The sequence below is a fragment of the Enterobacter sp. EGD-HP1 genome, from assembly GCF_000733275.2.
GTDB lineage: Bacteria > Pseudomonadota > Gammaproteobacteria > Enterobacterales > Enterobacteriaceae > Enterobacter.
Window position 1 is genome coordinate 1 of record NZ_AVOP01000001.1, and the last position, 57,671, is coordinate 57,671.

The 57,671-nt window shown below is 54.7% G+C and carries 52 protein-coding genes (1 of these 52 running past the window's edge); 32 read left to right on the plus strand and 20 right to left on the minus strand.

The features are described from left to right. Positions 1-3,892: autotransporter outer membrane beta-barrel domain-containing protein (locus N037_RS23245; protein WP_072163833.1), on the plus strand; the 3,892-nt coding region annotated here is incomplete at its 5' end. 649 nt (positions 3,893-4,541) lie between these two features. Here N037_RS23245 and dcp read toward each other — a convergent pair. Then, positions 4,542-6,575, minus strand: a complete 2,034-nt coding sequence (gene dcp, locus N037_RS00015; RefSeq protein ID WP_032638177.1) for a peptidyl-dipeptidase Dcp — start codon at positions 6,573-6,575, stop codon at positions 4,542-4,544. A gap of 142 nt (positions 6,576-6,717) precedes the next feature. On the opposite strand from dcp, the gene ydfG reads away from it, so the two are divergent. Together ydfG and N037_RS00025 are read left to right on the plus strand one after the other, a co-directional pair. After that, entirely contained in the window at positions 6,718-7,464 is a 747-nt protein-coding gene (gene ydfG / locus N037_RS00020) for a bifunctional NADP-dependent 3-hydroxy acid dehydrogenase/3-hydroxypropionate dehydrogenase YdfG (RefSeq protein ID WP_023311558.1), read from the plus strand. A 91-nt stretch (positions 7,465-7,555) separates the two neighbouring features. Next, positions 7,556-8,242, plus strand: a complete 687-nt coding sequence (locus N037_RS00025) for a GntR family transcriptional regulator (RefSeq protein WP_032638178.1) — start codon at positions 7,556-7,558, stop codon at positions 8,240-8,242. 34 nt (positions 8,243-8,276) lie between these two features. Here the strand turns inward: N037_RS00025 and N037_RS00030 are convergent, their stop codons facing one another. Continuing rightward, positions 8,277-8,708, minus strand: a complete 432-nt coding sequence (locus tag N037_RS00030; protein WP_023335546.1) for a universal stress protein — start codon at positions 8,706-8,708, stop codon at positions 8,277-8,279. Positions 8,709-8,994: 286 nt separating this feature from the next. Here N037_RS00030 and ydfZ point away from each other — a divergent pair, with 286 nt between their 5' ends. Next, positions 8,995-9,198 (plus strand): putative selenium delivery protein YdfZ, encoded by a 204-nt coding sequence (ydfZ, locus tag N037_RS00035; RefSeq protein WP_032638179.1) that lies wholly within the window; start codon positions 8,995-8,997, stop codon positions 9,196-9,198. 43 nt (positions 9,199-9,241) lie between these two features. Here ydfZ and N037_RS00040 read toward each other — a convergent pair whose 3' ends face one another. The 5 genes from N037_RS00040 to N037_RS00060 form a co-directional block, all read right to left on the minus strand. After that, the gene (locus N037_RS00040) at positions 9,242-10,705 is read right to left on the minus strand and encodes a mannitol dehydrogenase family protein (RefSeq protein ID WP_032638180.1); all 1,464 of its coding nucleotides are present in this window, start codon (positions 10,703-10,705) and stop codon (positions 9,242-9,244) included. A gap of 220 nt (positions 10,706-10,925) precedes the next feature. Further along, entirely contained in the window at positions 10,926-12,293 is a 1,368-nt protein-coding gene (locus tag N037_RS00045; RefSeq protein ID WP_032638181.1) for an MFS transporter, read from the minus strand. A 72-nt stretch (positions 12,294-12,365) separates the two neighbouring features. Next, positions 12,366-13,385: a Zn-dependent oxidoreductase gene (locus N037_RS00050; RefSeq protein WP_032638182.1), complete on the minus strand. Its 1,020-nt coding sequence runs from the start codon at positions 13,383-13,385 to the stop codon at positions 12,366-12,368. A 14-nt stretch (positions 13,386-13,399) separates the two neighbouring features. Continuing rightward, positions 13,400-14,614 carry a D-mannonate dehydratase ManD gene (gene manD / locus N037_RS00055; protein WP_032638183.1) on the minus strand — a complete coding sequence of 405 codons (1,215 nt, stop codon included), beginning with the start codon at positions 14,612-14,614 and terminating at the stop codon, positions 13,400-13,402. A 111-nt stretch (positions 14,615-14,725) separates the two neighbouring features. Next, positions 14,726-15,052, minus strand: a complete 327-nt coding sequence (locus tag N037_RS00060) for a YnfA family protein (protein ID WP_021241222.1) — start codon at positions 15,050-15,052, stop codon at positions 14,726-14,728. Positions 15,053-15,204: 152 nt separating this feature from the next. On the opposite strand from N037_RS00060, the gene N037_RS00065 reads away from it, so the two are divergent. Beyond that, on the plus strand, positions 15,205-15,543 hold the full coding sequence (locus tag N037_RS00065; RefSeq protein WP_023335541.1) for a DUF1283 family protein: 339 nt from the start codon (positions 15,205-15,207) through the stop codon (positions 15,541-15,543). Further along, positions 15,543-16,103 (plus strand): spermidine N1-acetyltransferase, encoded by a 561-nt coding sequence (gene speG / locus N037_RS00070; RefSeq protein WP_023335540.1) that lies wholly within the window; start codon positions 15,543-15,545, stop codon positions 16,101-16,103. Before N037_RS00065 ends, speG begins: the two co-directional genes overlap by 1 nt. Before the next feature lie 151 nt (positions 16,104-16,254). Here the strand turns inward: speG and N037_RS00075 are convergent, their stop codons facing one another. Beyond that, the gene (locus tag N037_RS00075; RefSeq protein WP_032638185.1) at positions 16,255-16,965 is read right to left on the minus strand and encodes a YnfC family lipoprotein; all 711 of its coding nucleotides are present in this window, start codon (positions 16,963-16,965) and stop codon (positions 16,255-16,257) included. 104 nt (positions 16,966-17,069) lie between these two features. Between N037_RS00075 and N037_RS00080 the strand changes: the two genes are divergently transcribed. The 3 genes from N037_RS00080 (at position 17,070) to dmsD (ending at position 20,614) form a co-directional block, all read left to right on the plus strand. Then, positions 17,070-17,336, plus strand: coding sequence for a DUF1161 domain-containing protein (locus N037_RS00080; protein ID WP_023335538.1), 267 nt, complete (start codon positions 17,070-17,072; stop codon positions 17,334-17,336). A 132-nt stretch (positions 17,337-17,468) separates the two neighbouring features. Further along, on the plus strand, positions 17,469-19,907 hold the full coding sequence (gene ynfE, locus N037_RS00085; protein ID WP_032638186.1) for a selenate/tellurate reductase subunit YnfE: 2,439 nt from the start codon (positions 17,469-17,471) through the stop codon (positions 19,905-19,907). A gap of 92 nt (positions 19,908-19,999) precedes the next feature. After that, entirely contained in the window at positions 20,000-20,614 is a 615-nt protein-coding gene (gene dmsD, locus N037_RS00090) for a Tat proofreading chaperone DmsD (protein ID WP_032638187.1), read from the plus strand. 40 nt (positions 20,615-20,654) lie between these two features. On the opposite strand, the gene N037_RS00095 is transcribed toward dmsD, so the two are convergent. Then, on the minus strand, positions 20,655-22,370 hold the full coding sequence (locus tag N037_RS00095) for a SulP family inorganic anion transporter (protein ID WP_032638188.1): 1,716 nt from the start codon (positions 22,368-22,370) through the stop codon (positions 20,655-20,657). Positions 22,371-22,540: 170 nt separating this feature from the next. Then, the gene (locus N037_RS23250) at positions 22,541-22,966 is read right to left on the minus strand and encodes a VOC family protein (protein ID WP_023335534.1); all 426 of its coding nucleotides are present in this window, start codon (positions 22,964-22,966) and stop codon (positions 22,541-22,543) included. Between the two features lie 181 nt (positions 22,967-23,147). On the opposite strand from N037_RS23250, the gene N037_RS23255 reads away from it, so the two are divergent. Beyond that, complete coding sequence (locus N037_RS23255) at positions 23,148-23,696, plus strand: hypothetical protein (protein ID WP_231686659.1); 549 nt, start codon at positions 23,148-23,150, stop codon at positions 23,694-23,696. Positions 23,697-23,947: 251 nt separating this feature from the next. After that, the gene (locus N037_RS00105; RefSeq protein ID WP_023335532.1) at positions 23,948-24,427 is read left to right on the plus strand and encodes an RrF2 family transcriptional regulator; all 480 of its coding nucleotides are present in this window, start codon (positions 23,948-23,950) and stop codon (positions 24,425-24,427) included. Positions 24,428-24,492: 65 nt separating this feature from the next. Here N037_RS00105 and oqxB read toward each other — a convergent pair whose 3' ends face one another. Together oqxB and N037_RS00115 are read right to left on the minus strand one after the other, a co-directional pair. Beyond that, on the minus strand, positions 24,493-27,648 hold the full coding sequence (gene oqxB / locus N037_RS00110) for a multidrug efflux RND transporter permease subunit OqxB (protein WP_032638190.1): 3,156 nt from the start codon (positions 27,646-27,648) through the stop codon (positions 24,493-24,495). A 24-nt stretch (positions 27,649-27,672) separates the two neighbouring features. Beyond that, positions 27,673-28,848 carry an efflux RND transporter periplasmic adaptor subunit gene (locus N037_RS00115; RefSeq protein WP_023335530.1) on the minus strand — a complete coding sequence of 392 codons (1,176 nt, stop codon included), beginning with the start codon at positions 28,846-28,848 and terminating at the stop codon, positions 27,673-27,675. Between the two features lie 336 nt (positions 28,849-29,184). Between N037_RS00115 and N037_RS00120 the strand changes: the two genes are divergently transcribed. After that, positions 29,185-29,535 carry a helix-turn-helix domain-containing protein gene (locus N037_RS00120; protein WP_032638191.1) on the plus strand — a complete coding sequence of 117 codons (351 nt, stop codon included), beginning with the start codon at positions 29,185-29,187 and terminating at the stop codon, positions 29,533-29,535. On the opposite strand, the gene N037_RS00125 is transcribed toward N037_RS00120, so the two are convergent. Next, a complete protein-coding gene (locus N037_RS00125; RefSeq protein ID WP_197278564.1) occupies positions 29,459-30,373 on the minus strand; it encodes a LysR family transcriptional regulator in 915 nt (304 codons plus the stop codon). The two genes, N037_RS00120 and N037_RS00125, sit on opposite strands and share 77 nt — an antisense overlap. Positions 30,374-30,473: 100 nt before the next feature. Between N037_RS00125 and N037_RS00130 the strand changes: the two genes are divergently transcribed. From N037_RS00130 to N037_RS00140, 3 genes are all read left to right on the plus strand, one after another. Further along, a complete protein-coding gene (locus N037_RS00130) occupies positions 30,474-31,454 on the plus strand; it encodes a nitrilase family protein (protein ID WP_032638193.1) in 981 nt (326 codons plus the stop codon). Between the two features lie 76 nt (positions 31,455-31,530). Further along, entirely contained in the window at positions 31,531-31,848 is a 318-nt protein-coding gene (locus N037_RS00135) for a YebG family protein (protein ID WP_023311527.1), read from the plus strand. Positions 31,849-31,940: 92 nt separating this feature from the next. Then, positions 31,941-32,156, plus strand: coding sequence for a DUF6500 family protein (locus N037_RS00140; RefSeq protein WP_032638194.1), 216 nt, complete (start codon positions 31,941-31,943; stop codon positions 32,154-32,156). A gap of 72 nt (positions 32,157-32,228) precedes the next feature. Here the strand turns inward: N037_RS00140 and N037_RS00145 are convergent, their stop codons facing one another. Together N037_RS00145 and N037_RS00150 are read right to left on the minus strand one after the other, a co-directional pair. Continuing rightward, positions 32,229-33,416, minus strand: coding sequence for an OmpP1/FadL family transporter (locus N037_RS00145; RefSeq protein WP_032638195.1), 1,188 nt, complete (start codon positions 33,414-33,416; stop codon positions 32,229-32,231). A 30-nt stretch (positions 33,417-33,446) separates the two neighbouring features. Beyond that, positions 33,447-35,060, minus strand: coding sequence for a mechanosensitive ion channel family protein (locus N037_RS00150; RefSeq protein ID WP_032639098.1), 1,614 nt, complete (start codon positions 35,058-35,060; stop codon positions 33,447-33,449). Positions 35,061-35,368: 308 nt separating this feature from the next. On the opposite strand from N037_RS00150, the gene N037_RS00155 reads away from it, so the two are divergent. The 3 genes from N037_RS00155 to N037_RS00165 all read left to right on the plus strand — a co-directional run bounded on the left by N037_RS00155 (position 35,369) and on the right by N037_RS00165 (position 38,869). Further along, the gene (locus N037_RS00155; protein WP_032638196.1) at positions 35,369-36,847 is read left to right on the plus strand and encodes a DUF1254 domain-containing protein; all 1,479 of its coding nucleotides are present in this window, start codon (positions 35,369-35,371) and stop codon (positions 36,845-36,847) included. A gap of 12 nt (positions 36,848-36,859) precedes the next feature. Next, positions 36,860-38,323, plus strand: a complete 1,464-nt coding sequence (locus N037_RS00160) for a DUF1254 domain-containing protein (RefSeq protein ID WP_032638197.1) — start codon at positions 36,860-36,862, stop codon at positions 38,321-38,323. A 144-nt stretch (positions 38,324-38,467) separates the two neighbouring features. Continuing rightward, positions 38,468-38,869, plus strand: a complete 402-nt coding sequence (locus N037_RS00165; RefSeq protein WP_032638198.1) for a YybH family protein — start codon at positions 38,468-38,470, stop codon at positions 38,867-38,869. Positions 38,870-38,922: 53 nt separating this feature from the next. Here N037_RS00165 and N037_RS00170 read toward each other — a convergent pair whose 3' ends face one another. Both N037_RS00170 and N037_RS00175 read right to left on the minus strand, forming a co-directional pair. Then, positions 38,923-39,378 carry a hypothetical protein gene (locus N037_RS00170; RefSeq protein WP_032638199.1) on the minus strand — a complete coding sequence of 152 codons (456 nt, stop codon included), beginning with the start codon at positions 39,376-39,378 and terminating at the stop codon, positions 38,923-38,925. Positions 39,379-39,710: 332 nt separating this feature from the next. After that, positions 39,711-40,595: a LysR family transcriptional regulator gene (locus tag N037_RS00175; protein WP_032638201.1), complete on the minus strand. Its 885-nt coding sequence runs from the start codon at positions 40,593-40,595 to the stop codon at positions 39,711-39,713. Between the two features lie 113 nt (positions 40,596-40,708). On the opposite strand from N037_RS00175, the gene N037_RS00180 reads away from it, so the two are divergent. The 13 genes from N037_RS00180 (at position 40,709) to clcB (ending at position 53,737) form a co-directional block, all read left to right on the plus strand. Next, positions 40,709-41,836: an alpha/beta hydrolase gene (locus tag N037_RS00180; RefSeq protein WP_032638202.1), complete on the plus strand. Its 1,128-nt coding sequence runs from the start codon at positions 40,709-40,711 to the stop codon at positions 41,834-41,836. Between the two features lie 48 nt (positions 41,837-41,884). Continuing rightward, a complete protein-coding gene (locus tag N037_RS00185) occupies positions 41,885-43,066 on the plus strand; it encodes an MFS transporter (RefSeq protein ID WP_032638203.1) in 1,182 nt (393 codons plus the stop codon). 325 nt (positions 43,067-43,391) lie between these two features. Beyond that, complete coding sequence (locus tag N037_RS24720; RefSeq protein WP_155858047.1) at positions 43,392-43,706, plus strand: hypothetical protein; 315 nt, start codon at positions 43,392-43,394, stop codon at positions 43,704-43,706. 45 nt (positions 43,707-43,751) lie between these two features. Further along, positions 43,752-44,129 carry a His-Xaa-Ser system protein HxsD gene (gene hxsD, locus N037_RS00190; protein ID WP_023335519.1) on the plus strand — a complete coding sequence of 126 codons (378 nt, stop codon included), beginning with the start codon at positions 43,752-43,754 and terminating at the stop codon, positions 44,127-44,129. Between the two features lie 218 nt (positions 44,130-44,347). Next, positions 44,348-45,805 (plus strand): His-Xaa-Ser system radical SAM maturase HxsB, encoded by a 1,458-nt coding sequence (gene hxsB / locus N037_RS00200; RefSeq protein WP_032638204.1) that lies wholly within the window; start codon positions 44,348-44,350, stop codon positions 45,803-45,805. Next, entirely contained in the window at positions 45,802-47,040 is a 1,239-nt protein-coding gene (gene hxsC, locus N037_RS00205) for a His-Xaa-Ser system radical SAM maturase HxsC (protein ID WP_050511204.1), read from the plus strand. Before hxsB ends, hxsC begins: the two co-directional genes overlap by 4 nt. Positions 47,041-47,099: 59 nt before the next feature. Next, complete coding sequence (locus tag N037_RS00210) at positions 47,100-47,723, plus strand: glutathione S-transferase family protein (RefSeq protein WP_023335515.1); 624 nt, start codon at positions 47,100-47,102, stop codon at positions 47,721-47,723. A gap of 155 nt (positions 47,724-47,878) precedes the next feature. After that, entirely contained in the window at positions 47,879-48,616 is a 738-nt protein-coding gene (locus N037_RS00215; RefSeq protein WP_032639100.1) for a YoaK family protein, read from the plus strand. A gap of 275 nt (positions 48,617-48,891) precedes the next feature. Then, the gene (gene osmY / locus N037_RS00220; protein WP_032638205.1) at positions 48,892-49,602 is read left to right on the plus strand and encodes an osmoprotectant ABC transporter permease OsmY; all 711 of its coding nucleotides are present in this window, start codon (positions 48,892-48,894) and stop codon (positions 49,600-49,602) included. An 18-nt stretch (positions 49,603-49,620) separates the two neighbouring features. After that, positions 49,621-50,520 carry an osmoprotectant ABC transporter substrate-binding protein OsmX gene (gene osmX / locus N037_RS00225; RefSeq protein WP_032638206.1) on the plus strand — a complete coding sequence of 300 codons (900 nt, stop codon included), beginning with the start codon at positions 49,621-49,623 and terminating at the stop codon, positions 50,518-50,520. 8 nt (positions 50,521-50,528) lie between these two features. Then, positions 50,529-51,176, plus strand: a complete 648-nt coding sequence (osmW, locus tag N037_RS00230; protein WP_023311514.1) for an osmoprotectant ABC transporter permease OsmW — start codon at positions 50,529-50,531, stop codon at positions 51,174-51,176. Next, positions 51,176-52,324 carry an osmoprotectant ABC transporter ATP-binding protein OsmV gene (gene osmV, locus N037_RS00235; RefSeq protein WP_032638207.1) on the plus strand — a complete coding sequence of 383 codons (1,149 nt, stop codon included), beginning with the start codon at positions 51,176-51,178 and terminating at the stop codon, positions 52,322-52,324. Before osmW ends, osmV begins: the two co-directional genes overlap by 1 nt. A gap of 102 nt (positions 52,325-52,426) precedes the next feature. Continuing rightward, entirely contained in the window at positions 52,427-53,737 is a 1,311-nt protein-coding gene (gene clcB / locus N037_RS00240) for a voltage-gated ClC-type chloride channel ClcB (protein ID WP_032638208.1), read from the plus strand. On the opposite strand, the gene bioD is transcribed toward clcB, so the two are convergent. The 3 genes from bioD to N037_RS00255 form a co-directional block, all read right to left on the minus strand. After that, on the minus strand, positions 53,672-54,367 hold the full coding sequence (bioD, locus tag N037_RS00245; RefSeq protein ID WP_023335509.1) for a dethiobiotin synthase: 696 nt from the start codon (positions 54,365-54,367) through the stop codon (positions 53,672-53,674). The two genes, clcB and bioD, sit on opposite strands and share 66 nt — an antisense overlap. A 130-nt stretch (positions 54,368-54,497) precedes the next feature. Further along, entirely contained in the window at positions 54,498-55,718 is a 1,221-nt protein-coding gene (mlc, locus tag N037_RS00250; RefSeq protein WP_023335508.1) for a sugar metabolism global transcriptional regulator Mlc, read from the minus strand. 121 nt (positions 55,719-55,839) lie between these two features. Beyond that, complete coding sequence (locus N037_RS00255; RefSeq protein WP_032638209.1) at positions 55,840-56,745, minus strand: LysR family transcriptional regulator; 906 nt, start codon at positions 56,743-56,745, stop codon at positions 55,840-55,842. 121 nt (positions 56,746-56,866) lie between these two features. Here N037_RS00255 and N037_RS00260 point away from each other — a divergent pair, with 121 nt between their 5' ends. Continuing rightward, positions 56,867-57,671 carry the 5' portion of an MFS transporter gene (locus N037_RS00260; RefSeq protein WP_032638210.1) on the plus strand. It continues 449 nt past the right edge of the window, so only the first 805 of its 1,254 coding nucleotides appear in the window; its start codon is at positions 56,867-56,869; its stop codon lies beyond the right edge, outside the window.

Here is a 57,671-nt window from a genome sequence, read left to right on the forward strand (position 1 = left end):
CTCGGCTACTGAGACCACCATTAATGGCAATGGCAACCAGTACATATACGATGGTGGTAGTGCCAATTCTACTACCATCAACAGCGGTGGTAATCAGCACGTATCCAGTGGCGGTTCGGCTACTTCCACTACCATCAATCATGGCGGTCAGCAGGCTATATTTAATGGCGGAATGGCCATTGGCACCACAATCAGCGGTTTGGCTACAAATGTAGTATCTACCCGGCAGACTATCTACGGCGGAGGTTCTGCCATCTCAACGACCATAAACAGTGGTGGCTATCAGACCATAACGTCCGGGGGCTCAGCTACAAGTACCACCATTAACAACCATGGCAATCAACAAGTCTCCAGTGGTGGTGTGGCCACGGACACCACCATCAATAACTGGGGCTTTCAGAATATCTACGCTGGAGGTTCGGCCACATCTACAACCATCGAGGATGGGGGCATTCAATACGTCAATAGTGGCGGCACTGCCACCTCTACTACCATCAGTGGTGGAGCCCAGCACGTCGTCAGTGGCGGTTCGGCAACCTCAACTTCCATCAACAGTGGTGGATATCAGGGCATCTTCAATGGTGGTTCGGCAACCTCAACTTCCATCAAAAGTGGTGGTACTCAGCACATCTCAGGCGGCATTGCCACCTCAACGACCATCAACAGTAAGGGCCAGCAAAATGTCTCCAGTGGCGGCTCGGCTACTGGTACCACAATTAGTGGTGGTTCTCAGCTCGTCTATGATGGTGGGAAGGCCAGCTCCACGAATATCGGTGGCGCATCCACCTCCTCGACCATCTACACAGGCTATCAGAACGTCTCCAGTGGCGGTTCGGTCACTGATACCTCCATCAACGCCTGGGGTAAGCAGAATGTCTTCGCTGGCGGAAAGGCAACCTCCACTACTATCAATAGTGGGGGGTATCAGTACGTCTCCAGTGGTGGGCTGGTCACCTCTACTGACATTAATAGTGGTGGCCGGCAGCACGTCTCCAGTGGCGGTTCGGCAACGCATACCACCATCATCCGCGGAGGTTATCAGTACGTCGAGGGCGGCTCTGCTACTGGTACCATTCTCGACGGTGGTTATCAGCACGTTTCCAGTGGCGGTTCAGCCACTGACACCACTATTGATGACTGGGGCTATCAGACCGTCCTCGCTGGCGGTGAGGCTACCTCTACCACGCTCAACAGTGGTGCCCGGCAGTATGTCTCCAGTGGGGGCTCGACTACCTCAACCACGATCAACAGTGCTGGTAGGCAGGATGTCTCAAATGGCGGCAGCGCCAATTCTACTATCATCAACAGCGGTGGTGCCCAACACGTTTCCAGTGGTGGTACTGCCTCGAGCACCACTATCAGCAGTGGCGGTAAACAGCACGTCTTGAGTGGTGGCTCGGCCGCCTTAGCTATCATCAGCAGCGGCGGTAATCAATTCATATCCAGTGGCGGTACTGCTAACAGCACTACCATTTATATGTATGGAAGACAAAACATTGAGAATGGCGGTACGGCAACTAGCACCACTCTTAACAGTCTCGGCTGGCAGTACGTTTCCAGTGGCGGCTCGGCTACCTTTACCAGAATCAACAGCGGCGGTGCTCAGTACGTCTCCGCAGGCGGCATAGTCACCTCTACTACAATCAACAGTGATGGGCAACAGAAGGTCTTCGGCACGGCCACCTCGACTACCATAAGCAATGGTGGTCAACAGAACGTCGAAGGTGGTACCGCCAATCACACCACCATCGAGGGTGGTATTTTGAGGGTATACCAAGGTGGCGCGGCCACATCAACAATCATTAACAGTGGTACTCAGGATATCCACTATACCGGTTCAGCCATGTTTACGACTATCCACAATGGCGGAGAACAGAATGTCTATGGTGGTGGCACGACCACTGATACCACCATCAATGGCGGCCAGTCGTGGTTGTGGGCCGGTGCAGTAGCCGACGGCGAAACCAGAGTGAGCGCCGGTGGCGAACTGCTGATGAATGCCGGCGCCCTCGCAACGGACGTCAACATCCAGGGAGGTACCCTCTCTATTAACGACCTTTCAGATGCCACATCCGGCCCGGACACGGCTCAGGTCGGTAAGCTCATCATGGAAGGCGGCAACGTCAACTTCCTGCGCAACAGCAATGGTGAATTTGCGAAGCTAACGATTACAGAGCTGAATGGCACCGGAAACTTCCTCCTGAACACATCTCTCGCCGATCGTAAAGCCAACTTCGTCACTATCGAACAGGGCACTGGTCATTTTGGTATAGCCGTGGCTGACTCCGGTAAGGAGATATCAGATCACACTGACCTGACGGTAAACCTCATCCATGAAAAGGGTGGTGACATTAATTTTGAAATGGTCACGGCATCCGGGCGAAGCACCCGTGTCGTGGACGGCGGTACGTATATGTACACCCTATTCAACCAACAGAATAAGGACGGCCTCAACGGTGGTAACGTCTGGTACCTCGGCGCCATAGATGACGGCGGCGAGAACCCGGGTGGCGAAAACCCGGGCGGTGAGAACCCGGGCGGCGAAAACCCGGGCGGTGAGAACCCGGGTGGCGAGAACCCGGGCGGCGAGAACCCGGGCGGCGAGAACCCTGGCGGTGAGAATCCGGGCGGTGAGAACCCTGGCGGTGAGAACCCCGGTGGTGGCGAGAACCCTGGCGGTGGCGAGAACCCTGGCGGTGGTGAGAACCCTGGCGGTGGCGAGAACCCTGGCGGTGGCGAGAACCCTGGCGGCGGCGAGAACCCTGGCGGCGGCGAGAACCCTGGCGGTGGCGAGAACCCTGGCGGCGGTGAGAACCCCGGTGGTGGCGAGAACCCCGGTGGCGGCGAGAACCCTGGCGGTGGTGAGAACCCTGGCGGTGGCGAGAACCCTGGCGGTGGTGAGAACCCGGGCGGTGAGAACCCGGGCGGTGGTGACAACGGCAACGCGGGAGGCAACGGAAATGGCGGCAAGAAGCCAATGACCACGCCTGCAACCGATGCCATTCTGGCCATGTCCAATGCCGGTCTGAACGTTATCCACGGTGAGCTGGATGGCCTGCGCACGTATCGCGCGAGTCTGGATAAAACCGGACCAGTAAGCAACGTATGGGGACACTACCTCGGAAGTAAAAGCGATATTGATACAAGCAATGGCGCGGCCTATCAGCTTAGCCAGAACGGTATGGAGATCGGCGCTGACACCAGGACAGACTTTGCGGGGGGCAGCCTTGTCACCGGTGCGTTCATGTCCTTTAGCGATAACAAAGTGAAGCATGCCCGCGGCGGTACAAGCAAAATCGACAGCTACGGTCTCGGCCTGTATGCAACCTGGTACGACGCAAGTGGGTTCTACGCTGACGGTGTAGTCAAAGGTAACCGTCTCAACAACAAACTGAGAGCAGTTATGACTAACGGAGGTAGAACCGGCGGTGACTGGAAGCAGTACGCGCTCAGTACCGCCGTTGAAGGAGGATATCAGTTCGATCTCAAAAACGACGTAAGCATCACGCCTTATGCGCGCCTGGCGTTTGTTCAGATGACTAGTGAGGATGTGAAACTCAGTAACGGCATGAAAGGTAATACGGGCTCACCGCGTTCTGTCACGGGTGAAGCCGGTGCGAAGATTGCCGGTAAGTTCAACATTGGCTCAACTGAGTTCAAACCTTATCTGTCAGCTGCGGTGCTGCAGGAGTTTGCTAACTCCAATGAGGTCACGATCAATGAGCGCAATCGCTTTGACAACAACGTCAAAGGCACATCAGGCAAGTACGGTCTGGGTGCATCGGTTAACGTTAGTAAAGACGTAACCTTGTACGGTGAGGCTAATTATCGTCAGGGCAGCCAAATCGAGACACCGATTCAGGGTGTGGCAGGTATCCGTATCGGATTCTGATGTTACCAGAGGGGCCTTAGGGCCCCTTTTCACTTTGTTCTGAGATGTTCAGGTTTTTTTATGCCTCACATAATTTTGACGAAAGATGTATTTTTGAATAAAGCGCTGTCTGTCATCCTCCAGCAAGCGTCCCCCAGCAGAAAGGTTTGCATCGTAGATATTGAATCATTCAGAAGCCTCGGTGCTATTTACAACCTTCTGAAAAGGAAGAAACTGACGGAAAAACACCAGGTGATCTTCATAGGTGGCAAGGATGTCAGTTCAAGGGTCCTGGAGCCACTTGTGACGATCTACAGGAAATCGTGCTTTGTGGAGTTTAGAAAACAACTCACTTGCGGACGGATGCATTCTCCTGAGTATGCGTTGAACCACATATCGCGGTGCAGGAGTCTCAGTATGCTTTCAGCCCAGGAAAAGAAGACCCTTTTCGCCCTGCTGGATACTGACGATACTTACGCTGCCGCGAGAAAAATTTACCTGTCCCCTAAAACTATCTATACCTACACCAATAATATCGGGCACAAACTTAACCTCAATTCGATACTGCAAGTCAGGCAATTTATCCATTCTGAATTCGAATAGTCGTAGCGGGAATAATACAAAAAGAACCGGGCGCGAAGCCCGGTTCTTTTTTCTGACGAGCCTGACCTTATTCGCTCAGCCCGCGATTCTCCAGCATCGGTTCAATCTTCGGATCGTGCCCGCGCCAGTTGCGATACAGCTCAGCTAAATCCGTGCTGTTACCACGGGACAAAATCGCCTCGCGGAATGTTTGCCCGTTTTCACGGGTCAGGCCGCCCTGTTCAACAAACCACTGATAGCCATCGTCAGCAAGCATTTGCGTCCACAGGTAGGCGTAATATCCCGCCGCGTAGCCCCCGCCAAAGATATGGGCAAAATAGCTGCTACGATAGCGCGGCGGTACGGCGGGCAGATCCAGCCCCTCTTTTTTCAGCGCTGCTGCTTCAAAATCCTCCACGCTCGAAACAGCCTCACCGATGCCGTGCCAGTTCATGTCCAGCAGCGCGGCGCTCAGCAGTTCCGTCATGTCATAGCCCTTGTTGAAATGGGTCGCGTTGAGCATGCTTTCCCGCAGCGCGTCCGGCATCGGCTCACCGGTTTCGTAATGGCGGGCATAGTGGGTAAACACCTGCGGGTGGCTGGCCCAGTGCTCATTAATTTGTGACGGGAATTCAACGAAATCACGCGGCGTATTGGTGCCGGAGAGCGTGGCGAAACGCTGGCTGGCAAACAGGCCGTGCAGCGTATGGCCGAACTCGTGGAACAGGGTGATCACGTCATCCCAGGAGAGAAGCGCGACGCCGCCGTTAGCCGGTTTGGGGTAGTTACAGACGTTGTAGATCACCGGACGGGCAACAAACTCGAAGGATTGCTCGACGAAATTCCCCATCCAGGCCCCGCCCTGCTTGGAATCGCGGGCAAAGAAGTCGCCGTAGAACAGCGCCATGCCCTCACCGGTGTGGTCGAAAATTTCCCAGACTCGGACGTCCGGGTGATACACCGGGATATCGAAGCGCTCCACAAAGCGGATGCCAAACAGCTGGCTGGCTGCCCAGAAGACACCATCGTGCAATACGGTATTGAGTGCAAAATAGGGTTTGATTTGCGATTCATCGAGGGCATATTTTGCCTGACGCACGCGCTCGGCATAAAAAGCCCAGTCCCAGGCCTGCACGGTGAAACCACCCTGCTCGTCGTCGATGACTTTCTGAATATCGGCCTGCTCGCGCTCTGCACGGGCGCGGGCGGCAGGCACAATGCCGCGCATAAAGGCCAGCGCGGCGTCCGGGGTTTTCGCCATCTGGTCGGCGATGCTCCAGCTGGCGTAATCCTCAAAGCCCAGCAGGCGGGCCTGCCGCGCACGTAGCGCCGTAAGGCGGAGGATCAGCTCGCGAGTGTCGTTCTCATCCCCTTTCTGGGTGCGCGTCCAGCCTGCGTTAAACAGGTTTTCGCGGGTCTGACGATTGCGCAGCGCGGAAAGCGCGGGCTGCTGGGTCGTGTTCAGAAGCGGGATCAGCCAGCGATCGTTCAGCCCTCGCTCCGCGGCAGCCTGCGCCGCGTCGGCGATCTCGCTGGCGCTGAGCCCGTCAAGCTGGTGCGCGTAATCCACCACCAGCCCGCCCGTCTTATCGGCAGCCAGCAGACGCTGGTTGAACTGGCTGGTCAGGGTGGCCGCCTCGGTATTCAGCGCCTTCAGCTCGGCTTTTTCTGCTTCATTGAGACGCGCGCCCGCCAGAATAAACCGCTGCCAGGTCTCCTCGACCAGCCGACGGGATTCGGCGTCCAGCGCGGCACGGTCCTGCCAGACGCTCTCCACGCGGGCGAAAAGCACGTCATTCAGCCAGATATCGTTCGCCAGCGCGGCAAGCTCGGTGGAGAACTGCTCCTCAAGCTCCTGTAAATACGCATTGGTGTGCGCGGAGGTCATGGCGAAGAACACGCTGCTGACGCGCGCGAGCATGGCGCCGCTTTTCTCCAGCGCCAGCACGGTGTTGGTGAAGTCTGGCGCAGCGGTTTGAGACACAATGGCGTCAATGTCCGCCCGCTTCTGGCGAAGCGCTTCATCAAAGGCCGGGCGGTAGTGGCCGTCGTTGATTTCATCAAAACGGGGGGCCTGGTAAGGCAGCAGGCTGATGTCAAAAAAGGGATTCGTGGCCGTCATCTTTCGCTCCTGAGTACGGGTATCCTCCCAGAGTAGGCCAGGCCGCCATCCCCTGCAACGCCGTCATACAAATGTTGCCTTAACGCACCCTCTGCGGCCGTGCTATGTTAGTACAACACAAAAAGCGTTGAGGAACAGTGAGATGATTATTTTAGTTACCGGGGCAACGGCAGGTTTTGGTGAAAGCATCACGCGTCGCTTCGTCGCCAACGGGCACAAGGTTATTGCGACCGGTCGCCGCCAGGAGCGCCTGCAGGAGCTGAAGGACGAATTAGGCGACAGCATCCTGACCGCGCAGCTGGACGTGCGTAACCGCGCGGCCATTGAAGAGATGATTGCCAACCTGCCCGCCGAGTGGCGCGCCATCGACGTGCTGGTCAACAATGCCGGTCTGGCGCTGGGGATGGAGCCCGCGCACAAAGCCAGCGTTGAAGACTGGGAAAACATGATCGACACCAACAACAAAGGGCTGGTCTATATGACCCGCGCGGTGCTGCCGGGCATGGTCGAGCGCAACCGCGGCCACATTATCAATATCGGTTCCACCGCAGGAAGCTGGCCGTATGCGGGCGGCAACGTCTATGGCGCGACGAAGGCGTTTGTGCGCCAGTTCAGCCTTAACCTGCGTACCGACCTGCACGGCACCGCCATTCGCGTCACCGATATCGAGCCGGGCCTGGTGGGCGGCACCGAGTTTTCCAACGTGCGCTTCAAAGGCGATGACGCGAAAGCGGGCAAAACCTACGAAAATGCTAACGCGCTGACGCCGGAAGATGTGACCGAAACGGTCTGGTGGGTGGCGACGCTGCCAAAACACGTCAACATTAATACCGTAGAAATGATGCCAGTCAGCCAGAGTTTTGCCGGACTTAGCGTCCATCGTGGCTAAATCTGCCCTTCCCGGCCTGCGGGCCGGGTCTGTTTCGGGTTCTAAAAGAATGGTAGTATGTTCAGGCTAACTCTCTGAGAAATGACAACTCATGGCCGCTGAATCGCAACTCAATCCCACCCAGCCCGTAAACCAGCAAATCTATCGCATTTTGCGACGTGATATTGTCCATTGCCTGATCCCACCGGGAACGCCGCTTTCTGAAAAAGAGGTCTCCGTGCGTTTTGACGTTTCCCGTCAGCCGGTCCGTGAGGCGTTTATTAAGCTTGCTGAGAACGGACTGATTCAGATCCGCCCGCAGCGCGGCAGCTACGTGAACAAAATTTCACTCTCTCAGGTACGCAACGGCTGTTTCGTTCGCCAGGCCATTGAATGCGCGGTGGCGCGTCGTGCCGCAACGCTTATCAACGACAACCAGTGTTACCTGCTGGAGCAGAACCTTCACCAGCAGCGTATTGCCATTGACCGTAAGCAGCTGAATGATTTCTTCCAGCTTGATGATGAATTCCACCAGAAACTGGCGCAGATTGCGGATTGTCAGCTGGCCTGGGACACCATCGAGAACATCAAGGCCACCATTGACCGCGTGCGCTACATGAGTCTCGATCACGTCTCCCCGCCGGACATGTTGCTTCGACAGCATCATGATATTTTCAGCGCGCTTGAAAAACGCGATGCGGACGGCGTGGAAAAAGCGATGACGCTGCATCTGCAGGAGATCAGCGAATCCGTTCAGCTTATTCGTCAGGAAAATAGCGAGTGGTTTAGCGAAGAGTAATATTCGCCGCCCCCTTGCGGGTGCGGCGGCGTGATTAGCGAACGACTAACACCGGGATCGTAGCGTAGCGCAGAATAGATTCTGCGTTTGAGCCCAGCAGATGGGTGGAGATGCTCGGATTTTTCGACCCGATGACAATCGCATCATATTCCCCCTCCTTGCTCAGCTTGATAATTTCATCGCGGACGTTGCCAAAACGCACCATGCTGTGAATATTCTCCGGGGCGATATCGAACAGTCTTTTTAACTCATTCATTTTCTTCCCGGATTCCGCGGTCATATACTCTTCAAACTTTTTAATATCGGCGTTGAACCCGCGCAGCAGAGACCGGCTGCTGGCTGGCAGAATGTTGACCAGGGTAATCGACGCGCCCTCTGCCTTCGCCAGGTTTGCCGCGTGGCGAACCGCTTTGTCGCTCAAATCCATTTCAAACACGTCTACAGGCATCAAAATGCTCTTATACATAAGCCTGACTCCTTATTCCGATGAAGGGTTATTTCCTGCACCCAGAATGACATCTGGAATATAAACCAACCCTCAACGCTTCCCTGTCGAAACTATCAGTTAATGAAAATAACGGTCTGCTTTGTAAATTACTGTCCTCAACCGTCAGCGCACGACGAAATAAAGAAAAAAGTGTGAATTTGATCAAAAACAAAAACATGAGGCGCGGACAGGCGTATTTATATGCCCCGTGAACGGCAAACCTGAAATAGCGCCGTAACGAACAGGTTAGAGAGGAGAATATACCATGATGACATACGACCGTAACCGCAATGCAATCACCACCGGCAGCCGCGTCATGATTAGCGGCACGGGCAAAACCGGCCTGATTAAAGCGATCCACAGCGACGGGCTGGATGCCGCGCAGGTGCGCCGCAGCAAAACGGTTGAAGTGGAAGGATGCGAAGGTAAGTTCGAGCCGATTGAGCTGATTCGCCTGGGGATGCACTAAGCTGTGCGCAGACATGCCGCCGCCCGCGGCGGCATGTGCTGAATTACCGTTGAGACGCGTACTGCGCGACGGTCGCTTTCGCCCCCTTTTGCAGCAACGACCGGTATGCGGTCATCACCGCAGCAACGAAGCGCGGCTCCTGCGGTAACGCTTTACCAAAGATGGCCTCAATGCCCAGAAGCGCGTTAACCCGACTTTCCCCTTCCGCACTTCCCTTCACTGCCGCCTGAATCACCGCCAGCTGCGGATCGCTCACGTCAATGGCGTTACCCTGCTCGTCCACGCCGCCGACATAGCGCATCCACCCCGCCACGCCCAGCGCCAGCAGCGGGAAAGGCTTCTGATGCACCAGGTGCCAGCGCACGGAATCCAGCATACGCTGCGGGAGCTTCTGGCTGCCGTCCATCGCGATTTGCCATGTCCGATGGCGCAGGGCCGGGTTGCTGTATCGGGCAATCAGGAGATCGGCATAGCGGCCTAAATCAACGCCCTTTACTTTCAGCGTCGGGGCCTGCTCGTTAAGCATCAGCGCGCGCGCGGCGAGGCGGTAGTGCTCATCTTCCATACAGTCATTGATATGCTGGTATCCGGCCAGATAGCCCAGGTACGCCAGGAACGAGTGGCTGCCGTTGAGCATGCGCAGCTTCATCTCTTCAAACGGGATCACGTCTGACACCAGCTCGGCACCGGCTTTTTCCCACTCGGGACGTCCTGCCACAAAGTTATCCTCGATCACCCACTGGCGGAACGGTTCACAGGCGACCGCCGCCGGGTCACGTACGCCGGTCAGCTGCTCAATTTTATCCAGCGTATCGGGCGTAACCGCCGGCACGATGCGGTCCACCATGGTTGACGGGAAGGTAACGTTAGCCTCGATCCAGTCCGCCAGTTCGCCGTTTACCGCCCGGGCGTACGCGCAGGTGACGTTGCGCATCACGTGGCCGTTCTCCGGCATGTTGTCGCAGGACATGACGCTAAACGCAGGCAGACCCGCCGCTTTGCGACGCGCCAGCGCTTCCACCACCACGCCCGGCGCGGATTTCGGCTGGTGCGGGTTTTGCAGGTCGGCGACGATAAACGGGTGATCGAGCATCAGCTGTCCGGTCGCCGGTGAGTGGCAGTACCCTTTCTCGGTGATGGTCAGCGAGACAATCGCCACCTGAGGTTCACACATCGCTGCCAGCACGGTCTCCAGGCCGTCAACCTGCGCATGCAGCGCCTTTTTGACTACGCCAACCACGCGGGAGGTCCAGGCATCGGCAGACATTTCCGCCACGGTATAAAGATTATCCTGCGCGTTCAGATCGGCAATCTGCTGCTCGCCGCCAATCAGGTTAACCTCACAGTAGCCCCAGTCGCTGCCGTGCTCGGCGGCGAGAATGTCGGCATACACCGCCTGATGCGCGCGGTGAAATGCGCCGAAGCCTAAATGTACAATGCGTGCTTTAAGGCTATCGCGATCGTACTGAGGCAGCGTCGCGTTGGCCTTTAATAAGGTGTTTTCCATGATTAAGACTCGTTAATTAGAAAGCTGTGGATCGCTGCCGCTCCTTCTGAAGCGGCAGCGCCTGCTGACTACACCAACTAGAATGGCAGCTGGGGTAAAAAAGTAACTGCCATCAACCATACTGATACTGCCGTTTGATATTTTGATTTATATTAACTTTTGCTCATGTGGTGTGACATAAACACAAAGTTGTGTGATAGGTCACGCAAGCTATAAACCACTAGCGTCGTGAAGAGACCGCGCCGTAACCCACACGCGCTTCTGGCGCGGACTCCGCTGCGTCGTTCGCCGCGCTCAAATCACGGTCGCGCACTTCCGGCATCAAGATCGCCGAGACCAGCCCAATCACGGAATAGGCCACCAGCATGGCGACAATCGGCCACCAGGAGCCGGTCATATTGCAGAAGATCCCCGCCAGTACCGGACCAAAGCCCACCGCCACCAGACCGCCCGCCTCTTTCGAGATAGCCATACGGGTAAAGCGATTTCGTGAGCCAAACATCTCCGCCATGGTGATATTTTCCAGCGCAAACAGCCCGAGAACGGCGACGTTATGGATAACAATGATCGAGAGCATGATTGTCCCCGGCGCATAGCTCTTATCGACGATGATCGACAGCATCGGGTACGCGAGCAGAATGGCGGAGATATTGAGGATAATGTACGGCAGACGGCGTCCCACTTTATCGGAAAGCCAGCCCAGCAGCGGAATGGAGATAAACCCGAGAATGGAGCTGATCATCAGCGCATCGGTAGGGATGGCTTTATCGAACAGCAGCGTCTGGACCAGATACCCGGCAAGGAACGTCTGGATCAGCCCCGAGTTGCCCGCCTGACCGAAGCGCAGGCCGGTCGCCAGCCAGAAAGATTTACTTTTCATCATTGAACCCAGCGAAGTGTCCGGCTGCACGGTTTGTGCGTCGTTCACTTTCTCGAACACCGGGCTCTCTTTCAGGTTCATACGCAGCCAGATGGCGAAGATCATCACCACGACGCTGGCGAGGAACGGCACGCGCCAGCCCCAGGCGATCAGCTCTTCACGATCGAGAGCAAAGAACATCACCGCCCAGATCGCCGTGGCGCTCAGCGTCCCGCAGTTAGTGCCCATCGCCACCAGCGAGGAGATGATGCCGCGTTTGCCTTTCGGCGCGTACTCCGCCAGCATGGTCCCGGCCCCGGAAATCTCCGCCCCGGCCCCGAGCCCCTGAATGATACGCAGCGTCACCAGCAGAACCGGGGCAAAAATCCCAATCTGCGCATAGGTTGGCAGGACGCCAATCAGCGTGGTGCAGATCCCCATCATGGTGATGGTGATAAACAGCACCTTCTTACGGCCAATGCTGTCGCCCATTCTGCCGAAGATAAAGGCGCCGACAATACGTGCTATGTAGCCTGCGCCGTAGGTCCCCATCGCGAGGATCAGCGCCATCGCGGCTGACTGTTCCGGGAAGAAGATCTCATGGAAGACCAGGGCGGCCCCCAGCGAGTAAAGCTGAAAGTCCATAAACTCCAGGGCGGTGCCCAGCCAGCCGGAAACGGCGGCTTTCACCAGGTCGGAGGTGGTTCTTTGAGGTTGTGCTTGCGTCATAATGGCTATCTCTGAAAGGTAAGATGCGTACCACCAGAGCCTGTCTGCGCAGGCTCTTAACCGCGTATAGGATTATTGTCCGAACGTGAGCAAAACTTTGCAGCACTGCCGCTGGTCTTTCTCAAACAGTTCAATGGCGTCTGTTACATGGTGATAGTCAAAGGTATGGGTGATCAGTTTTTCCGGGTCGATCAGCCCCTTCTTAAGCCAGTCGATGACGACCGGGAATTTGTTGGCATTGAGGCGCGAGGAGAAAATCGCCAGCTCTTTGCCGGTGATGCCCTGCTGGACAATCTGGCTCGGCTCGCTGGAGAAGCCCATCAGCACGATGCGCGCCGCCGGAGAGGCCAGGGTTATTGCTTCCTGTAAAATCGTTGGATGACAGGCGGCATCAATGATTAACGTCGGTTTGATGCCCTTTTCGTCCAGCGCGGCCTGCAGCGACTGCTCGCCGTTATTCAACACCCAGTCCGCGCCGCTGCGCTGGGCCATTTCCAGGCGTTCGTCTATACGGTCAACCACGATTACCTGCTTCACCTTATAGACGCCTTTCAGCGCCTGCACGGTGACCAGCCCCATCGGGCCTGCGCCGTAAATCAGCGCAACGTCCTGCTCGGTGGGGTTGGCCTGCCCCGTCACGTTGGCGGCAATGGTGAAGGGCTCCACCATGACGGCGTGTTTATCAGGAATGTCATCAGGGATAGGCCAGGTATTTTTAGCGGGCACTGCCGCATATTCGCTGAAGCCCCCGTCGCGGTGTACGCCCAGCACCACCAGCGAGGTGCAGACGTTAGGCTTACCCACGGAGCATGGGTAGCAGTGTCCGCAGCTGATCACCGGATCAACCGAAACGCGCTGGCCCAAACGGGCACTGTCTACACCCTCGCCCACGGCGTCGATCACGCCAAAGAACTCGTGCCCGATCGTGCGTGGGTACTTCGCAAACGGATTATGGCCGCGAAAGATATGGCTGTCCGAACCGCAGATCCCCGCCAGCGTGATTTTGACGCGGACTTCGCCTGCGCCTGGCTCCGGGCGGGGCCGCTCTTCAATCACCAGTTCGTTCGGCTGTTGAATCACTACGCTTTTCATCGTTCGCTCCTCGTTTACCAGTTCCACAGCGTGCCGTCTTCAAGACGGGCCACCGGCAGATAGGCAGGATCGTACGGATACTTCGCTGCCAGTTTTTCATCAAACTCGATGCCCAGCCCCGGCTTGTCGCCCGGATGCATATAGCCGTTATCAAAGCGCCAGCTGTGCGGGAAGACGTCCAGCATCTGTTCGGAATAGCCCATGTACTCCTGCACACCGAAGTTCGGCACCCACAGGTCGAAATGCAGCGCGGCGGCGTGGCATACGGGCGAGAGATCCGACGGACCGTGCGAGCCGGTACGCACCTGGTAGAGCGAGGCAAAGTCCGCGATGCGACGCATCCCGGTGATCCCGCCCGCGTGGGTAAGGGTGGTGCGAATATAGTCGATGAGCTGCTCTTCGATGAGCTGCTTGCAGTCCCAGATGCTGTTAAACACTTCCCCCACCGCAATTGGCGTCACGGTATGCTGGCGGATCAGGCGGAAGCAGGCCTGGTTTTCCGCAGGCGTTGGATCTTCCATCCAGAACATGCGGAATTCCTCGATGCTCTTGCCGAAGCGCGCCGCTTCGATTGGCGTCAGGCGGTGGTGCATGTCGTGCAGGAGATGTTCATTAAAGCCGAATTGACTGCGCACCGCGTCGAACAGCTTCGGTGTAAAATCGAGGTATTTTTCGGTGGACCACAGCTGCTCTTCCGGCCAGTCGCCTTTGGTCGCAGGCTCGTAGGCCAGCCCTTTCCCTTTGGCCATGCCGTAGGTGGTTTTCATGCCCGGTACGCCGCACTGAACGCGGATCGCCTTAAAGCCCATCTCTTTATGACGAGCGTAGTCTTCCAGCACGTCGTCAATGGTGTGACCGGTGGTGTGGCAATAGACCATCACCCCTTCACGGGATGCGCCGCCCAGCAGCTGGTAGAGCGGCATGTTGGCCGCTTTGGCTTTGATGTCCCACAGCGCCATATCCACGGCGGAGATGGCCGACATAGTGACCGGGCCGCGACGCCAGTAGGCGCCCTTATAGAAGAACTGCCAGATGTCTTCGATGCGGTGCGCATCGCGGCCGATCAGCTGAGGGCAAAGGTGATCCTTCAGGTATGAGGCAACGGAGAGCTCGCGTCCGTTCAGCGTAGCGTCACCGAGGCCGACAATCCCCTCATCGGTGGTGATTTTCAGGGTGACAAAGTTCCGCCCCGGACAGGTAACAAACACGTCAGCCGCGACAATCTTCATAATTCCTTTCCTTACATCGTTCGTTGTGATGCTCGAAATTTACCCACCAACCCTACTACCATACAAGTATAACGATCGTGAAATCAGCTGACGATCACAAAAACCGGGAGCTCAGGCCCGCCCCCATCCCGCCACAATGATCAGCATACCGCACAGGGCAATCAGCGCGCCGGCCCAGTCGTAGGCGCTGAGCTTGACGCCGTCCACCACGCGTAGCCACAGCAGCGCGGTACAGACATAGACACCGCCGTAAGCGGCGTAGACGCGGCCGCTGGCAGCCGGATGCAGCGTTAACAGCCAGACAAACAGGGCCAGCGCAACGCTTGCCGGAATGAGCAGCAATACGGATCCGCCCTTTTTGAGCCAGAGCCAGGGCAGGAAGCAGCCGATGATTTCGCATAGCGCGGTAGCAAAAAAAAGCAGCGTTGTTTTAAGCATATTTCACATCAGGTGAGGATTTATTTAGACATCATACCTGATGATGCCCTTTACTTTTCCATACTTGCCCCGCGGGTATGCCGTCATTTCGCTTTGGTGTAGAATCTGTACGGGGTAACTTGATTATCTGCACCCATATAAAAGGAAACGCTATGACCACATTAAGCAAACGCCTTTGTCTGACAGCCCTGCTGGCGCTGTCATCGTTCGCCTTTGCCGCCTCTGCGACAGCGGAAACCAGCAAGCTCATTATTGAGTCTGGTGACAGCGCGCAAAGCCGCCAGAACGCCGCTATGGACAAAGAACAATGGAATGACACCCGTAACCTTCGTCAGAAGGTCAACAAACGTGCTGAAAAAGAGTGGGACAAAGAAGATGTCGCTTTTGACGCGCGCGACAAGTGTCAGCAAAGTGCGAACGTCAATGCCTACTGGGAGCCTAACACCCTGCGCTGCCTGGATCGCCGCACCGGCCGCACGGTAGCCCCGTAATGTCGGCTTCGTGTGACGTTAAGCTCCGTCCGCTGGAGCGTGAGGACCTGCGCTTCGTCCACCAGCTCGACAATAACGCCAGCGTGATGCGTTACTGGTTCGAAGAGCCTTATGAGGCCTTTGTCGAGCTGTCGGATCTCTACGACAAGCATATTCACGATCAGAGCGAACGTCGTTTTGTGGTGGAGTGTGAAGGTGAAAAAGCCGGACTGGTGGAGCTGGTAGAAATCAACCATGTTCACCGTCGGGCGGAGTTTCAGATCATTATTTCCCCTGAGCATCAGGGGAAAGGCCTTGCCTCACGGGCAGCGAAGCTGGCAATGGATTACGGGTTCAACGTTCTGAATCTCTACAAGCTCTATCTGATTGTGGACAAAGAGAACGAGAAAGCGATCCATATCTACCGCAAGCTGGGCTTTATGGTGGAAGGCGAGCTGATTCACGAGTTCTTTATCAACGGTGAATACCGCAATACCATTCGCATGTGTATCTTCCAGCATCAGCACCTGGCCGGACACAAGCCGTCAGGCGCCAGCCTGCTGAAACCTACCGCGCAGTGAGAGTAATGCCCCCCCATTGAGCCGTTCTTGCCGGGTGGCGCTGCGCTTACCCGGCCTACATGGTGCAAGAATATCAATATGTTGCACGCTTCATTGTAGGCCCGTGCAAGCGTAGCGCCGCCGGGCGAAACGCACAAAATGCACTTTCCTCTCAATAATATTCAATCGTGTTTTTGATGGTGTACTTGTGCTCAACGGCAGGTTTGACGCTGTCGTCCGTGATCGTCAGATCGCAGCTCACCGGGTTATTGTGTCGATCGTAATCGCAGCTCTGCTTGACGTTGCCCATCGGCTTGTCATTCAACATACTCACTGCCGTGTAATCCATCCTTTTGCGAACATCTTTAGACGGCGTTGACTGGACGGAGAGATGCCGATCGCCGGAGACGGTGGTTTTGCCCAGCGGGTAGCCATCCGCATCGTAGCGATACTTCACTTCCATCTCTTTGCCGTGCGCCGCCACCACAAAACCGTTGTCGTCGGTATCCCACGTCACCCCGGCTGACGGCAGTTCGGCCAGCTGGCATTTCCCCTGCAGCTTCACTTTTCGCTGCTGAGTTTCCGCATCAAGGTAGTAATTGGCATCCAGCACCAGCGCCACGCCGGTGTTGGCCTCCAGGTCGTGCAGCTCCAGCGTATCGAAACACCCTTCCGTCGACACGGTGCCGGTAACCCGCTTGGACACTTCCCCCTTCTCATTGAACAGCGTCTGGGTAAAGTCTTTGACCGGGCCGCGCAGAGGATCAAAATCAAACTCGTTTGAAAAACTCGCCATCTCTGGCGTAAACGACAGCGGCGTGGAGCTGTTGTCACACCCCACCAGTGCTGCTGCCAGTAGCGTTATCGCTGCGTATTTCTTCACATTTATTACCGTACAGGGAGATTATTCCCAATCATATTAGCAAATACAGTTGTTTACACGAAGCCTGCTAGAATTAATCTACACACAGAGACAAGGAGCTACAAATGAAACGGTTACCCTGGATTACCGCCCTGCTGTTAATGAGTGCCTCAACGGCCGCGCTGGCAGCACCGGATTCCTGCGAACGCGTGAAAAGCGACATTCAGCAGAAGATTATCAACAACGGCGTGCCTGAATCTGGTTTTACGCTGAGCATTGTGCCGAACGACCAGGCAGATCAGGCGGGCACACAGGTGGTGGGCCACTGCGCCAACGACACCTTTAAAATTTTGTACACCCGAACCGGCAACGGGGCTGCTGACGCCCAGTAATTTACCCTCAATCCCCTTTGATTTGATGAGGATTAAGATCTAATACCCCCAAATAAGTAACACTCACCCCATCATTAGCCCGGTTGTAATCACGGGTAAAAATAATACGTAATCTCAATGTTGGGGTGAGCCATGTCTGAGGTCGATCATCACGGCGGTATTAGCCGCCGAACTCTCGTGAAATCTACGGCTATAGGTTCTCTGGCGCTTGCCGCTGGCGGGATCTCGCTTCCTTTTGGTTTAAAAAGCGCCGCCGCGGCGGTGAAAGATGCCGTTCAGCCTGCTGAAGATAAAGTGGTGTGGGGCGCCTGCTCGGTCAACTGCGGCAGCCGCTGCGCATTGCGTCTGCACGTCCGCGACGACGAAGTGTACTGGGTCGAAACGGACAACACTGGCGAGGATATTTACGGGAACCATCAGGTGCGCGCCTGCCTGCGCGGACGCTCTATTCGCCGTCGCATTAACCATCCTGACCGTCTGAACTACCCGATGAAACGCGTGGGCAAACGCGGTGAAGGCAAGTTCGAGCGCATCACATGGGATGAGGCGCTGAACATTATCACCGCCAGCCTGAAAGACGTGGTGGCCAAATACGGCAACGAGGCGGTGTATATTAACTACTCCTCCGGCATTGTCGGCGGCAATATCACCCGCTCCTCTCCTTACGCTTCGCTGGTGGCACGCCTGATGAACTGCTACGGCGGTTTCCTGAGCCACTACGGCACCTACAGCACGGCGCAAATCGCCTGCGCCATGCCCTACACCTACGGCAGTAACGACGGCAACAGCACCTCTGACATTGAAAACACCAGGCTGGTGGTCATGTTAGGCAATAACCCGGCGGAAACGCGCATGAGCGGCGGCGGGATTACCTATTATCTGGAGCAGGCTCGCGAGCGCTCCAACGCGCGCATGATCGTTATCGATCCGCGCTATACCGATACGGCAGCCGGACGCGAAGATGAATGGATCCCGATCCGCCCGGGTACCGATGCCGCGCTGGTGGCGGGTATCGCCTGGGTCTTGATCGACGAAAACCTGGTCGACCAGCCGTTCCTGGATAAATACTGCGTTGGCTACGACGAAAAAACGCTGCCGGAAGGCGCGCCCGCTAACGGTCACTACAAAGCCTATATTCTCGGCCTGGGGGATGACCACACGGCGAAAACCCCTGAGTGGGCTTCCCGTATTACCGGCATTCCAGCGGATCGCATCGTTAAGCTTGCGCGCGAGATAGGCTCCGCGAAACCGGCCTACATCTGCCAGGGCTGGGGACCACAGCGTCAGGCGAACGGTGAGCTGACGTCCCGCGCCATCGCCATGCTGCCTATTTTGACTGGTAACGTGGGGATCAACGGCGGTAACAGCGGCGCGCGTGAGTCAACCTACACCATCACCATTGAACGTATGCCGCTGCCGGATAATCCGGTCAAAACGCAAATCTCCTGCTTCAGCTGGACGGACGCCATCGCCCGCGGACCGGAGATGACCGCCCTGCGCGACGGCGTGCGCGGCAAGGATAAGCTGGACGTGCCGATTAAGTTCATCTGGAACTACGCGGGCAACACCATCATCAACCAGCACTCCGATATCAATAAAACCCACGATATCCTGCAGGATGAGAGCAAGTGCGAAATGATTGTCGTCATCGACAACTTCATGACCTCGTCGGCGAAGTACGCCGATATCCTGCTGCCGGACCTGATGACCGTCGAGCAGGAAGACATCATTCCGAACGATTACGCCGGGAACATGGGCTACCTGATTTTCCTCCAGCCCGTGACCGCGCCGAAGTTTGAGCGCAAGCCCATCTACTGGATCATGAGCGAAGTGGCAAAACGGCTCGGGCCGGATATCCATCAGAAATTCACCGAGGGACGCACGCAGGAGCAGTGGCTGCAGTACCTGTATGCCAAAATGCTCGAAAAAGATCCTCAGCTGCCGTCCTATGACGAGCTGAAAAAAATGGGCATTTATAAGCGTAAGGATCCGAACGGACACTTTGTGGCCTATAAAAAATTCCGCGAGAACCCGGAAGCCAATCCGTTGAAAACGCCATCAGGCAAGATTGAGATATACTCCAGCAAGCTGGCGGAGATTGCGTCCACCTGGGCGCTGGAAAAAGATGAGACCATCAGCCCTCTGCCCGTCTACGCCTCGACCTTTGACGGCTGGGATGCGCCCGAGCGCGCGCAGTTCCCGCTGCAGCTGTTCGGTTTCCACTTCAAAGCCCGTACCCACTCAAGCTACAGTAACGTCGACGTGCTAAAAGCGGCCTGCCGCCAGGAGGTTTGGCTTAATCCTGTTGATGCCGAAAAACGCGGCATTAAGAACGGCGATACGGTGCGCGTCTTTAACGATCGCGGTGAGGTGCGAATTGAAGCGAAAGTGACGCCGCGCATCATGCCCGGCGTGAGCGCCATGGGCCAGGGCGCCTGGCACGATGCCAATATGAGTGGCGATCGTATCGACCACGGCTCCTGCATCAACACGCTGACGACCCATCGACCTTCTCCGCTGGCAAAGGGCAACCCGCAGCACACCAATCTGGTGCAGATTGAGAAGGTGTAGAGGTGAAACGCGAGACCCTGGTTTATTCTATGGTCAGTATTATCGGTTAATACAGCCGCGCGGGGGTCATCCGCGCGAGCAAGGAAGGTTTAATGAAAGACGTCTCACATCGTGAATCGTTCGCGTTCAGCGCCCGTGTGCTGGGCGCGCTGTTTTATTTCGCTCCCGACAGCGAGCAGACCGCGCCGCTGGTGAAAGCACTCACCGCTGGCGAATGGGTTCAGGACTGGCCCCTGCCAGCGGAAACGCTGCAGCCCGTTGCCGATACCTTTGCCTCATCTTCCGATGAGCCGCTGACGGACGCCTGGCAACGGCTGTTTATCGGCCCTTATGCCCTGCCCGCTCCGCCGTGGGGTTCCGTCTGGCTGGACCGTGAATCCGTATTGTTTGGTGACTCCACCCTCGCGCTGCGCCAGTGGATGCGGGAGAACAATATTGCGTTTGAGATGCAGCAGAATGAACCGGAAGATCATTTCGGTACTTTGCTGCTGCTGGCCGCGTGGCTGGCCGAGAATGGCCGCGAGTCGGAGTGCGCTCAGCTTCTGGCGTGGCACCTGCTGCCGTGGAGCACCCGTTTCCTGTCGGTGTTTGTCGACAACGCCGGGCATCCGTTTTATACCGCGCTGGGTAAGCTTGCGCAGCTGACGCTCGCGGACTGGCGATCCGGGCTGCTTATTCCGGTTGCGGAAAAAACGCTGTATCGCTAAGGGATGTGGCTTGCTCGCCGGTGGCGGGCAAGCCTATAGCTTATACCTCTCCACCTGATTCACTCGCACTCTCTTTGCTTTGAATGAACCGAAGTGCCAGATAGAGATCCGGTGCCAGAATCATGTCATCATCATTCATTGTTGGCCGACTCTCTTTAAACCAGCGGGTTAATTCCGTTTTCCTGCCCGCAAGGATTAATTTAATCTGTCGACCTTTCAGGTCACGTTTTAACTCATTAATGGTTGCCAGAACGCTGATGTCTGAATAGGTGAAGCAAGCAACGGCATCAATGACCACCCATTTAGGTTGTAATGCGGCACCATCAACCAGGTTCAATACCCGACGTTTAAAATAAGCCACATTAAAATAGGTCAACGGTGAGTTAAATCGATACATCAGCACGCCAGGGACCATTTTAATATCGGTTGTATTACCTAGTGAGTGAATCATTCCCTCTTCGTCAGTACCCAGTAAATGCTCAGAGGGGCGAAACACTGTACGAAGGAACTGTAACAGGCCAAGCAACACCGCAAGGCCGATGCCCTGGATAACGCCGATAATTAACACACAGCCAAACGTGAAGAAGGCCAGGCGAAACGCCTGTTTATTTCTGCGCCTCAGGTTCCATAACCCGCGTAAATCAATCAATGACCACGAGGCATACATTAGAACGATACCTAATGCAGATACCGGAATAAATTGTAATGGCTGAGTGAAAAACACCACTACGATACCGATGAGTAAGGCTGCAACGATGGAAACCAGCTGACTTTTTCCACCCACTGAGTCATTAACCGCGGTCCTGGAATCGGCGCCACTGATAGCAAACCCCTGTGATAACCCAGACATAATGTTCGCAATACCCAGCGCTCGGAACTCTGCATCAGCATTAATTTCGTAGCCATTTTTCGCGGCGAAACTGCGGGCGGTCAGCATCAGACTCACAAAACTGACCAACGCCAGGTTCAGCGCCGGGATCACTAAATCACGCATCGGACCGGGCTGGAACGCCCCCCAGTTAACGACGGGTAAACCTGACTGGAAGCCACTCCCCCCAATAGTGGCAATACCATACTGCTGCCCAGACGTCGCCCACACCAGTACCGTAGTCATCACAATGGCAATCAACGGTGCTGGCCAGTGGCTACGATACGTTTTGATAACCATTAAAATAATTAACGTTAAGAGTGATATCCCTACGGTTAATAAATGGCTTTCCGAAAGTCGGCCAGGCAAGGCCATTATTTTTTCAATAACCTGCGCTTCATCTAGCGTGATCCCCAAAACCTTGCCTAATTGCCCGACAATAATCGTCACGGCTACGCCATTAAGCAACCCCGTAAGAATGGGATGAGAAAGCAGATCGGCAAGTGCGCCCAGGCGAAACTTACTGGCAAGCAGGCACCACCCGCCCATCATCAATGTCATGATGATTGTCAGCTGCCAGTGCAGTTCGGGATTACCCGCAGAAAGAGGAAAGACGACGGCCGCGATCACCGCGCAGGTCGTGGCATCAGGCCCGACAATAAGCTGACGTGAAGAACCAAACAGTGCATACGCTATCATCGGTAAAACGCAGGAATAGAGCCCCACGATTGCCCCAACCCCCGCCAGCTCAGCATAAGCAATCGCAACGGGTAGCGCGACAGCGGCCACGGATAACCCGGCTTTAACATCCTGTTTCAGCCAGCTTTTATCGTAGGCTAACAAATTTTGTAACCCTGGCATGTAGTTTAATAAAACTTTTCCGAACACGTTATTCTCCGGATATAAATATTACCCACGCAATGTTGGCACACTTCTCAGTGAGGTTCTGGCTTTCAAATGCTCCGGATTAAGACCGCCCCTGTTCAGAATCTAATAACACTTCAACTAATTTATTATTCTGACTGGTGTTAAACATAGTTCAAAACTACCGCTTGCGACTATTCATCGTCTGTGAACGTATCGGCTTCAGGAGAATAATGTTGGCAAACGCATGCCAGCTTATGCCCGTCAGGATCGCGCAGATAGGCAACATAAAAATCGGGACCGTACGCGGTTCGTGTTCCTGGCTCGCCTTCACTCTTCCCTCCCGCAAGGAGGCCTGCTGCATGAAACCGTCTGACAAGGTCAGCGTTATCTGCATGGAATGCGAACATTGTTCCGTTTCCCGCCGTTGCGGGTTGTCGGTCAAAAGGAGGACAAATACAGAAGCTGAACCCCTCATCCGGATTATTTTTATCTCCCCACATTGCCCAGTCCTCTGTCCAGGCGGGCAAACGTGAATAGCCGAGCACGTTAAAAACAGCGTCGTAAAACGCCACGGCGCGCTGAAGGTCATTTGTACCTATAGTGATATATGTCAGCATCTTGTCACATCCTCTTTGCCGTTTATCTGAACAAACATTATACCTGAGAGGGTAAGGTCATCTCAGCCCCCCAACCCGTGACGTGAAGACCTCACGTTTCCGAATGTATGCTAAAATTTGTTCAGCTGAAGGCCGTAGAGCAGGCCTTATAATTTCAGTACGTTAGCCAAAGTGAGCGAATATGGAGAATATTCCACATAAGCAGACGGATCGGAAAAGATATCCCGCATGGCTGTGGTGCGGAAGTTTTTATCTGGTTACATTGCCTTGCTCTGCAGATGAAATAAATCTGTATTCAATAAACACTGGCTCATACGTTTATCATCTGACGCATAATCACGGACAATACACAGAGAACTTTGAAAATAAGTTTGTATCCGTGGAGAGGAAATTCTCGGATTCGTCGAAATACAGTGTTGTGCTAGGCACAATGAAAAACAGCTTTAATGACAGATGTCTGGCTGCCGGCGTGAGAAGAGACTGGGCTGGATGGGATAACGGTTGGGTTTTTAAGGGAATCTATGGTTATGTAGGTGAATTTTTCTTTGATACATTCGATGATTGTGGCGACCATGGTTCATACCATGATTTTAAAAAAGTCACAGGGATAGGATTCTCTCCGTACATTTATCATGGGTTCCAGTATAATTTTACCTCTTATTTTGGAATGGATGTGGGGCTAATCATCCCCTCTGTGTTTGTCATTACAGCACAATGGAGCTTTAGATAAATCCGACTTCGGGCTATCACCCGCTTCCCCGTGAGCTGCGAAACGTCCGCTGAGGTGAGCACTTCAGCAGAAGTCGTGGTGACGGTTGACTTCCCGGACCGCACGTTTAGCTAAATCAGAACAGGGGGTTTGATCGCAAATGCCGCAGATTGCTTCAAAATAATTACCGTATTTGTTATATTGTTGTTTATTGCTTATTCACCTCTGCGGTGCCAAAAAGAACAAGATTCACCGCAACCCAGGATACAAAAATGTTAGATTACCGCTTCCCGACAGCTTTGCAGATGGTTCTCAGCGTAGCAATGGCGGAGCAATTGGGTGAACGTTCGACGAGTGCGATTCTGGCCTATGGTCTGGAAGCAAACCCGAGCTTCATCCGCAAATTGATGGTTCCTCTCACGCGTGACGGCATTATCGTCTCAACCCTTGGCCGTAACGGCTCGATTCATCTTGGACGCCCGGCGGAAGAGATCACCCTGCGCGATATCTACCTTTCCGTCATTGAAGATAAAAAGCTGTGGGCATCGCGCCCTGACGTACCGGCCCGCTGCGTAGTCAGCGCTAACGCCTGCTGGTACTTCAAGTCTATCTCCGAAGAAGCTGAGCAGGCGTCGTTAGCGGTATTAGCCCGCCATACCGTGGCAAGCGCGCTGGAAGAAGTGAAAAAAGCCGATACCAGCGGCTGCGATCCGGTGCCTGAACTTATCGCCAAGTATAAAGAAGCCCTTTAACTTCACTTGAGTGCAAAAAAAAACCGCCTTGCTATGAAGGCGGTTTTTTATTATCTGCAGCATTCCTACGCGGGCAGAATGTCCCTTTCCTCTTTTTTCCGGCGCGTCACGAACTTACGCAGCGTCACGTAAAACACCGGCGTCAGGAACAGACCAAACAGCGTCACGCCCAGCATCCCGGAGAAGACCGTGATCCCGGTGACGCCACGCACTTCTGCGCCCGCGCCGTGGCCGAGGATCAACGGAATGGTCCCGGCAATAAAGGCAATCGAGGTCATCACAATCGGGCGTAAACGCAGGCGGCACGCCTCCAGCGCGGCTTCCATGATGCCTTTACCCTGAATTTCCAGCTCGCGGGCAAACTCCACGATAAGAATCGCGTTTTTACACGCCAACCCCATCAGAACCACCAGCCCCACCTGCACGAACACGTTGTTATCGCCACCGGTCAGCCAGACGCCAAACAGCGCGGAGAGCAGGGTCATCGGCACGATGAGGATCACCGCCAGCGGCAGCGTCCAGCTTTCATACAGCGCCGCCAGCACCAGGAACGCCAGCAGCACCGCGACCGGGAAGACGATCAGCGCCGTATTCCCCTGCGTGGCCTGCTGGAAGCTCAGATCGGTCCATTCAATGTTCATCCCGTTCGGCAGGATCTGCTTAGACATCGCGTCCAGTTGGGTCATCGCCTGCGCAGACGAGAGCACGCGCGGGTCGGCATCGCCAATGAGGTCCGCCGCCGGGTAGCCGTTGTAGCGGATCACCGGATCTGGCCCGTAGGTGGTCGTGATTTTCACCATGCTGCCAATCGAAACCATTTCGCCCTGGCTGTTACGGGTGCGCAGATTCGCAATATCTTCCACGCTGTCGCGGAACTGCCCGTCGGCCTGCGCCATCACGCGCCAGGTGCGCCCGAACTGGTTGAAGTCATTGACGTACGACGAGCCCAGATAGGTTTGCAGCGTACCGAAAAGATCGGTCAGCAACACGCCCTGCGCTTTCGCCTTATCACGGTCTACCTGCACGTCCAGCTGCGGAACGTTAGCCTGGTAGGTTGAGATCGGGAAGTGCATTCCCGGCGTCTGCATAATCGCGCCGGACATGGTGTTTACCGCATTTTGCAGCGCGCCATAGCCCAGACCGCCGCGATCCTGAATGTACAGGGAATAGCCCGACCCCTGACCCAGCCCTAAAATCGGCGGCGGCAGAATGGAGAAGCCAAAGCCTTCCTGAATTTGCGCGATTTTCGCGTTGATCTCCGCGTTAATTTCCGCCGCAGTATGTTTACGCTGGTCGAACGGCTTCAGGCCGAAGAAGACCGTCCCGGTATTCGGCGTGTTGGTGAACTGCAGCGCGTTCAGCCCCGGGAACGCCACAGCGTAGTCCACGCCTTTGGTATTCATCCCGATTTCGCTCATTTTGCGGATCACCGCGTCTGTGCGCGCCAGCGACGAACCTTCCGGCATTTTCACGCCGCCAATCAGGTACAGCTTGTCCTGCGTCGGAATAAACCCGCCGGGGACCGCTTTAAACATCACGCCTGCGGCACAGAGCAGCAGCAGATACACCACAAATACCGAGCCGCGTCGGCCCAGCGTTTTGCCTACCAGCCCCTGATAGCCGTTTGAACTGCGGTGGAAAAAGCGGTTAAACGGACGGAAAATCCAGCCGAACAGACGGTCGATAAGCCGGGTCGGGAAATCTTTCGGCGCGCCGTGCGGTTTTAACAGCAGTGCCGCCAGCGCCGGAGAGAGCGTCAGCGAGTTAATGGCGGAGATCACCGTCGAAATCGCGATCGTCACCGCAAACTGCTTGTAGAACTGCCCGGTTACGCCCGAAAGGAACGCCATTGGCACAAACACCGCGCACAGCACCAGCGCAATCGCGATGATCGGCCCGGACACTTCGCGCATCGCCTGATGCGCCGCCGCAAGCGGAGCAAGCCCCTCTTCGATATTTCGCTCGACGTTTTCCACCACCACGATGGCATCGTCCACCACGATGCCGATGGCCAGCACCAGCCCGAACAAGCTCAGGGTATTCAGCGAGAAGCCCAGCAGGTAGAGAATGCTGAAGGTACCCACCACCGAAACCGGCACCGCGATCAGCGGAATGATCGACGCACGCCAGGTTTGCAGGAACAGGATCACCACCAGCACCACCAGCACCACCGCTTCCAGCAGCGTTTGCACCACCGCACGGATGGAGTCGCGCACGAAAACGGTCGGATCGTAAGGTGCCGCCCACTTCATGTCCGCCGGGAAGCGCGTGGACAGTTCGTCCATTTTCGCACGCACCGCGTTAGACAAATCAATGGCGTTCGCCCCCGGCGACTGGAAGATACCAATCCCGACCGCGTCTTTATTGTTCAGCTGGGAACGCAGCGCATAGCTGCCGGACCCCATTTCGATACGCGCCACGTCGCGCAGGCGGACGACCGTACCGTCCTGCGTCGTTTTCAGGACAATATTGCCAAACTCGTCTTCGGTGTGCAGACGCCCCTGGGCGTTAATGGAGATCAGGAAATCGCTCTCTTTCGGCAGCGGCTCGGCGCCAAGCTGGCCGGCGGACACCTGCACGTTCTGCTCCTGCATCGCCGTAATCACGTCCGACGCGGTCAGCCCGCGGGCCGCCACCTTGTTCGGATCCAGCCAGACGCGCATTGCGTATTCACCTGAGCCGAAAATCTGGATCTGGCCGACGCCGGGCAGGCGCGCCAGCTCGTCTTTTACCTTCAGCGTGGCGTAGTTACGCATATACAGGGAATCGTACTTGCCGTTAGGCGAAAACAGATGCACCACCAGCGTCAGCGTCGGGGACTGTTTCTGGGTGGTAATCCCCAGACGCCGCACGTCTTCCGGCAGACGCGCTTCGGCCTGCGCAACGCGGTTTTGTACCTGAACCTGCGCCTGATCCGGGTCGGTTCCCGGACGGAAGGTGACGGTGGTCACCAGCACGCCATCGGAACCCGCGACGGACTTCATGTACATCATGTTCTCAACGCCGTTGATCGCCTCTTCCAGCGGCGTCGCCACGGTCTCGGCAATCACTTTCGGGTTGGCACCCGGGTACTCCGCGCGCACCTGCACGCTTGGCGGTACGACGTCAGGATATTCGCTCACCGGCAGCAGCGGGATGGCGATTAACCCTGTGATAAAAATCAGAATCGACAGGACCGCGGCAAAGATCGGCCTGTCGATGAAAAAGCGGGAAAAGTCCATGGGTTGGATTCTCAGGTCAAGGGATCAGTTGAGGGCGCTGGTGGCGGTCATGGCAACGGTTTTCGCGTTAACCGGCATACCCGGCATGAACACTTTTTGTAAACCCTCGACGATGACTTTGTCGCCAGGGTTCAGCCCCTGCCGCACGATGCGTAAACCGTCTGCCAGACGGCCCGGCGTGATGTCACGACGCTGCGCTTTCCCCTCTTTATCGACGATATAGACGTATTTACGATCCTGATCGGTCAGCACCGCTTTGTCGTCGATAAGCGTGGCTTTGAACTCCGCGCTGCCCGGCAGGCGTACGCGGGCAAACAGTCCCGGCGTGAACTGACGCTGCGCGTTATCCAGCAGCGCGCGCATACGGATGGTGCCGGTACTCGGCGTCAGCTGGTTATCCAGGAAATCTACTTTGCCCTGATGGGGATAGCCCTCCTCGCCCGTCAGGCCAATCTCAACCGGAAGCGCCGTGTGATTGCTGGACGCCCCCTGCCCGCTGCGGGCCAGATTTTGGTAGTGAAGGTAGGTCGACTCGTCCACGTCAAAGTAGACGTAAACCGTTTTCTGCGACACCAGCGTGGTGAGGACGCTGGCGGTGTCGCCCGCCGTCACCAGGTTCCCGCTGGTGATCAGCGCCCGGCTGGCGCGACCGTCGATAGGCGCGGTGACTTTGGTGAAGTCCAGGTTAAGCTGCGCGGCGTCCACTGCCGCCTGGGCGGCGCGAATATCGGCCTGCGCCTGAGTGGCGGCCGAACGACGCTGCTCCCACTCTTCACGGGAGACAACGTTGGTATTGACCAGCTTATCGGTACGGTTGGCCTCACTTTGCGCCAGGCTGGCCTGGGTTTTGGCTCTCGCCAGGTTCGCCTGCGCCTGTTCCAGCGCCGCGCGATAGGTTCGGTCGTCAATCGTAAACAGCACCTCGCCCTTCTTCACTTCCTGGCCGTCGGTGTAATTCACTTTATCAATGTAGCCGGAAACGCGCGGACGAAGCTGAACGCTCTCCACCGCCTCAATCCGACCGTTAAAGCTATCCCACTGGCTAATGGATTTCACCACCACGTCAGCCGCGCTGACGGCGGGCGCGGGTGGCGCGGCGTTTTGCGCGACGCTGTTGTCGCATCCGACGAGCAGCACGGAGAGCAACATGACCCCCAGCGCGTTCAGATGAAAGTTACCCCAGGTTTTTTGCAGGCTCATTATTTTTATTCCGGTAATTGTCGCCGCCGGGCAAGACGCAGCAGGAGGCACCGCGCCACTTCCTTTGTCCGGTGGCTGTCTTAAGGCCATTTGTGTCGTTCATCGCCACAAAACTGTAACAGTTGCGAATACACTATCGCGGCGATTGTAGGAAGGCGCTTAACTAAGTGCAAGAATAATTGTTGCACTTTATGTGCTATTTGAGCAGATGTGAAAAGACCCGTTTCGCTCAGGGATTTAAATGCAACAATAAAACTTGCAATTAATGCGAAAACGAGCCACCTTTTAATGCAACAGACAAAGATACTTTTTGACAGGCAGCGTGGGGGTAACCAGATGAACACTGGCGCATTTATGCATGATTTACTCGACTGGATCGACAACAACCTGGATAGCCGTCTGGACATTGAGTCCGTCGCCAGGCGTTCCGGCTACTCAAAATGGCACCTCCAGCGCCTGTTTAAAGAGCATACGGGCTATCCCCTCGCCGGGTATATTCGCGCGCAAAAGCTGCAAAAATCGGTTGAGCGCTTAACCCGCAGCGATGAACCGATTCTGAACGTGGCGATCGCGCTGGGCTTTGACTCCCAGCAGTCCTTCAACCGCAGCTTTAAGCGTCAGTATGGTCAGGCGCCCGGGGCATGGCGGCGGAGCATGGGTGCCCCGGAAACGCAGCAGCTACGCTAGCAATGAAGTTGTCACGGATGACATCCTCCCTGCCTGCGTCCCAGGCGATGCCCACCGTCCAGCTGATTGACTCTCCCGTTAGCGGAATCATCACCAGCTCCGGCGGTGCGATATGCGTCACGCTGGTGGGCAAAATGGCCACACCGATACCCGCAACCACCATCGCGACGATAGTTTGGATATCGTCAGTCAGCTGAGTCGATGAGATGAAAAGGCCGTTGTCATGCAGGAAGCGGTCAATCTGCGCGTTTAAACCCCGTCCTCGCTCATCATACAGCCGCAGCAGAGGGCGTTTCGCGAGCCACTCTGCGACAGACAGCGTTGGCGACGCGGCGGGCGCAACCAGGACCAGCCGATCGGTAAATAACGGCAGGTATTCAAGCGCCACGGGGGGCGGAACCCTGACAAAACCGACCTGCAGCTCATCATTTTGCAATCGCTCGTACTGCTGGAAGGAAGGCAGATCCGTCAATGACATTTCTACTTCCGGGTAGTCCCGACGAAAGTCAGCGATACAGCGTGGCGCCAGATAAAAGCTTGAGAGTCCGAACCCGACGGAAATATGCCCTTCAACCCCTTTCGATACCCGCTCAGCATGCTGCATAAATTGCTGGGTCTGCCTGACCACTTTTTCAGCCTCCGGCAACAAACGCCTGCCGCTGGCCGTCAGCATTGCGCCGTGACGACCTCGTGAAAACAGAGACATCTTCACCAGAGATTCGAGGAGATTAATCTGTTTGGTCAACGCCGGCTGCGAGATAAACAGCGCCCGCGCCGCATCGGCATAATTTCCTTTTTCAGCCAGCATCAAAAAGGCCTTTAGCAACCGGGTGTTCATTTTTGCATTCCAGATGGTTATCGAATTCGGAAATGATTTGATTATACAGTTATCGGCAATCGTTATGTAATTCAGTCTCGATCACAACCGGAGACGCATCATGAACAAACTGACATCCTTAAAGGCGGCAACCGTACAGTTTCAGCATCAGGCCAGTAACAAAAAATACAATCTCCTGATAATGGAGAAATTTATTGAACAGGCGGCGCTTGAGCAGGTGAACATTCTCACTTTTCCTGAAATGTGCATCACCGGCTACTGGCATGTCCCCAAGCTCACCGCAGCGGAGGTGTCTGCGCTGGCCGAGCCGATTGCAGACAGCCCTTCCCTGACGCTCATTCGCTCCCTCGCGATAAAACATCAAATGCTGATTGGCGCGGGTCTTATTGAACGCACCGACGATGGCCGACTGTACAATGCGTATGTTGCCTGCATGCCGGACGGCTCAATGCATACGCATCGTAAACTCCATGCTTTTGAACATCCGGCCATCAGCAGCGGGGACAGCTTTACCGTTTTTGATACGCCGTGGGGCGTGAAGGTCGGCATCCTGATTTGCTGGGACAATAATCTGGTCGAAAATGTGCGCGCGACCGCGCTGCTGGGTGCCGATATTCTTCTCGCCCCGCATCAAACAGGCGGTACCGATTCCCGCAGCCCTCACGGGATGAAGCCAATTCCGCTGGCGCTCTGGGAGGAGCGGGAAACGCGCAAGGAAGAAATTATCGCGGCATTCAAAGGGCCAAGCGGTCGGGAATGGCTCATGCGCTGGCTGCCAGCCCGCGCGCATGACAACGGCATATTTCTTCTCTTCAGCAACGGTGTCGGTGCCGATGACGACGAAGTGCGCACGGGCAATGCCATGATCCTCGACCCTTATGGCAGGATCGTGAATGAAACCTGGGCGGCCGAAGATGCGATGGTGAGCGCTGAACTCGATTTAAGCCTGCTTGCTATGAGCACAGGACGCCGCTGGATCCACGGTCGCCGCCCTGATTTATACCAGATACTGACGCAGCCCCAGGGCTATGAACGTGATGCGATCAGCGCCCGCTTTTCGAATGTGCCCCCTGCCCGCTAAAGGGTGGACAATTTTTAGCTGCAACATTAAATTGCAACTGCTATACTGTATATAATTACAGTATGAGGTGCGCAAAATGGCTGTTGAAACAAAATTTGTTGTCGTAAGAAAAGGTGAAGAGAAAATGACATTTGCCAGTAAGAAAGAGGCTGACGCTCACGACAAGCTGCTCGATATGGCAGACGCGTTCACCGACTGGCTGTTGCAAAGCGGAATGCAGATGGATGAAACGCAGGCGGAAAATCTTGGCCTGTATCTCGCCGAGCAGAAAGAGACCGTGCAGCATATTCTGCGTACCAGCAAGCTTCCCGATCTCAACGCTCCAGCTGCAGCGGATAAAACTGAATCCGACGCGGCTGACACGAAAAAAATCAGGGCGGTGAAAGCGGCCTGATTGTCATAAAAATCATCACCGCTCCGGAGGCCGTAAGCAGTAATTTGCTTACGGCTTTTTTAGTCAGAACATGAAAGAGTAAAGGAGATGGCGTGCGGCAAGGAATGAAGGAAAAGATTATCCGGATCTGTGATTCAAAAATCGCCTCTAAGGGAAGCGATGTTGGGCTTTCGTTTTATGCTTTTTTTGCTAATAAAAATGACGATCCTGAACTGCTTATGGAAGTGGCCCACTGGTGGATTATGGAGATGAAGCTGGACCATTTTGAAAAGGCAGAAAAGATCAAAAAAATTTTGTTAGCCATATAGCGCCTGTGTTTAAAACAGCGTGAAAATTTGCTTAGTGACAGAAGCAACCTGTCTAAAAATTCCGTCAAAAAATCAGAACAAATAGCTGTAGTTCACGCTGGCAAACCACAGATACGGATTATCATAGCTTCCCTTAAATTGTTCAGGTGTTTTCACGCGTGAGGACTGCATATGCAAATACGAGACGGCAAATCCAACGTTGCTTTGTGGCGTCATCTGGTACTGAGCGCCTGTCGCAAATCGCCACTCGTCGCCGGTGGGTAATGAAAGTGCAACATCATTCTGAGACTGGTATACGGTACTGTCAAACGCCACGCCTGCATTTAAGCGCCACAATTCTGTTGGGCGATACTGTAACCCCAGCGCAGTATGCCAGGAGTCTTTAAGCCGATTTTTTCGTTCGGCATCTTGCCCAGCGACAGTGACCTGCGGACTGCCAAATTGGCTCCAGTCCTGCCAGCCCAGGTCCCCCATGATCGACCACGTTTTATTGAAATCATGTACCAGACTCAACATAACTTGCTGAGGTGCCCTGACCTGCGCAGAAATGGGAATGTCATATTCAACGTTGGGTAAATTTGGGAAGCGGACTTTGCCATCAATATTAAAGTCATATTCCGTTTTACTGGTCCACGCAATGCCCGCTCGCGTTTGATCGGTGAGCGCCATCAGTAAGCCCAGACGGTAGCTCAACGCCCAGTCATGATCGTTTTCTTTTACATCCTCATTGCCCACATCACGCGTAAGTGAAAGGAATCCGTAATTCACGTTGACGGAGCCGCCAATGGACACCCGCTCGCTCAGCTTGTAGGCCAAGGATGGACTTAGGGTCATCGCAGCCATTGTACTTTTTTTGATAAGCCGGTCGCCTGCCCAGTTACCAAAATCAATACCCAGCCCATAGTTACCATACAAACCAACACCGGCATACAACGCATCATCGAGTTTCTGCGTGTAAAAGGCACTCGCATTTGGAAAAAAACGCATGATATCACCAGGACTTTTACGGTCCGAATCATCATCAAGGTGATAGGAAATATCCCCGTCCATTGCCTGTAATCCGCCGGTAAACATATGTTCAGGCAGCCGCGTCATCCCCGCCGGGTTGGTCACTATCGTGGATGCGTCCTGAGCACGGGCGGCCTGCCCCGCGCCCGCAAGCGCGGTATCCTCTGTCCCAATTTCATAGAAATAGAGCGCGCTGGCCTGAGTTGCCTGCGAAAAAAACAGTACAAGATAAAACAATGTCGATTTTCTCATGTGCCCTCTGCCTGCGATTAAATGCTCGTTTTATTTTTCCCGCTCAGGTGCGACCGCCGGGGCGGGATACCAGTTCTCTCTGGCGACCATGACGCTTCCTTCTGGCTGCATAACAAAGTTTGGCGACATGATCTGCACATTAAATTCGTTAAAGACATCCTGAATATTGCTGAACAGCGCATTGCGCGCGATAGCCAGTGACTGCTCGGGTAGCAGCCTGACCTGAAGCTCATAGGCTATATACCAGTCCATAAGTGCCAGCTGACGCACAAGCGGCGCGGTCGTAAGATCCACACACGCTGTCCGCTTTGCGGCGAGCTCAAGCATGGCATGAACCTGTCGCCAGGGCGTGTCGTAGCCGATGGTGACGCTTACGGTTAGATTGAGGCTGCCATCATTATTTTGTGCGCTGAGGTTTGTTATCTTGCCACTCACCACGACAGCATTGGGAACGGTAACGACATAGTTTTCACGCGTGATAATTTTGGTGGCGAGCATACCGATTTCACTCACCTTCCCTTCGTTGTCCGCGACCCGGATGACGTCACCTTTGCGCAGAGCGCGCGAATAAATCAGTACGAGACCGCTCATGGCGTGATTCATCACGCCAGCAGATCCCAACGTCAGCATCAGACCAAAGAAGACGCTTATGCCCTTAAAGGCCAGTGAATTTGCGCCGGGAAGAAACGGGTAGGCTGCAGAAAGAGCAAATAACCACACAACAACAGAGAGCAGTTTTCTGGTTGCTCCGACGGTTTCAGGATGCAGTCCCGGAAAATGTAACCGCCCCGCTTCTACCTGATTGAGTACCATCTTCAATAATTTAAGTATGGTGGCCGTGATGATGAAAATAATGAGAACGATCAGCAAACCCGGTAAAGCTGAGACGATGGATAAGAAAATCTGACGAACGACGCGCAGAGACCAGTCACCCAACGATGTCGCCCAAACCCGCGTCCAGGGAAATAGGCTAAACGCCCAGCTAAGCCATACATAGAAAGCTAATATGCCCAGCAATATCATTAGCAAGGCGTACAAGCGGGCTTCTACAGGGCCGAGATAACGTCGCCAGTTTTTGGGGATCCATCCTCGATTTTCAGCGATCAGACGGCGACAATATCGCTTCACCCTACGCCAGGAACGCCACGCGGCCCAGGCAAGCAATACAAAGGCCGCCAGCCCCACCACAGTTTTCACTGTGGCAAGCACAAGCCATCCGGTGTCATATTGATCGTGAAGCGCTTTACGTTGCGCCTCCATTCGCGTAAGCACGCGTTGCGCGGCCTGATCCAGCGTCAGGTCGTCACCTTCATCAAGATCCGCCTGCGTCAGCAGCATTAGCGGCTTGCCATTCATCACGAAAAGTTTGCCCTGCTGGTTATAACGTGTGATGGCGACAATTTTTATCGGTTCGCGGACATCTGCCTGAGTAAAATTACGCAGCGTATTGCGGATGCGTAAAACGCGTTCTTCTGGCGTTGTCAGGCCAAACTTAGCCTGAAGCATCACGATGGGGGTATGGAAGATATAGAGCGTGCGTGCTTTCTCCTGCTCCGTCGGTTCCTGTCGGGGTTCAGCAGCAAAGGTACTAAACACTAAAAGGGATATGATACACGTTAAAAAAGTAAGCACTCTCTTATTCATACCCGGCACCGAGTAGCGTGAAATTATCAGTTCTTTTACTCTGCCACCCGAGCGGCAGACGCGCGATTTTCTGAGCATAGACCAGCGGTTCAGATCTGCAATATTCCTGTAAGCACCACTTCTTTCATTCAGAAAGAAGAAAATTTTCATTTCGCAAATTTATTAATAAATAAATCTAAAGATTACAAATTTGCAACGTTAACTATCCTTAAATGGCATTCGACATTTTCAGTGCCAGACGTGAATGTCCTCTAAGTACTGACGACATTCACAACCGGCTTTTCTGCTAATTAATTCAGGAACATGTCATGAAAGTTCACGTAATAACCTCTGCTGTATTACTGGCATTGGCGTTTTCTCAGCCGGTATTCGCGGCCGATGCGCCGTTATCGCCGTTGATGAAACAGCTCAACAACGGCAACTGGCTGGCACCGGATGAGGCGCAGACGCTCAGCGACGAACTGTATTATCAGGATGCTATTCAGGCATACATTCAAACCTTGCCCCTTCTGAATACCATCGGTTTGCGTGATGGCTCTGAGGCCGCGTTTGGCAAAGGATATAATGTCCTGCCGATCTGGAAAGAGCGCATGGACAGCCGCGCCGTCGTGCCGACGCCAAACGGGGATGTCATTTATTCCATGAGTTACCTGGATCTGAAAGAAACAGGTCCACTGGTGATAAAAGCACCGGCAAACGTCATCGGCATGTTCACTGATTTCTTTCAGAAAACCATTACCGACGTAGGTGCTATAGGCCCGGACCGAGCCAGAGGTGGTTTATATTTGCTGTTACCGCCTGATTATGAAGGCCCGGTGCCTCAGGGTTACTACGCATTTAAATCATCGACTTATAACGTATTCCTGTTCTTCAGGACCATCATGGGAAAAGGTGACGGTAAGCCTGACCCGGTTCCTGCGGTAAAAAATGCCGAAACGACGCGTATTTATCCGCTCTGGGATGTAGAGAAAGAGGTCAAGCCGATGCAGTTCCCGGACGCCAGCGGCAAGCGCGTCAATATGATGTATCCCACCGACGCCAGTTACTGGCAGAAACTCAAAGCCTTCGTCGATTACGAGCCACTAACGGCGATTCCGGAGGAGACGCGAAGCGCATTGTTAAGTATCGGGATGGTTAAAGGGAAACCTTTCGCGCCGACAGCGAAGCAGCAGGAAATGCTCAACAAAGCGGTCGTCGCAGCGCCTCGCATGATTCTGGCTCGCCGACAGGTTGGACGTGATGACCAGCGGCAGCTTTACTACAAAGACAGGCAGTGGGAAACCTCATGGGCGGGTGCAACAGCAGAATGGATGCAATACGGCACGCTTGATGCTAACCAACGTGCAGCCTTCTTCCAGATTGCCTATTCCAGCGCGGCTGCAATGGTAATGCATACCACCGGGGCGGGGTCGAAATATCCTTTCGCGACCAAAGACAATTCCGGTAAATTCCTGAACGGCAGCAATACCTACAAACTGCATCTGCCACCAAATCCGCCAGCTGCGCTGTTCTGGGCGGTAACGGCCTACAACATTACCGATGGCACTATGCCTGAAACAGATCAGTTACTTCCTTCCACCAATGGTTACTACAACATCCCGAAAAACAATGACGGCTCAATCGATCTCTGGTTTGGCCCAAACAAACCTGACGGCGTAGAGGACAGTGCGTTTATTAAAACCGTTCCTGACCGTAATTTCCTCGTTGCCCTTCGCCTGTATGGTACAGAAGACGGTTTTTACGATCAGACTTGGGTACCTGACGATCTGGTTCAGACCAACAAATAATTGAGAGAAAATATGAATAAACGTTACCTCCCTCTCTTTGTTGCGCTGACACTTAGCGCAGGCGTACATGCACAAAGTGCACCGTTGACCATCCCACATCCAACCAAGTTTGATCAGCTAACTCAACCATCTGCTGATGTAACGATGCCTGAAAGTTATGTTAAAGCAATTGCACAGCAGGCCTACATCTGGGGCTGGCCAATGGTGAACCAGTTCAACCGTCGGGAAACTATCACCAAAGCGCCCTATCCCGCGCTTAATGGTGGAATGGTCCCCGTCGCGCCAATGGGTCAACTCAGCATGCTGACAGACTACATTAAGCCTGAAGAAACCTTCGTTACCTGCCCCAATCAGGATGTTGCATATGGCCTGGGCTTCTTCGAGTTAGATAAAGAGCCCATAGTCATCCAGGTACCGGATTTTGGCGAGCGTTTCTGGGTTTACGCTATCTATGATGCCCGCACGAACCAGATTGGTAATGTCGGTAAGCCTTACGGCACGAAGCCAGGATTCTATTTATTAGTCGGGCCGAACTGGAAAGGCGAAACGCCGAAGGGTATTGAAGGGGTCATTCGTTCCTCAACAGAAATGGCTAACGTTATTCCACGCGTACAGATGGATGATACGCCGGAAGACCGCAAAGCCATTCAGGCTCCAATTAAGGAAATCATGACCTACCCGCTAAGCCAGTTTGACCGAAAAATGAAATCCTTTGAATATTCAAAAATTCCGGCCATTGGTGATAAACCTGATGCCAGCGCGGGCGAGACGCGCTGGGTGGTGCCAGAGAAATTCTTTGACCAGTTTGCAAATGTGCTGGATAAAGTGCCACCTCTGCCTGGTGAAGAGGCAATGTACGCTCAGTACCGCCACCTGGTCGAAGCCGGGAAGAAAAACCCTGACGTTCGCAAATGGATGGATGAAGCGGCGATTGAGACGGATAAAACGGTAATTGCAGACTTCTTTAAATGGAAGAATAACGGGGTGCCCGCCGGTAATGGCTGGAACCGTTCTAAAAATAACGCCGAGTTCGGTGTCGATTATTACAACCGCACAGGCACTTCTAAATCGAATATGTTCGATAACAAACCGAACGAAACCCAATATTTTTACACCGACAATGATGCCGCTGGTGGGCAGTTATCTGGCGACCATGACTACACGATTACGTTCGCCAAAGGTGAGCTTCCTCCTGTAAAAGGATTCTGGTCACTTACGCTCTACAACAGCAAGCATCTGTTTAGCCCAAATGAACTGAATCGTTTTTCACTTGGGACGAAAAATAAAAATCTGAAGTACAACGAGGATGGCTCGCTAACGCTCTATGTCAGCAAAACCCGCCCTTCTGACGATAAGGTTAATAACTGGCTCCCCGCACCCGAAGGAAACCTGTCACTCTATATTCGCGCTTACTGGGGTGAACAACCTATTCTGGATGGCACCTGGCAGCCACCGAAAATTGAAACGGTGAAATAAACCAAATCCAAGGCCCCTTGTTGATGACCGGGGGCCCTTTTGTCTGTGCCGAAAGGAACCGAGCATTGCCCTACTGTAGGTAGCTATACAAACTCGCCAGGATGTGATGGTAATACATGTTCATCACCTAAAGAGGAAATGCGCATGACTCCACATCCGCTACGCCAGATCATCGAATCCTGCGACCACGCCATCACCACCAAAAACTATGACACCCTGATGGAGTATTACGCCGAAGACGCGGCTCTGGTGGTCAAACCCGGCATGACGGTTAAAGGCAAAGAAAAAATCCGCAGCGCGTTTATTGCCATCTCTGATTATTTTCAGGACCAGCTGAGCGTCGAACAAGGGGAGATGCAGGTGATCGAAGGTGGCGGCAATGCCCTCGTTATCATGGAAACCGTTCTGCGTTTTCCTGATGGTCAGGGTGGGATAACGGAAATGTCGCGCCGCGCGACCTATGTTTTTCGGCAGGAAAGCGACGGTCGCTGGCTTTGTACCATCGACAACTCCTACGGTACGTCGCTTCTGGATACCGTGAACTGAACACGTTAATCACCGCTTTAAAGGGGCGCTGCCGCCCCTTCACGCCCGCGCGCTTAATGTGCAGTGATGCGCGGCTCCCTCACAAACTCAGCCAGCAGCCACACCATATCGTGCAGCAGGCCCGTCAGCTCTTTCGCTACGTGAACGGGCAGCGTTCCACCCATAACCGCTTGCGTCAGCGCCAGAACATAGTCCACCTGAGTCAGGGTGTCCTGCCAGCAGTCCGGCACGCAGGAGTTCAGTTTCTCACCCATGATCAATTGCGCGATCAGGTCAGGCGGCAGATCGACATCGCAGAGTTCTCTCAGCTTACGCAGGGCGTGCAGCAGACGCTCGCAAAGCGCAGTAAACATCTTTGCATCCTCGATTTCGACCAGCACGCTCACCAGCGCGGCGCAGTTGTCGGCGACGACAAACAGATCGGCATCAGCAGGAAGCGGCCGGGAGATAAGTTGCAGAATGACGTTTTCGTCAGACGGGAGATGAGTCAGGGTTGGAATAGTAGCCATACAAGGCATCCTTCTATATGCAGTTCATTTAACCACCCAATGAGTTCCTACGCTCGGGGGGTAGCGCTGACAGAGGTAGGAATACCGCCCATATAGAAAAACGGCCAGCCTTACGGCTGCTCCGCCAGCGCCACCGCAATTGTAGCGGGATCGGCGCTGCCGCGACATACGAAATGTCACTATATGGTAGATGCGGGTTCCTACGCCCGGTTGCGGATGTGCCGCAACGCAGGCACTTTACGACCCCGATCGGTTGAAGAAAAGATATAACCATGAATTTCACGCGGTTAATTTGCGGTTTGCGAGGCGCCTTCCAGAATAACAACGCGGCCCTAAATTTTAAGCGTATCAATCACCGCTCTCAGCGCGGGCGACACGTTACGGTGCGGATAATAGAGGTACAGCCCGTCCATGCGTAGGCTATAGCGCTGCAGCACCCGGATCAGCGTTCCGCGCTCCAGATCGTCAGCCACCAGCTCCACCGGGACATAGGCCAGCCCAAGCCCCAGCCGGGCGGCTTCGGCTTCCATGTAGCTGTCAGACAGCGCCCATTGCCCCTCTGGCCGATGGGTGATTTTTTTCCCGTCCTGCACCAGCTCCCACTGATAGTCACTACCGTCGGCAAGCTGGTAGGCAATGCAGGGGTGCGCCACTAAATCCGCAGGCGTCTGGGGAAAACCGTAGCGTCTGAAGTGTTCCGGGGCAGCCACTGCGGCCATTTCCATATCAGGCGTGATGCGTACGGCAATCATTCCCTGTCCCACTTCCGGCCCCAGTCTGACGCCCGCATCGAACCGCTCGGCGATAATGTCGACGAAGCGGCTTTCATTCATCAGCTCCAGCCTGATGTCCGGGTAACGCTGTTTAAAAATGGCGAGCTTTGGCAGCAGACATTTGTCGATAGCATGCTGGCTGGCATTAATGCGCACCGTACCGGACGGCGTCTGACGATAGTGCGCCAGGGTCGCCAGGCCCGTATCGAGCGTATCGAACGCGGACTCGGCGGTCCGGTAAAGCTGTTCCCCCGCGTGGGTTAGCGACAGCTTGCGCGTGGTGCGGACCAGAAGCTGAACGCCCAACCGCTCCTCCAGCTCGCGAACCGAGCGGCTGATCCCGGATTGCGCCAGCCCTAGCCGTTGCGCAGCCGCCGTGAAGCTCCCCTCCCGTACCACCTGCATAAACAGGTACAGCTCATTATAGTTTTCCCGCTTCGCCATCACGCCCCCTATTTATAACAATATGATATGAATCCTAGCAGATTCTGGCCTCTAATCAGCACTATTTCTGCTAACTATAATGACCGCAACACAACACCACAGGGTCCATTTTCATGAAAACATTCACCCAAAAACTGTCCGTTGCGATGCTGCTATGTGCATCATTAAGTGGAGTGATAACAATGAGTTATGCAGAAACCACTAACCCAAACGCACCCGTTTCGATGGTGACTACATGGGATAAAACCTTCGCCGAAAGTGACAAAGTCGATCACCGCAAGGTGTCCTTCCAGAACCGGTACGGGATCACCCTGGTGGGCGATCTGTATCTTCCTAAAAACCGCGGCGACCGCAGGCTGGCGGCGATTGCGGTCAGCGGGCCGTTTGGCGCGGTCAAAGAGCAGTCCAGCGGACTGTACGCGCAGATCCTGGCGGAAAATGGGTTTGTCACCCTGGCGTTCGATCCATCCTATACGGGCGAAAGCGGCGGCCAGCCGCGCAACGTTGCGTCTCCGGATATCAACACCGAAGACTTTAGCGCGGCGGTGGATTTCCTGGGGTTACAGAAAGAGGTTGATCGTAACCGCATCGGTATTCTCGGCATCTGCGGCTGGGGCGGTATGGCGCTGAATGCAGCCTCCATGGACACCCGCGTGAAAGCGGTCGCCACCAGCGTGATGTACGACATGAGCCGGGCGATGGGCCACGGCGTGGGCGACGGGAAAGATCGCTATTCAACGTCTGACCGCCGCGCCGTTCTGCAGTATCTCAACGCACAGCGCTGGAAAGATGCAGAGAACGGTACCTTCGCGCACGGCGGCCATGACATTTATGTCGATGAGAACGGCAAGGTGACGGCGGCGGAACGTATTCTGCCAGAGGCGCTGCCAGCAGACCCGAACCCGGTACTGAAGGAGTTCTATGACTACTACCGCATGCCGCGCGGCTTCCATGTGCGTTCCGTCAACTCCACCGGCGCGTGGACCGCGACCACGCCATTATCCTTTATGAATATGCCGCTGCTGAGCTACGCCGGGGAAATTACTATCCCGACGCTTATCGTCACCGGTGAAAAGGCACACTCCCGCTACTTTGCAGAAGATGCGTTTAAAGCGGTCGGCAGCAAGCAGAAGGAACTGGTGATTGTTCCGGGCGCAAACCATGTCGATCTCTACGACAATGCTGCCGGGAAAATCCCGTTCGGCCAGTTTGAACAGTTCTTCAAAACCAACCTGAAATAAACCTCTCCGCCGCCCGTGTTTTGCGGGCGGCCCTCGTGAAAGATGACTATGTCCACTCTGAACCCTACCACCTCACAGAATGAGGAACGCGCGCACTGGGGCGGTATTTTTGCCATGACCCTCTGCGTATTCGTCCTGATTGCCTCGGAGTTTATGCCCGTCAGCCTGCTAACCCCCCTAGCCAGAGATTTGGGCGTTACGGAGGGGCTCGCTGGCCAGGGGATCGCGATTTCCGGCGCGATGGCGGTTCTGACCAGCCTCTTCCTTTCCCGGCTTGCCGGGAATATGAACCGCAAACATCTTCTGCTGGGCATGACGCTCCTGATGGCGCTCTCGGGGATGATTATCGCTTTCACCCCAAACTATCTGGTTTACATGACAGGCCGGGCGCTAATCGGTATCACCATCGGCGGGTTCTGGTCCATGTCTGCCGCAACGGCCATTCGCCTTGTTCCGCAGCATCAGGTCTCTCGCGCGCTGGCGATATTCAACGGGGGGAACGCGCTGGCGACGGTAGTCGCCGCTCCGCTCGGAAGCTATCTCGGCGCCACCATTGGCTGGCGCGGCGCCTTCCTGTGCCTGGTTCCCGTGGCGATAGTGGCGTTCCTCTGGCAACGTTTTAGCCTGCCCGATATGAACGGCAATAAAAATACGGCGTCACGCGCATCCGTCTTTCGGCTATTCCGGCAGCCGGTGGTTTCCATCGGTCTGCTGGCCTGCGGCCTGTTCTTTATGGGGCAGTTTGCGCTGTTTACCTATGTGCGTCCGTTTCTCGAAACCGTCACGGAGGTCACCCCCTCCGGCCTATCGCTGATTTTACTCACCATCGGCGTCGCGGGTTTTGTTGGCACACTGCTCGTTGCTCTGGTCCTGAACGCCGCATTTTACCTGACGTTAATCGCCATTCCCCTGCTGATGGCCGTCATAGCGGGCGCGTTGATACTGACCGGTCACAGCGTGTGGATCGTTGCCCTGCTGTTAGGCTTCTGGGGCATGCTGGCGACGGCGGCACCCACGGGATGGTGGACATGGATTGCGCGAACGCTGCCGGAAGATGCTGAAGCCGGTGGCGGGTTAATGGTCGCCGTGATCCAGCTTTCTATTGCGCTGGGTTCAACGGCCGGTGGCCTGGTATTCGACCATCTCGGCTGGCAGAGCACGTTTGCAATGAGCGGAATATTGCTCCTGGGCGCGGTTGTGTTGACGTTTATCACATCGCGTCAAAAATGAGCGATACGATGTTTTGACCGAAAATAGAGCGATATGACTTTTTAATGTATATATTAGCCTGCCGTTAATTTAATGATCCATCCCGGGCTAGAATTAACATTATTGATAGCAGGCTATTCATATAAAAGATGAATTAATTTCACCCGGTTCATAATTAATGTTTACATGATCACTTTCAATGTCCAATTTGAAATAAATCTATTTACCCGCTGTATGATTAAAATCAAACAACAAACATAAATATTATAATAATCGAATATCACAGTGCCTTATCATATTCACGATAACAATCCTGTTATCTCTCGTTCTATGATAAGGATTACAGATGAAAGCATTGCCAAAAGTCGTAAAAGGCTCTGTCAACGAACTTTCAGGTAAAAGTATCGTACCTGTCGTTGCGGGTATTGTTGCTGGGGTGATAGCGGGTGCGAGCGCCCCAGCGTTCGCCAGCAGCAGTACACCAACAATTGCACCAACGCAGTCCAGGGTTGCCACCAGCAACAGCGTACAGCAACCTGGTACGTCTGTTTTACTGGCTAAGCCCTCTCTGGATGGACAAGCATTCGCGGCACATTACAGCCACTCAAGTCATGCAAGCCATTCCAGCCATTATTCCTGCACACCTGGCTCTACGTGCTAACACTCAAGGCCAGCTGCAGGCTGGCCATTCTGGAAGGAGAAGCTCATGGATCACCTAAAACATGGAAAGAATGAATTAGGGGAATATTTTTTGTTGCCCCTAAACAAAACACTCTATAGCCGTGAAGCTATAATGAAAACATGCTACGCGTTTACTGATGATTTCTTCATTCATGCCGTCAAATCAGAAAATGAAGATGTCGGTATCTATATCTACAAAAAAAACGAAAGCGATAGTGATATCAATACCGTAGCAAAGCACTTTTTACATTTGCTCCATGAAAACCAGATGCGTCAAATTATTCATGATGAAACGTCAATCTTACATGAAGAGATCGTCAGGAAAGCATTCTCTCCGGCTGCCGTGTTTGTTGAAAATCGGGTACAGGCTGACACTCAAAATATTCTAAAATCGGTAGTATAAGACGATGATAATCAAGCTTGATCCACATTTTTATACTCAAAGCGCCGTAGAGAATGTAGCCCAACAATTCAACGATTATTTGAGTGTAGAGTTTACCATTAAAGAAGCGTTCTGTCTGAGGATGAATATCAATGAAGCATATCTCTCAGATGCACCTCTCATTATCAATACCTTCTTGACTAACATCCTTGATCTCAGCATACAGGACATCATGCACAATGAGCGTTAGATTTAAATCCCCCGCTGAGTTTGCTTCTCAGTCATATCAACTCCTCCCATTCAGATTCAGCCAACTGGATAATGGAAACTATTTCCTTTCGACTGATTATGGCGAGTGGATGTGTATTAGCCCTTCACAACTCACTACGCTCATCAATAAGGAGAAGATTGAAGATGAAGCGCTTTGGTATGAACTGAAAGCCAAACACATAGTCAGTAACGGCATCGATGACAACCAGATCGCATTACTCTCCTCACGATACAGAACAAAGAAATCATTTCTGGAAAACTTTTCTCAGCTCCATATTTTTGTCCTCACCGTTCGTTGCAACAACTCCTGCGTCTATTGTCAGGCCTCTCGTAAGAGCTGCCAGTCCGATCAATCTCGTTATGATATGAGTCCGGAGACGCTTGAAAAGAGTATTGATTTATTCTTATCTATGCCTTCGGACAAGCTTACGCTTGAATTTCAGGGTGGAGAGTCCACGCTGAATATGGGCCTCATCCGTCAGGCCGTCGCAGTAGTCAACAGGAAAAATATCCGGAAAGATATCCAATTCGTGGTTTGCACAAATTTGTGCGAGTTAAATGACGAAGATCTCGACTTTCTGCTAGAACATAACTTTTCAATCAGCACATCGCTTGATGGTCCCCAGGCGTTGCACGATGCTAACCGTAAATACGCAAAATCAGGTGCATGGAGTGCACTCATTTCTACGCTTAATAAACTCAAACAGCGTGATGCATTTGACAGAGTTAGCGCACTGATGACAACGACCCGGCAGAGCCTTGATATGGCTGAAGAGATTATAAATGAATATGTAAACCAGGGATTTCGCAGTATTTTCATCCGCGAACTTAATCCTTATGGTTTCGCACAAAAATACTTCCATAAAATCGGGTATACCACGGAACAGTTTCTGGCGTTTTATGAGCAGAGTCTCGATTACATCATTCGCATTAATCACGATGGAATTGTATTTCGCGAATCCTATGCTGCATTGATCATGAAAAAGCTCATGACGCCTTGGGCAACGGGCTTTGTGGATCTTCAGTCCCCCTGCGGATCGGGTTTTGGGGTCACACTGTATAACTATGATGGAAACATCTACCCAAGCGATGAAAGTCGAATGATGGCAGAAACAGGCGATCGGCATTTTAAAATGGGTAATGTTTTTGAGAATAGCCCAGAAGAACTTTTCTTTGGCTCAGCTATGCAAGAACTTGCCTCTGCAGGAGTCAATGACTGCCTGCCCGTCTGTTCTGACTGTGCGTTTGCACCCTACTGCGGCGCAGACCCTATACGCCGCTATCAGGTAACAGGTTCAGTTTATGGTCATCCGGGTAAAGACGATTTCTGTTTAAAAAACAAAGGTATTATTTCAATGGTTATTAAACGATTTGTTGAAGGCGATCGCGAAACCCGTCGTGTTCTGATGCAATGGGGAATGAAATGAAAACACGATGCACTGACGATACGCTTTTTCTTTCTACTCAGGCAGAAAGCATCTGGCACCTGAAGGCAGCGCTATTTGGTAAAATCGCTGTCGAATTAATTGAAATCACAGCGGATAGCATTGTCTTTCTGACCTCGGGAAACTCGATACCACTGTCAGCTTTGCCCCCTGTACGCGCAATCATTTGTACAAAGAACAATCCGAACATTGAAGCCTTAATCTCACAGGTGGAGACACCGATTATCGTCGTTTCAGAAGAAACTGTATTCAGTGAAGGCGATATAATAACCATCAGCGAGCGGGGGCGGATCCATCGCTTATTTCGTGCACGCTCTCAGAACAATGCATTCCTGGTGACTGAAGTTTGCAACAACCTCTGTGTAATGTGCCCGCAGCCTCCTAAACCGGAATCAGCGATTAACCAGTGTGATACTGAGCAACGGATCCTAAAAACTCTTTCCCTGATTGATGACAAGCACTTTCCGGAAGCACTCTGTATTACGGGTGGCGAACCGACAATGTTAAACGAAGGACTGCTTCATATTATTGAGGCGATTTCAGAAAGGAACCAACAGACGTTAATACACTTGCTGACGAATGGCCGCTACTTAAGCCAGGAGGACTACACGGCGCGTCTGGCACAGAAAAGTAATCATCATTTGCTCGCCGGCATCCCCCTCTTTGGTCATGTTTCAGAGATTCACGACTATGTTGTTCAATGCGCAGGGGCTTTTGATCAAACAATGGCCGGTTTGTTAAATTGCTACAAACACGGGATTGATATTGAACTGCGCGTTGTACTGAACAAAGTAACGGTAAAATATTTAACTGCGCTGGCAGAATTTATTTCCCGAAATCTTTTTTTCGTTAAGCATGTAGCGCTTATGGGCATGGAGAACATGGGATATGCAAAACTGAACCGGGAAGCCGTATTTATCGATCCCTGGGAGTACAAAGATACGCTATCCGCCACAATCGAGATTTTTCAGTTATATGGCATAGATGTAAGGGTCTTTAACCTTCCTTTATGCATTGTTAATGAAGACACTCGAGACTATTGCAAACAGAGTATCAGCGACTTTAAGAATAGCTGGAGCCCTGTTTGTGCCTCCTGTGTGAAACGCGTCACATGCTGCGGTTTCTTCAGTTCATCGACGGATAAATTTTGGTTATCCAACCGTATCAGTCCTTTTGTTACAGACCAGGAGAGAAAACACCCGAGTTTTGGAGGTTAAAGTCTGTTCAATCTGGTGTATCGTTTTGATCGTTTATTCCCCTAAAGGACACCAGCACTATGCTCAAGATCCTCGGCAAAACCACCTCCATCAACGTGCGTAAAGTGCTCTGGACCTGCGAAGAAGCAGGCCTCGCGTATCAACAGGAAGATTACGGCAGCGGTTTTGCCTCAACGGAAACGGATGCCTTCCGTGCCCTGAACCCCAACGCCATGGTGCCGGTGCTGATGGATGACGATTTCGTGCTGTGGGAGTCCAACGCCATCTGCCGCTATCTGGCGCGTAAGGCCGAACGTCACGATCTGCTGCCCGCAGAACCGCAGGCCTGCGCCAACGTTGAGCGCTGGATGGACTGGCAGGCAACCGAATTCAATAACGCCTGGCGCTATGTCTTCCCGGCGCTGGGGCGTAAAAACCCGGACTTCAACGACCCTGAGCGCATTGCGGCGGGAATAAAAGAGTGGAACCACTGCATCACCATTCTGGAAAACCAGCTGCAGCGCACCGGGGCCTTTGCTGCGGGCGAGACGTTTACTCTTGCGGACGTGGTGCTTGGGCTGTCGGTGAATCGCTGGAAGATGACGCCGTTTAATAAACCCGACGTGCCGGCGATTGAGGCCTGGTTTGAACGTCTTAACCAGCGCCCTGCTTTTTTGCGTCACGGCAATAACGGCATGATGTGAAGTATTTACACCCCCATGTTGAGCAAGGCTATTTTATTTAATTACTAAACCCTGAGAGTCGCCAGAGGGAATAATAATTAAGCCATATCCTGGACAGCCCGTTGCACCGCTTTGCTAGCCTGACTATTCAGGCAAAGCTCATCCTGGAGGTATTCTTGCTGATTAGACTCAAGAAAGAACGAACGCATAAGGAGGATCGCCGGCTTGCTCTCTGGCTGGCGACCTCGGCAGGTTTGCTAAACGCCATCGCCCTCGGGGCATTTGGCTTTTTCCCCTCACACATGACCGGCAACACCTCACAGTTATCCAGCGAAGTCTCCTCCACCGACTTGAGCGATATTATTTTCTTCGGCTCGATTATTCTCTCCTTTATCGCAGGCGCTATTCTTGCCCGCATGATTGTAATATGGGGCATTATCCATAACCTCAGGCTGATTTTTTGCCAGATCCTGTTTGTTGAGGGGATATTGCTGACCGGCGTCGCCTTCTATGAGATGTATTTTCATGCCCTCACCAGCAATCGTGAGATTATTCTTTTTCTGTGCGGCCTGATGGGCATTCACAATTCCACCTCCACGCAGCTTTCCGGCGGACGGGTGAGATCGACGCACATTACCGGCACGCTGACGGACGCGGGGATATCCCTGGCCTCCGTAATGGTGGCGATGCTGCGCAGGGATTACTCCAAAGATACGGCGGCGCAAAAAAGTCAGTTGAAAACCCATTTAACCACCCTGTTCTCGTTTATTACGGGCGGTATCGCGGGGCTGCTGCTGTTCAGATGGATCGGATTTAACGCCATGCTGGCGCTCGGGTTGATGCTCGCCGTGGTCGCTATCGTTTCAATTATCACCGTCTCGACGCGGGTTCGACGGGTTCGTGCCTCTTTATAAGATAACGGCCGATATTCGGCGTAAGAGCCCTCCAGATGTGACGTTGTCACATCTGGAGAATCGCTTTAGGACTATTCTGCCTGCCCCTCCATCAGCCCTTACGCCATAAGGCTTAACCCGAGGTTGTCACTGTTTTCATAGGGTTACTGATTTTACCCCTTCGCTGGAACCCTTCCCAAACGCTTGCTATAGGTGAAATACCCCTGCCGAAACATGGCATAACAACAGGCAACCGGTGGTTGCTATAACGCATGCGCACAGGGAGACACACCGCAATGCACCCATTACTCAAACGTTCGCTGCTGTTTGTCGGCGCCATTATCGTGGTCCTCGCCCTCCTCGTCTGGGGCATTGGGCTGGAAACGATCAGGGCGCGCCAGGTTGACCTGGTCTATCTCGGGCAACAGCACATGATTCTGGTTTTCTCGTCGATGTTTTTTGCCCTGCTGGTGGGTATTCCAGCCGGTATTCTGCTGAGTCGCCCGGCCGCGCGGGGTGTCGCCGAATACGTGATGCAAATCTTCAACGTTGGCAACACGCTGCCGCCGCTGGCCGTTCTGGCGCTGGCGATGGTGGTGATTGGCATTGGCGATACGCCCGCCATCATCGCCCTGTTCCTCGCCTCGCTGCTGCCGATAGTGCGTAATACCTACGCCGGGCTGTGCTCCGTCCCGCCGTCGCTGCTGGAAGCGGCAAACGGCATCGGGATGACGAAATGGCAGCGTCTGCGTCAAGTTGAGCTGCCTGCCGCCTGGCCGGTCATGCTCTCGGGGATCCGCATCGCCACCGCTATTAACGTCGGTACCGCGCCGCTGGCGTTCCTGATTGGCGCCAGCAGCTACGGCGAGCTGATTTTCCCAGGCATTTATCTGAACGATTTCCCGACCCTGATCCTCGGCGCGGCGGCCACCGCCCTGTTCGCCCTGATCCTCGATACCCTGCTGGCGGCGCTGGGTCGCGTGATGAGTCCCCATCTCGCTCGATAACAATAACAAGGAGCTTTTATGAGACTGTTTTCCGGCCTGACGGCGCTGTGTGCCGCGGCGCTGTTCACCAGCCAGGCGATGGCGGCCCCGCTGATTCTGGCGACCAAGAGCTTTACCGAGCAGCATATTCTCTCGGCGATGACCGTACAGTACCTGCAAAAGAAAGGTTTTCAGGTCCAGCCAAAAACCAATATCGCCACGGTGATCTCCCGCAACGCGATGATCAACAAGCAGATTGACATGACCTGGGAGTACACCGGCACGTCGCTGATCATCTTTAACCACATCAACAAGCGCATGTCGCCGCAGGAGTCTTACGAGACGGTGAAGCGCCTGGACGCCAAGCACGGTCTGGTCTGGCTCAAGCCCGCTGACATGAACAATACCTACGCTTTCGCCATGCAGCGCAAGCGCGCCGAGGCGGAACATATCAACACCATGTCGGAGATGGTGGCGAAGATTGAGCAGATCCGTAAAACCAACCCGGACAAAAACTGGCTGCTGGGCTTAGACCTGGAGTTTGCCGGACGGAGCGACGGCATGAAGCCGCTTCAGGCTGCCTACAACATGGAGCTGGATCGCCCACAGATCCGTCAGATGGACCCGGGCCTGGTATACAACGCCGTGCGCGACGGGTTTGTCGATGCCGGACTGATTTACACCACCGACGGTCGCGTGAAAGGCTTCGACCTCAAGGTGCTGGAAGATGATAAAGGTTTCTTCCCAAGCTACGCGGTGACGCCGGTGGTGCGTAAGGACACGCTGGAGGCCAACCCCGGTCTGGAAGAGGCGCTCAACACCCTTTCCGCCCAGCTCAACAACGACGTTATCACCGAGCTGAACAAGAAGGTGGATATCGACCATCAGTCACCGCAGCAGGTCGCCCGCGATTTCCTGCGTAGCAAACAGCTGCTGTAGGAGGCGCTATGGAGACGATTCACTACATTCTGGACAACTGGGATTACCTTTTAACACTGACGCTTCAGCACCTGTGGCTGGTGGCGCTGGCCGTGGGTTTAGCCATCATCATCGGCGTACCGCTGGGCATTCTGATTGTCCGCCACAGGTGGCTGGCAACGCCGGTGCTGGGAATAGCCACCATCGTGCTGACCATTCCGTCCATCGCGCTGTTTGGCCTGATGATCCCGCTGTTTTCGCTGATCGGTCAAGGTATCGGCGCCCTGCCCGCCATTACGGCGGTGTTTCTCTACTCGCTGCTGCCGATTGTGCGTAACACCCATACCGCGCTCGACAGCCTGCCGCCGGGACTGCGCGAAGCCGGGCGCGGCATCGGCATGACCTTCTGGCAGCGCCTGCGCTGGGTTGAGATCCCGATGGCGCTGCCGGTGATTTTCGGCGGTATCCGCACTGCCGTGGTGATGAACATCGGCGTGATGGCGATTGCCGCCGTGATCGGCGCGGGCGGTCTGGGCCTGCTGCTGCTCAACGGCATCGGCGGAAGCGATATTCGCATGTTGATTGCCGGCGCGCTGATGATTTGTCTTTTAGCGATTGTGCTCGACTGGCTGCTGCACCGTCTGCAGGTGGTTCTGACTCCAAAGGGGATTCGATAATGATTAAACTGGAAAACCTCACCAAACAATTTTCACAGAAGCACGGCCAGACCTTTAAGGCCGTCGATAACGTCAACCTGAACGTGCCCGAAGGGGAAATGTGCGTCCTGCTCGGCCCGTCCGGCTGCGGGAAAACCACCACGCTGAAGATGATTAACCGCCTCATTACCCCAAGCAGCGGGACGATCCTGATTAACGGTGAAGACACCAGCGGGATGGACACCGTCACCCTGCGCCGCAACATCGGCTACGTGATCCAGCAGATTGGCCTGTTCCCGAACATGACCATCGAAGAGAACATTACCGTCGTACCGCGCATGCTGGGCTGGGATAAAGCGCGCTGCAAAACCCGCGCTGAAGAATTGATGGATATGGTGGCGATGGACCCGCATAAGTTCCTGAATCGCTACCCGCGCGAGATGTCCGGCGGCCAGCAGCAGCGTATCGGCGTGATCCGCGCCCTGGCGGCGGATCCTCCGGTACTGCTGATGGATGAACCCTTCGGCGCGGTGGACCCGATCAACCGCGAGGTGATCCAGAACCAGTTCCTGGAGATGCAGCGCAAGCTGAAAAAAACCGTCATGCTGGTGAGCCACGATATCGACGAAGCCCTGAAGCTCGGCGACCGTATTGCGGTGTTCCGTCAGGGGAAAATCGTGCAGTGCGCCAGCCCGGATGAACTGCTCGCCAAACCGGCGAATGAGTTTGTCGGCTCGTTTGTCGGCCAGGACCGCACCCTGAAGCGTCTGCTGCTGGTATCGGCGGGCGACGTCACCGACCAGCAGCCAACCATTACGGTGCGGGGCTCTACGTCGCTTCCCGACGCTTTTGCGACCATGGATGATAATGATATTCGCGCCATTACCGTGGTTGACGAGGACGGCAGGCCGCTGGGCTTTGTGAAGCGTCGCGAAGCGCGAAACGCGAGCGGTACCTGCGCCGACATCCTGCATCCATTCCGCATGACCGGCAAAGCGGAAGACAACCTGCGCGTGGTGCTTTCACGCCTGTATGAGAGCAATACCAGCTGGATGCCGATCGTGGATGAGGACGGTCGCTACAACGGCGAGATTTCACAGGACTATATTGCCGAGTACCTGAGCTCCGGACGCACGCGCCGGGCGCTGAATATTCATAGCGACAGCTAACCTTTCTGGCCGGGCATCGCCCGGCTTTTTCGCACGCATACCTTTTGCTAACCCCGCGATTTGCCGCCACAATATTGTATCGTTCCCGTTTAATCGCGACTCATGCAACGTCTTCATACGTATCCCGACATCCGCGCGATGTTTCGTCGTCTCCTGATTGCCACCGTCACCGGCGTGCTGGCCGCGCTGGCCGTTGCGGTGTTCCGCCACAGCATGTACCTGCTGGAGTGGCTGCTTCTCAGCAACGACAGCGGCAGCCTGGTGAATGCCGCCGCGTCGCTCTCGCCCTGGCGGCGCGCGCTGACGCCAGCGCTGGGAGGGCTGGCTGCCGGGCTGCTGCTCTGGGGATGGCAGCGCCTGACCGCGCAACGGCCTCACGCCCCTACCGATTATATGGAAGCACTGGAGACCGATGACGGCCAGTTTGACTACGGCGCCAGCCTTGTGAAGTCCGCTGCGTCGCTGCTGGTCGTTGCCAGCGGAAGCGCCATCGGGCGTGAAGGGGCGATGATCCTGCTTGCCGCCCTCGCTGCCTCCTTTTTCGCCCGGCGTTTTACGCCCAAATCCGAATGGAAATTATGGATAGCCTGCGGTGCCGCCGCCGGGATGGCCAGCGCCTACCATGCACCCTTAGCCGGAAGCCTGTTTATTGCTGAGATTCTGTTTGGCACACTGATGCTGGCCTCGCTCGGCCCCGTGGTTATCGCGGCGGTGGTGGCGCTTCTCACCACGCAGCTTCTGGCACCGGGCGCCGGTACGCTCTACGCGGTCCATCTGAGCGGCATCCTCACCGCAGCCGATTATGCCCTGCTGGTCGCGATGGGGCTGGTGGCAGGTCTCTGCGGACCGCTGCTGATGTGGCTGATGGCGTTCAGCCACGGTCTCTTCCTGCGCCTCAAGCTTTCGCCGCCGTGGCAATTAGCGCTGGGCGGTGCGATCGTCGGGCTGCTGTCCCTCCTGACGCCGAAGGTGTGGGGGAATGGCTACAGCGTGGTTCAGGCTTTTCTTCTCGCCCCGCCGCTGCTGTCGGTAATTGCCGGCGTGTTTGTCTGTAAATTACTGGCGGTACTGGCGAGCAGCGGTTCGGGCGCGCCGGGCGGGGTGTTTACGCCGACGCTGTTTGTCGGCATGGCGACAGGAATGCTGTTTGCGCAGCTGTTCGCGCTGTGGCTACCGGATTCTGAAACGGCGATTCTGCTGGGGCTGGCAGGGATGGCAACGCTACTTGCCGCGACCACGCATGCGCCCATTATGTCGGCGCTGATGGTCTGTGAAATGACCGGGCAGTATTTTTTGCTGCCCGGCCTGCTGGTCGCCTGCGTGGTGGCGTCCGTATTGTCGCGGACGTTACGCCACGACTCGATCTACGGTCAACACGCCACCGAGGGCAGAGAGATCGACGTACTGCGCTAGCTCGCGCTGCTCGGCGCGTGGAAGATAAGGGAGCTCGCCCACCAGCGGTCCGGGCAGCTTGGTGCTCAGCACGTCGATGATCTCCGCGTAGTGCGCCAGGCCAGGGTTAATGCGGTTTGCCACCCAGCCAACCAGCGGCAGGCCGTCATTGGCGATCGCCTGCGCCGTCAGCAGCGCGTGGTTGATGCACCCTTCCTGGATACCCACCACCATCACCACCGGAAGCTGCTCCTGCACGACCCATTCAGACAGCGGACGCAGGTCATTCATCAGGCTGCGCCAGCCGCCCGTCCCTTCAACCACGACGTGATCGACCTTCGCACTCAGGTTCGCCAGGCCGTCGGACAACAGGGGATAATTAATCAGGCCGCTGTGCGCTACGCTGCTCTCCTCTTCGCTTAACGCAATGGGATTGACCGCGTGATAAGGCAGTTCCAGTGACGAGACGCTTTGCAGCACCAGGGCGTCTTTATTACGCAATCCCTCTGGCGTCTCTTTACTGCCTTTTGCGACCGGTTTGTACCCTGCCACGCGTTTACCGCTTGCTGCCAGCGCCTGCAGCAATGCGCGGGATACGACGGTCTTGCCGACAGAGGTATCTGTACCAGTAACAAAGAAACGCTTAAGCATGACTCACTCCACCTCTTGGGTATGCTTCGAAAATATAAACCAGGTAAATAATTCAGTGGAGGAAGTCTACGGGATGCGTGCGCTACCCGGCTTGAGATAGCGCAATTTTTCTTAAATCTGCGGAAAAGAGTTAACCCTGTAACAGGCGGATCAACAGCGAGCCGTTATACATGGCGTCTTTGACCAGCGCCGCGCCTGCCATCGTACCCTGGTTGGAAAACTGGGTGCTCTCTACCGCAATATTTTTGCTGTAGGCGGGAAGCGACTGCTGATGGATACAGGCCGAGATCGCCGGGAAAAGGATCTCCGCCGCCTGGCTCAGCGGTGAGCCAATGAGGATTTTTTGCGGGTTGAAGAGGTTCACCATAATGGCCAGAATGCGGCCAACGTTGTTCCCCACGCCGGTAATAATGTCCTTCGCCAGCAGATCGCCCTCGCGCGCGGCGGCGCAGAGAGAATCCACCGTTAAGGGTTGTCCGTGCAGCGAGGAGCTCATGGACTGGCTGAGCCGGACCTGCGCCAGTTCCAGCACGCTTTCCACGCTGGCAATGGTCTCCAGACAGCCGTGGTTCCCGCAGTAGCAGCGCTTGCCGTACGGGTCGACCTGGGTGTGGCCAATTTCCACCAGGCTGCTGCTTCCGGCGTGGAGAAGACGTCCGTCGGTGATCACGCCCGCCCCGACGTTATGGTCGATGACCACCTGAATCACATCCCGCGCGCCGCGCGACGCGCCAAACAGCGCCTCCGCCATCGTCCAGGCGCTGATGTCATGCTGAATATAGACCGGCACGCCGGTATGGTTTTTCAGCACCTCGCCCAGCGGCATCTCTTTGACGTCGTCGTAAAACGGCATGCGGTGGACAATACCATTTTCGGTATCAATAATGCCCGGCAGGGTGATGGCAATCGCCGTTAAGCGTTCAAGCCGCTGCTGATGGCGAATAAAGAAGCGATCGATGTGCGAGACAATCGCATCGAGGAGCGGTTCCTTCGCGTTGAGAGGCAGCTCAAGCCGGTCTTCTACCACCAGCTTGCTGCTCAGATCGCGCAGCGCAAGGAAAATCTCCCCGCGGCTGATGCGCAGAGAAAGATAGTGCCAGGCTTCCGTCTCGACCACCAGCCCAACGGCCGGACGGCCACGGCTGCCCGGCTCCTGAATTTCCGTCTCCTGAACCAGGTGCGCTTCCAGCATCTCGCGGACAATCTTGGTGATACTGGCGGGTGCCAGCTGTGCCAGGCGCGAAAGATCGATACGCGAAACCGGACCAAGCTGATCAATCAGGCGGTACACCGCGCCGGCGTTGGTCTGCTTAATCTGATCGATATGCCCTGGCTGACTATCAGCAACCACCTCGTACTCCCTTATTTTCGAGCTTCGAAATAAACTGTGGGCTATGGTGAAGCACTTGCATGGCTGTCGTCAAATATTTACTTAGCCATGTGATTTACCGCACATTTTCGCCCACTTTTCCCTATAAATATCGACCTGCTGACGCGGTAATGAGCTGATGTTTGAAGCGCTGCGCGGCGTGACTCTGTTCACGATGTTTTGACCAGACCAGCCACATCTCTGAAACGGCATCCTCTTCGGCGATGGTCACCCAGCGCATTTCGCGCAATTGTACCCGCTTAAAGGAGGCCGGGAGAATAGACACGCCAAGCCCGGCCGCGACCAGGCCGATAATGGTCATTGCCTCCCCGACTTCCTGGGTGATGACCGGGGCAAGATCGTAGCGGCGCATCAGTCCCAGGATATCGTCATACAGACCCGTTCCGACCTGCGGGTCAAAAAAGACAAACGGCTCTTTTGCCAGCTCTGCCAGCGAAACCCTCGGACGCGACGCCAGCGGGTGATCGTGTGGGATCATGGCCATCAGCGGCTCGCGCAGGATCACCTCCCAGGCCAGCGTGTCCGGCAGTTGGGTGTTACGCATCAGGCCCAGATCCAGCGAACCTTCGTTCAGCGGCGCAATCTGCTCGCGGGTGTTGATTTCACGCGTCTGAATATGAACATCCGGAAAGTGACGACGAAATGACGAAAGGGTTTCCGAGACGGCGCTGATAAACGGCGCGGACGAGGTAAACCCGATTCTTAGCTCTCCGGCCTCCCCGAGATAGAGTCGTTCTGCGCGAGCGGCGGCGTCATCGACCATGCTCAGTATTTGTCGGCTGTCGATCAGGAACTGCTTCCCCGCCGCCGTCAGGCTCACGCTGCGGTTGGTGCGGGCCAGAAGGCGCGCCCCGACCTGCTGTTCCAGGATCTGAATCTGCTGGCTTAACGGGGGCTGAGAGATATTCAGCCGTGCCGCCGCGCGGCCAAAATGCAGCTCCTCGGCGACGGCGACAAAGTAGCGAAGGTGACGCAGCTCGATATTCATATTTTTAAAGTATCATTTGAGATTATTAATATATTAGACAGAATATTTACATTTTCCTACCCTGAACATGTGGTCATACCCGTCACCAGAAATCACGGGGATGTTTAAGCAAGGAAACTGTGTGAGTCGTACAACTACCATTGATATCGATCCGGCAAGCGATATCAATGACTTACCTGCAGCATCGCAGCCGGTTCAGTTCATTAAACGTGGTACCCCCCAATTTATGCACGTCACGCTGGCGCTCTTTTCCGCCGGACTGGCAACCTTCGCCCTGCTCTATTGCGTTCAGCCGATCCTGCCCGTTCTCTCTCATGAGTTTGGCGTATCGCCTGCCAGCAGCAGTATTTCACTTTCAATTTCAACCGGGATGCTGGCGGTTGGCTTGCTCTTCACCGGCCCGCTCTCGGATGCCATAGGCCGTAAACAGGTGATGGTGACCGCGCTGATGCTGGCGTCGGTCTGCACGTTGCTCTCGACGATGATGACCAGCTGGCACGGCATTCTGGTGATGCGCGCGCTGATTGGGCTATCGCTCAGCGGCGTGGCGGCGGTCGGGATGACCTACCTCAGCGAGGAGATCCATCCGAGCTTTGTTGCTTTTTCTATGGGGCTTTACATTAGCGGGAACTCGATTGGCGGAATGAGCGGACGCCTGCTGAGCGGGGTGTTTACGGACTTCTTTAGCTGGCGTATTGCGCTGGCGGTCATCGGGTGTTTTGCGCTGGCATCAGCCCTGATGTTCTGGAAAATCCTGCCGGAATCGCGCCATTTCCGCCCGACCTCTTTACGCCCAAAAACGCTGTTTATCAACTTCCGCCTGCACTGGCGTGACAAAGGGCTGCCGCGCCTGTTTCTGGTCGGCTTCCTGCTGATGGGCTCGTTCGTCACGCTGTTTAACTATATTGGCTATCGCCTGATGCTCT

Excerpts from the sequence above, each read along its gene's own strand:
- N037_RS23255 (WP_231686659.1), top strand. The coding sequence starts at position 23,148 with ATGGAGAATATTCCACATAAGCAGACGGATCGGAAAAGATATCCCGCA.
- N037_RS00030 (WP_023335546.1), bottom strand. The coding sequence starts at position 8,708 with ATGTATAAGAGCATTTTGATGCCTGTAGACGTGTTTGAAATGGATTTG.
- N037_RS00105 (WP_023335532.1), top strand. The coding sequence starts at position 23,948 with ATGTTAGATTACCGCTTCCCGACAGCTTTGCAGATGGTTCTCAGCGTA.
- oqxB (WP_032638190.1), bottom strand. The coding sequence starts at position 27,648 with ATGGACTTTTCCCGCTTTTTCATCGACAGGCCGATCTTTGCCGCGGTC.
- N037_RS00025 (WP_032638178.1), top strand. The coding sequence starts at position 7,556 with ATGGCCGCTGAATCGCAACTCAATCCCACCCAGCCCGTAAACCAGCAA.
- hxsC (WP_050511204.1), top strand. The coding sequence starts at position 45,802 with ATGAAAACACGATGCACTGACGATACGCTTTTTCTTTCTACTCAGGCA.
- osmV (WP_032638207.1), top strand. The coding sequence starts at position 51,176 with ATGATTAAACTGGAAAACCTCACCAAACAATTTTCACAGAAGCACGGC.
- osmW (WP_023311514.1), top strand. The coding sequence starts at position 50,529 with ATGGAGACGATTCACTACATTCTGGACAACTGGGATTACCTTTTAACA.
- N037_RS00120 (WP_032638191.1), top strand. The coding sequence starts at position 29,185 with ATGAACACTGGCGCATTTATGCATGATTTACTCGACTGGATCGACAAC.
- ydfG (WP_023311558.1), top strand. The coding sequence starts at position 6,718 with ATGATTATTTTAGTTACCGGGGCAACGGCAGGTTTTGGTGAAAGCATC.
- N037_RS00170 (WP_032638199.1), bottom strand. The coding sequence starts at position 39,378 with ATGGCTACTATTCCAACCCTGACTCATCTCCCGTCTGACGAAAACGTC.
- N037_RS00040 (WP_032638180.1), bottom strand. The coding sequence starts at position 10,705 with ATGGAAAACACCTTATTAAAGGCCAACGCGACGCTGCCTCAGTACGAT.
- N037_RS00125 (WP_197278564.1), bottom strand. The coding sequence starts at position 30,373 with ATGAACACCCGGTTGCTAAAGGCCTTTTTGATGCTGGCTGAAAAAGGA.
- N037_RS00160 (WP_032638197.1), top strand. The coding sequence starts at position 36,860 with ATGAATAAACGTTACCTCCCTCTCTTTGTTGCGCTGACACTTAGCGCA.
- clcB (WP_032638208.1), top strand. The coding sequence starts at position 52,427 with ATGCAACGTCTTCATACGTATCCCGACATCCGCGCGATGTTTCGTCGT.
- ydfZ (WP_032638179.1), top strand. The coding sequence starts at position 8,995 with ATGATGACATACGACCGTAACCGCAATGCAATCACCACCGGCAGCCGC.
- N037_RS00115 (WP_023335530.1), bottom strand. The coding sequence starts at position 28,848 with ATGAGCCTGCAAAAAACCTGGGGTAACTTTCATCTGAACGCGCTGGGG.
- N037_RS23250 (WP_023335534.1), bottom strand. The coding sequence starts at position 22,966 with ATGCTGACATATATCACTATAGGTACAAATGACCTTCAGCGCGCCGTG.
- N037_RS00165 (WP_032638198.1), top strand. The coding sequence starts at position 38,468 with ATGACTCCACATCCGCTACGCCAGATCATCGAATCCTGCGACCACGCC.
- osmY (WP_032638205.1), top strand. The coding sequence starts at position 48,892 with ATGCACCCATTACTCAAACGTTCGCTGCTGTTTGTCGGCGCCATTATC.
- N037_RS00065 (WP_023335541.1), top strand. The coding sequence starts at position 15,205 with ATGACCACATTAAGCAAACGCCTTTGTCTGACAGCCCTGCTGGCGCTG.
- dmsD (WP_032638187.1), top strand. The coding sequence starts at position 20,000 with ATGAAAGACGTCTCACATCGTGAATCGTTCGCGTTCAGCGCCCGTGTG.
- N037_RS00180 (WP_032638202.1), top strand. The coding sequence starts at position 40,709 with ATGAAAACATTCACCCAAAAACTGTCCGTTGCGATGCTGCTATGTGCA.
- bioD (WP_023335509.1), bottom strand. The coding sequence starts at position 54,367 with ATGCTTAAGCGTTTCTTTGTTACTGGTACAGATACCTCTGTCGGCAAG.
- osmX (WP_032638206.1), top strand. The coding sequence starts at position 49,621 with ATGAGACTGTTTTCCGGCCTGACGGCGCTGTGTGCCGCGGCGCTGTTC.
- N037_RS00060 (WP_021241222.1), bottom strand. The coding sequence starts at position 15,052 with ATGCTTAAAACAACGCTGCTTTTTTTTGCTACCGCGCTATGCGAAATC.
- ynfE (WP_032638186.1), top strand. The coding sequence starts at position 17,469 with ATGTCTGAGGTCGATCATCACGGCGGTATTAGCCGCCGAACTCTCGTG.
- N037_RS00155 (WP_032638196.1), top strand. The coding sequence starts at position 35,369 with ATGAAAGTTCACGTAATAACCTCTGCTGTATTACTGGCATTGGCGTTT.
- N037_RS24720 (WP_155858047.1), top strand. The coding sequence starts at position 43,392 with ATGAAAGCATTGCCAAAAGTCGTAAAAGGCTCTGTCAACGAACTTTCA.
- N037_RS00185 (WP_032638203.1), top strand. The coding sequence starts at position 41,885 with ATGTCCACTCTGAACCCTACCACCTCACAGAATGAGGAACGCGCGCAC.
- speG (WP_023335540.1), top strand. The coding sequence starts at position 15,543 with ATGTCGGCTTCGTGTGACGTTAAGCTCCGTCCGCTGGAGCGTGAGGAC.
- N037_RS00150 (WP_032639098.1), bottom strand. The coding sequence starts at position 35,060 with ATGAATAAGAGAGTGCTTACTTTTTTAACGTGTATCATATCCCTTTTA.
- N037_RS00145 (WP_032638195.1), bottom strand. The coding sequence starts at position 33,416 with ATGAGAAAATCGACATTGTTTTATCTTGTACTGTTTTTTTCGCAGGCA.
- hxsD (WP_023335519.1), top strand. The coding sequence starts at position 43,752 with ATGGATCACCTAAAACATGGAAAGAATGAATTAGGGGAATATTTTTTG.
- N037_RS00135 (WP_023311527.1), top strand. The coding sequence starts at position 31,531 with ATGGCTGTTGAAACAAAATTTGTTGTCGTAAGAAAAGGTGAAGAGAAA.
- hxsB (WP_032638204.1), top strand. The coding sequence starts at position 44,348 with ATGAGCGTTAGATTTAAATCCCCCGCTGAGTTTGCTTCTCAGTCATAT.
- N037_RS00210 (WP_023335515.1), top strand. The coding sequence starts at position 47,100 with ATGCTCAAGATCCTCGGCAAAACCACCTCCATCAACGTGCGTAAAGTG.
- manD (WP_032638183.1), bottom strand. The coding sequence starts at position 14,614 with ATGAAGATTGTCGCGGCTGACGTGTTTGTTACCTGTCCGGGGCGGAAC.
- N037_RS00045 (WP_032638181.1), bottom strand. The coding sequence starts at position 12,293 with ATGACGCAAGCACAACCTCAAAGAACCACCTCCGACCTGGTGAAAGCC.
- N037_RS00050 (WP_032638182.1), bottom strand. The coding sequence starts at position 13,385 with ATGAAAAGCGTAGTGATTCAACAGCCGAACGAACTGGTGATTGAAGAG.
- N037_RS00130 (WP_032638193.1), top strand. The coding sequence starts at position 30,474 with ATGAACAAACTGACATCCTTAAAGGCGGCAACCGTACAGTTTCAGCAT.
- N037_RS00175 (WP_032638201.1), bottom strand. The coding sequence starts at position 40,595 with ATGGCGAAGCGGGAAAACTATAATGAGCTGTACCTGTTTATGCAGGTG.
- N037_RS00255 (WP_032638209.1), bottom strand. The coding sequence starts at position 56,745 with ATGAATATCGAGCTGCGTCACCTTCGCTACTTTGTCGCCGTCGCCGAG.
- dcp (WP_032638177.1), bottom strand. The coding sequence starts at position 6,575 with ATGACGGCCACGAATCCCTTTTTTGACATCAGCCTGCTGCCTTACCAG.
- N037_RS00080 (WP_023335538.1), top strand. The coding sequence starts at position 17,070 with ATGAAACGGTTACCCTGGATTACCGCCCTGCTGTTAATGAGTGCCTCA.